Origin of the sequence: Photobacterium rosenbergii, from assembly GCF_003026455.1 — a bacterium.
In the GTDB taxonomy this organism is placed as follows: Bacteria; Pseudomonadota; Gammaproteobacteria; order Enterobacterales; family Vibrionaceae; genus Photobacterium; species Photobacterium rosenbergii.
Map to the genome: position 1 here is coordinate 1 of NZ_PYMB01000005.1, position 57,671 is coordinate 57,671.

Annotated in this window: 54 protein-coding genes and 1 pseudogene (1 of these 55 running past the window's edge); 26 read left to right on the top strand and 29 right to left on the bottom strand. The window is 48.9% G+C overall.

Features of this window, described 5'->3' with window-relative positions; translation table 11 throughout:
* The 5 genes from C9J01_RS13525 to C9J01_RS13545 form a co-directional block, all read left to right on the top strand.
* On the top strand, positions 1 to 1,205 hold a 1,205-nt coding region (locus C9J01_RS13525), incomplete at its 5' end, for a tripartite tricarboxylate transporter permease (protein WP_107298691.1).
* A 77-nt stretch (positions 1,206 to 1,282) separates the two neighbouring features.
* Positions 1,283 to 2,542: a 3-oxo-tetronate kinase gene (gene otnK, locus C9J01_RS13530; protein WP_170114907.1), complete on the top strand. Its 1,260-nt coding sequence runs from the start codon at positions 1,283 to 1,285 to the stop codon at positions 2,540 to 2,542.
* Complete coding sequence (gene otnC / locus C9J01_RS13535; protein ID WP_107298692.1) at positions 2,539 to 3,171, top strand: 3-oxo-tetronate 4-phosphate decarboxylase; 633 nt, start codon at positions 2,539 to 2,541, stop codon at positions 3,169 to 3,171. Before otnK ends, otnC begins: the two co-directional genes overlap by 4 nt.
* A 112-nt stretch (positions 3,172 to 3,283) precedes the next feature.
* Complete coding sequence (locus C9J01_RS13540) at positions 3,284 to 3,940, top strand: DeoR/GlpR family DNA-binding transcription regulator (protein ID WP_107298693.1); 657 nt, start codon at positions 3,284 to 3,286, stop codon at positions 3,938 to 3,940.
* A gap of 35 nt (positions 3,941 to 3,975) precedes the next feature.
* The gene (locus tag C9J01_RS13545) at positions 3,976 to 4,491 is read left to right on the top strand and encodes a hypothetical protein (RefSeq protein ID WP_107298694.1); all 516 of its coding nucleotides are present in this window, start codon (positions 3,976 to 3,978) and stop codon (positions 4,489 to 4,491) included.
* Between the two features lie 20 nt (positions 4,492 to 4,511).
* Here C9J01_RS13545 and C9J01_RS13550 read toward each other — a convergent pair whose 3' ends face one another.
* The 4 genes from C9J01_RS13550 to C9J01_RS13565 form a co-directional block, all read right to left on the bottom strand.
* A complete protein-coding gene (locus C9J01_RS13550; RefSeq protein ID WP_107298695.1) occupies positions 4,512 to 5,156 on the bottom strand; it encodes a LysE family translocator in 645 nt (214 codons plus the stop codon).
* 258 nt (positions 5,157 to 5,414) lie between these two features.
* Positions 5,415 to 5,759: a hypothetical protein gene (locus C9J01_RS13555; protein ID WP_107298696.1), complete on the bottom strand. Its 345-nt coding sequence runs from the start codon at positions 5,757 to 5,759 to the stop codon at positions 5,415 to 5,417.
* Positions 5,760 to 5,876: 117 nt separating this feature from the next.
* The gene (locus C9J01_RS13560; RefSeq protein ID WP_107298697.1) at positions 5,877 to 7,253 is read right to left on the bottom strand and encodes a serine hydrolase domain-containing protein; all 1,377 of its coding nucleotides are present in this window, start codon (positions 7,251 to 7,253) and stop codon (positions 5,877 to 5,879) included.
* 67 nt (positions 7,254 to 7,320) lie between these two features.
* Complete coding sequence (locus C9J01_RS13565; protein WP_107298698.1) at positions 7,321 to 7,992, bottom strand: hypothetical protein; 672 nt, start codon at positions 7,990 to 7,992, stop codon at positions 7,321 to 7,323.
* A gap of 361 nt (positions 7,993 to 8,353) precedes the next feature.
* Between C9J01_RS13565 and C9J01_RS13570 the strand changes: the two genes are divergently transcribed.
* The 3 genes from C9J01_RS13570 to C9J01_RS13580 all read left to right on the top strand — a co-directional run bounded on the left by C9J01_RS13570 (position 8,354) and on the right by C9J01_RS13580 (position 11,020).
* Positions 8,354 to 9,439 (top strand): aminotransferase class I/II-fold pyridoxal phosphate-dependent enzyme, encoded by a 1,086-nt coding sequence (locus C9J01_RS13570; protein ID WP_107298699.1) that lies wholly within the window; start codon positions 8,354 to 8,356, stop codon positions 9,437 to 9,439.
* A 149-nt stretch (positions 9,440 to 9,588) separates the two neighbouring features.
* Positions 9,589 to 10,089: a GNAT family N-acetyltransferase gene (locus C9J01_RS13575; protein ID WP_107298700.1), complete on the top strand. Its 501-nt coding sequence runs from the start codon at positions 9,589 to 9,591 to the stop codon at positions 10,087 to 10,089.
* A gap of 76 nt (positions 10,090 to 10,165) precedes the next feature.
* Positions 10,166 to 11,020 carry a patatin-like phospholipase family protein gene (locus C9J01_RS13580; protein ID WP_146157080.1) on the top strand — a complete coding sequence of 285 codons (855 nt, stop codon included), beginning with the start codon at positions 10,166 to 10,168 and terminating at the stop codon, positions 11,018 to 11,020.
* A 90-nt stretch (positions 11,021 to 11,110) separates the two neighbouring features.
* Here C9J01_RS13580 and C9J01_RS13585 read toward each other — a convergent pair whose 3' ends face one another.
* Positions 11,111 to 11,845 carry a glutathione S-transferase family protein gene (locus tag C9J01_RS13585; RefSeq protein WP_107298702.1) on the bottom strand — a complete coding sequence of 245 codons (735 nt, stop codon included), beginning with the start codon at positions 11,843 to 11,845 and terminating at the stop codon, positions 11,111 to 11,113.
* Positions 11,846 to 12,394: 549 nt separating this feature from the next.
* Between C9J01_RS13585 and C9J01_RS13590 the strand changes: the two genes are divergently transcribed.
* The 7 genes and pseudogenes from C9J01_RS13590 to tkt all read left to right on the top strand — a co-directional run bounded on the left by C9J01_RS13590 (position 12,395) and on the right by tkt (position 19,712).
* Positions 12,395 to 12,838, top strand: coding sequence for a PTS sugar transporter subunit IIA (locus C9J01_RS13590; RefSeq protein WP_107298703.1), 444 nt, complete (start codon positions 12,395 to 12,397; stop codon positions 12,836 to 12,838).
* Positions 12,839 to 12,851: 13 nt separating this feature from the next.
* Complete coding sequence (locus tag C9J01_RS13595) at positions 12,852 to 14,264, top strand: PTS mannitol transporter subunit IIBC (protein WP_107298704.1); 1,413 nt, start codon at positions 12,852 to 12,854, stop codon at positions 14,262 to 14,264.
* 46 nt (positions 14,265 to 14,310) lie between these two features.
* Complete coding sequence (locus tag C9J01_RS13600; protein ID WP_107298705.1) at positions 14,311 to 15,582, top strand: zinc-binding dehydrogenase; 1,272 nt, start codon at positions 14,311 to 14,313, stop codon at positions 15,580 to 15,582.
* A 58-nt stretch (positions 15,583 to 15,640) separates the two neighbouring features.
* A complete protein-coding gene (locus C9J01_RS13605) occupies positions 15,641 to 16,159 on the top strand; it encodes an MltR family transcriptional regulator (protein WP_107298868.1) in 519 nt (172 codons plus the stop codon).
* A gap of 9 nt (positions 16,160 to 16,168) precedes the next feature.
* The gene (locus C9J01_RS13610; RefSeq protein WP_107298706.1) at positions 16,169 to 16,903 is read left to right on the top strand and encodes a nucleoside/nucleotide kinase family protein; all 735 of its coding nucleotides are present in this window, start codon (positions 16,169 to 16,171) and stop codon (positions 16,901 to 16,903) included.
* A 37-nt stretch (positions 16,904 to 16,940) separates the two neighbouring features.
* Positions 16,941 to 17,687, top strand: a complete 747-nt coding sequence (locus C9J01_RS13615) for a phosphatase (protein ID WP_107298707.1) — start codon at positions 16,941 to 16,943, stop codon at positions 17,685 to 17,687.
* A 27-nt stretch (positions 17,688 to 17,714) separates the two neighbouring features.
* Positions 17,715 to 19,712: pseudogene (tkt, locus tag C9J01_RS13620) on the top strand (transketolase).
* An 89-nt stretch (positions 19,713 to 19,801) separates the two neighbouring features.
* On the opposite strand, the gene C9J01_RS13625 reads toward tkt, so the two are convergent.
* Together C9J01_RS13625 and C9J01_RS13630 are read right to left on the bottom strand one after the other, a co-directional pair.
* Positions 19,802 to 20,470, bottom strand: a complete 669-nt coding sequence (locus tag C9J01_RS13625) for an NAD(P)H-dependent oxidoreductase (protein WP_107298708.1) — start codon at positions 20,468 to 20,470, stop codon at positions 19,802 to 19,804.
* Entirely contained in the window at positions 20,467 to 21,417 is a 951-nt protein-coding gene (locus tag C9J01_RS13630) for an ankyrin repeat domain-containing protein (RefSeq protein WP_107298709.1), read from the bottom strand. The genes C9J01_RS13625 and C9J01_RS13630 overlap by 4 nt, the downstream gene beginning before the upstream one ends.
* Positions 21,418 to 21,550: 133 nt before the next feature.
* Here C9J01_RS13630 and C9J01_RS13635 point away from each other — a divergent pair, with 133 nt between their 5' ends.
* A complete protein-coding gene (locus C9J01_RS13635) occupies positions 21,551 to 22,453 on the top strand; it encodes a LysR family transcriptional regulator (RefSeq protein WP_107298710.1) in 903 nt (300 codons plus the stop codon).
* Between the two features lie 109 nt (positions 22,454 to 22,562).
* A complete protein-coding gene (locus C9J01_RS13640; protein WP_272898722.1) occupies positions 22,563 to 23,240 on the top strand; it encodes an IclR family transcriptional regulator in 678 nt (225 codons plus the stop codon).
* A 144-nt stretch (positions 23,241 to 23,384) separates the two neighbouring features.
* Here the strand turns inward: C9J01_RS13640 and C9J01_RS13645 are convergent, their stop codons facing one another.
* The 3 genes from C9J01_RS13645 to C9J01_RS13655 form a co-directional block, all read right to left on the bottom strand.
* The gene (locus C9J01_RS13645) at positions 23,385 to 23,684 is read right to left on the bottom strand and encodes a hypothetical protein (RefSeq protein ID WP_107298711.1); all 300 of its coding nucleotides are present in this window, start codon (positions 23,682 to 23,684) and stop codon (positions 23,385 to 23,387) included.
* A 147-nt stretch (positions 23,685 to 23,831) separates the two neighbouring features.
* Positions 23,832 to 25,445 (bottom strand): ATP-binding cassette domain-containing protein, encoded by a 1,614-nt coding sequence (locus tag C9J01_RS13650; RefSeq protein WP_107298712.1) that lies wholly within the window; start codon positions 25,443 to 25,445, stop codon positions 23,832 to 23,834.
* Between the two features lie 351 nt (positions 25,446 to 25,796).
* A complete protein-coding gene (locus C9J01_RS13655) occupies positions 25,797 to 26,459 on the bottom strand; it encodes a CatB-related O-acetyltransferase (RefSeq protein ID WP_107298713.1) in 663 nt (220 codons plus the stop codon).
* A gap of 292 nt (positions 26,460 to 26,751) precedes the next feature.
* Here C9J01_RS13655 and C9J01_RS13660 point away from each other — a divergent pair, with 292 nt between their 5' ends.
* Positions 26,752 to 27,546 (top strand): aminoglycoside 6-adenylyltransferase, encoded by a 795-nt coding sequence (locus tag C9J01_RS13660; RefSeq protein WP_107298714.1) that lies wholly within the window; start codon positions 26,752 to 26,754, stop codon positions 27,544 to 27,546.
* Between the two features lie 41 nt (positions 27,547 to 27,587).
* Here C9J01_RS13660 and C9J01_RS13665 read toward each other — a convergent pair whose 3' ends face one another.
* From C9J01_RS13665 to iolE, 7 genes are all read right to left on the bottom strand, one after another.
* Positions 27,588 to 28,421: a MurR/RpiR family transcriptional regulator gene (locus C9J01_RS13665; protein ID WP_107298715.1), complete on the bottom strand. Its 834-nt coding sequence runs from the start codon at positions 28,419 to 28,421 to the stop codon at positions 27,588 to 27,590.
* 61 nt (positions 28,422 to 28,482) lie between these two features.
* Positions 28,483 to 29,310 (bottom strand): class II fructose-bisphosphate aldolase, encoded by an 828-nt coding sequence (locus C9J01_RS13670; protein ID WP_107298716.1) that lies wholly within the window; start codon positions 29,308 to 29,310, stop codon positions 28,483 to 28,485.
* Positions 29,311 to 29,327: 17 nt separating this feature from the next.
* Positions 29,328 to 30,197 (bottom strand): 5-deoxy-glucuronate isomerase, encoded by an 870-nt coding sequence (locus C9J01_RS13675; protein WP_107298717.1) that lies wholly within the window; start codon positions 30,195 to 30,197, stop codon positions 29,328 to 29,330.
* 205 nt (positions 30,198 to 30,402) lie between these two features.
* Complete coding sequence (gene iolC, locus C9J01_RS13680) at positions 30,403 to 31,398, bottom strand: 5-dehydro-2-deoxygluconokinase (protein ID WP_107298718.1); 996 nt, start codon at positions 31,396 to 31,398, stop codon at positions 30,403 to 30,405.
* 12 nt (positions 31,399 to 31,410) lie between these two features.
* Positions 31,411 to 32,586 (bottom strand): Gfo/Idh/MocA family protein, encoded by a 1,176-nt coding sequence (locus C9J01_RS13685; protein WP_107298719.1) that lies wholly within the window; start codon positions 32,584 to 32,586, stop codon positions 31,411 to 31,413.
* 124 nt (positions 32,587 to 32,710) lie between these two features.
* Entirely contained in the window at positions 32,711 to 34,582 is a 1,872-nt protein-coding gene (gene iolD, locus C9J01_RS13690) for a 3D-(3,5/4)-trihydroxycyclohexane-1,2-dione acylhydrolase (decyclizing) (RefSeq protein WP_107298720.1), read from the bottom strand.
* Positions 34,583 to 34,690: 108 nt separating this feature from the next.
* Positions 34,691 to 35,584: a myo-inosose-2 dehydratase gene (gene iolE, locus C9J01_RS13695; protein ID WP_107298721.1), complete on the bottom strand. Its 894-nt coding sequence runs from the start codon at positions 35,582 to 35,584 to the stop codon at positions 34,691 to 34,693.
* Between the two features lie 573 nt (positions 35,585 to 36,157).
* Between iolE and C9J01_RS13705 the strand changes: the two genes are divergently transcribed.
* On the top strand, positions 36,158 to 37,609 hold the full coding sequence (locus tag C9J01_RS13705; RefSeq protein ID WP_107298723.1) for a sugar porter family MFS transporter: 1,452 nt from the start codon (positions 36,158 to 36,160) through the stop codon (positions 37,607 to 37,609).
* Positions 37,610 to 37,732: 123 nt separating this feature from the next.
* Here the strand turns inward: C9J01_RS13705 and C9J01_RS13710 are convergent, their stop codons facing one another.
* A complete protein-coding gene (locus tag C9J01_RS13710; protein ID WP_315902055.1) occupies positions 37,733 to 38,656 on the bottom strand; it encodes a LysR family transcriptional regulator in 924 nt (307 codons plus the stop codon).
* Positions 38,657 to 38,847: 191 nt separating this feature from the next.
* On the opposite strand from C9J01_RS13710, the gene C9J01_RS13715 reads away from it, so the two are divergent.
* The 4 genes from C9J01_RS13715 (at position 38,848) to C9J01_RS13730 (ending at position 44,239) form a co-directional block, all read left to right on the top strand.
* Positions 38,848 to 40,629, top strand: coding sequence for a sodium:solute symporter family transporter (locus C9J01_RS13715; RefSeq protein ID WP_107298725.1), 1,782 nt, complete (start codon positions 38,848 to 38,850; stop codon positions 40,627 to 40,629).
* A 105-nt stretch (positions 40,630 to 40,734) separates the two neighbouring features.
* Positions 40,735 to 41,286 carry an acyltransferase gene (locus tag C9J01_RS13720; protein ID WP_107298726.1) on the top strand — a complete coding sequence of 184 codons (552 nt, stop codon included), beginning with the start codon at positions 40,735 to 40,737 and terminating at the stop codon, positions 41,284 to 41,286.
* Between the two features lies 1 nt (position 41,287).
* Positions 41,288 to 43,552 (top strand): heparinase II/III domain-containing protein, encoded by a 2,265-nt coding sequence (locus tag C9J01_RS13725; protein ID WP_107298727.1) that lies wholly within the window; start codon positions 41,288 to 41,290, stop codon positions 43,550 to 43,552.
* A gap of 192 nt (positions 43,553 to 43,744) precedes the next feature.
* Positions 43,745 to 44,239 carry a hypothetical protein gene (locus tag C9J01_RS13730; RefSeq protein WP_146157081.1) on the top strand — a complete coding sequence of 165 codons (495 nt, stop codon included), beginning with the start codon at positions 43,745 to 43,747 and terminating at the stop codon, positions 44,237 to 44,239.
* A 50-nt stretch (positions 44,240 to 44,289) separates the two neighbouring features.
* Here C9J01_RS13730 and C9J01_RS13735 read toward each other — a convergent pair whose 3' ends face one another.
* Entirely contained in the window at positions 44,290 to 44,673 is a 384-nt protein-coding gene (locus tag C9J01_RS13735) for a thiol-disulfide oxidoreductase DCC family protein (protein WP_201797825.1), read from the bottom strand.
* A 173-nt stretch (positions 44,674 to 44,846) separates the two neighbouring features.
* On the opposite strand from C9J01_RS13735, the gene C9J01_RS13740 reads away from it, so the two are divergent.
* The gene (locus C9J01_RS13740; RefSeq protein WP_201797830.1) at positions 44,847 to 46,280 is read left to right on the top strand and encodes an amidohydrolase; all 1,434 of its coding nucleotides are present in this window, start codon (positions 44,847 to 44,849) and stop codon (positions 46,278 to 46,280) included.
* A 90-nt stretch (positions 46,281 to 46,370) separates the two neighbouring features.
* Here the strand turns inward: C9J01_RS13740 and C9J01_RS13745 are convergent, their stop codons facing one another.
* Positions 46,371 to 47,531 carry a Na+/H+ antiporter NhaA gene (locus tag C9J01_RS13745; RefSeq protein ID WP_107298730.1) on the bottom strand — a complete coding sequence of 387 codons (1,161 nt, stop codon included), beginning with the start codon at positions 47,529 to 47,531 and terminating at the stop codon, positions 46,371 to 46,373.
* A 262-nt stretch (positions 47,532 to 47,793) separates the two neighbouring features.
* Here C9J01_RS13745 and C9J01_RS13750 point away from each other — a divergent pair, with 262 nt between their 5' ends.
* Positions 47,794 to 48,867, top strand: a complete 1,074-nt coding sequence (locus C9J01_RS13750; RefSeq protein ID WP_107298731.1) for an alcohol dehydrogenase family protein — start codon at positions 47,794 to 47,796, stop codon at positions 48,865 to 48,867.
* A gap of 75 nt (positions 48,868 to 48,942) precedes the next feature.
* On the opposite strand, the gene C9J01_RS13755 is transcribed toward C9J01_RS13750, so the two are convergent.
* The 8 genes from C9J01_RS13755 to C9J01_RS13790 all read right to left on the bottom strand — a co-directional run bounded on the left by C9J01_RS13755 (position 48,943) and on the right by C9J01_RS13790 (position 55,554).
* Positions 48,943 to 49,524 (bottom strand): DUF1097 domain-containing protein, encoded by a 582-nt coding sequence (locus C9J01_RS13755; protein WP_107298732.1) that lies wholly within the window; start codon positions 49,522 to 49,524, stop codon positions 48,943 to 48,945.
* A 12-nt stretch (positions 49,525 to 49,536) separates the two neighbouring features.
* Positions 49,537 to 50,421 carry a 3-hydroxy-5-phosphonooxypentane-2,4-dione thiolase gene (gene lsrF, locus C9J01_RS13760; RefSeq protein ID WP_107298733.1) on the bottom strand — a complete coding sequence of 295 codons (885 nt, stop codon included), beginning with the start codon at positions 50,419 to 50,421 and terminating at the stop codon, positions 49,537 to 49,539.
* Positions 50,414 to 51,070 carry a DAK2 domain-containing protein gene (locus tag C9J01_RS13765; RefSeq protein WP_107298734.1) on the bottom strand — a complete coding sequence of 219 codons (657 nt, stop codon included), beginning with the start codon at positions 51,068 to 51,070 and terminating at the stop codon, positions 50,414 to 50,416. Before C9J01_RS13765 ends, lsrF begins: the two co-directional genes overlap by 8 nt.
* 123 nt (positions 51,071 to 51,193) lie before the next feature.
* On the bottom strand, positions 51,194 to 52,189 hold the full coding sequence (locus tag C9J01_RS13770; RefSeq protein WP_107298735.1) for a dihydroxyacetone kinase subunit DhaK: 996 nt from the start codon (positions 52,187 to 52,189) through the stop codon (positions 51,194 to 51,196).
* A 27-nt stretch (positions 52,190 to 52,216) separates the two neighbouring features.
* On the bottom strand, positions 52,217 to 52,531 hold the full coding sequence (locus tag C9J01_RS13775; protein ID WP_107298736.1) for a VOC family protein: 315 nt from the start codon (positions 52,529 to 52,531) through the stop codon (positions 52,217 to 52,219).
* Between the two features lie 308 nt (positions 52,532 to 52,839).
* Positions 52,840 to 53,214, bottom strand: coding sequence for a helix-turn-helix domain-containing protein (locus C9J01_RS13780; protein WP_107298737.1), 375 nt, complete (start codon positions 53,212 to 53,214; stop codon positions 52,840 to 52,842).
* Between the two features lie 107 nt (positions 53,215 to 53,321).
* A complete protein-coding gene (locus C9J01_RS13785) occupies positions 53,322 to 54,368 on the bottom strand; it encodes a DUF2955 domain-containing protein (RefSeq protein ID WP_107298738.1) in 1,047 nt (348 codons plus the stop codon).
* A 40-nt stretch (positions 54,369 to 54,408) separates the two neighbouring features.
* Positions 54,409 to 55,554, bottom strand: coding sequence for an HlyD family secretion protein (locus C9J01_RS13790; protein WP_107298739.1), 1,146 nt, complete (start codon positions 55,552 to 55,554; stop codon positions 54,409 to 54,411).
* A gap of 146 nt (positions 55,555 to 55,700) precedes the next feature.
* Between C9J01_RS13790 and C9J01_RS13795 the strand changes: the two genes are divergently transcribed.
* The gene (locus C9J01_RS13795; protein WP_237156967.1) at positions 55,701 to 56,984 is read left to right on the top strand and encodes a cation:proton antiporter; all 1,284 of its coding nucleotides are present in this window, start codon (positions 55,701 to 55,703) and stop codon (positions 56,982 to 56,984) included.
* 411 nt (positions 56,985 to 57,395) lie between these two features.
* On the opposite strand, the gene C9J01_RS13800 is transcribed toward C9J01_RS13795, so the two are convergent.
* Positions 57,396 to 57,671 carry the end of an anaerobic C4-dicarboxylate transporter gene (locus tag C9J01_RS13800; protein ID WP_107298741.1) on the bottom strand. It continues 1,029 nt past the right edge of the window, so 276 of the gene's 1,305 nt are visible here — the last part of the coding sequence; the start codon falls outside the window, past its right edge — the gene reads right to left on this strand; the stop codon is at positions 57,396 to 57,398.

The following is a 57,671-nucleotide window of genomic DNA, read 5'->3' on the forward strand; positions in this document are numbered from 1 at the left end:
GCCCGGCACTGGTGATGCAGGCGATTGCCTCTTTTGTCGGTGGCACCATTGGTGTGGTATTGATTTGCGGCTTTGCTCCCCTACTCGCTAACTTTGCCTCTTCTTTTGGCCCGTCAGAGTATTTCCTGATCATCATGCTTGGCCTGCTGTTGCTGACCACCATGATGGGAGACAACCGGTTGAACGGCATCATCTCCGCACTGTTTGGCTTTGCGATTGCCATGGTCGGGGTGGATTCGGTCAGCGGTGCTCAACGCTATACCTTTGGCTCACCGGAGCTTATCGGCGGGATCTATTTTGTCCCTGTGGCCATCGGCCTATTTGGGATCGGCGAGCTGCTCTACTGTATTTACACCGGGCAGCACAAACGCGAGAACCAGAGACTACAGTTTAGCTTCCGCTCGAAAGATTTCTGGCCGACCGCCAAGGACTACATCAGCTCTCGCTTCACCTTTATCCGAGGTTCGATTATCGGTTTTGTCGCCGGTGTCCTGCCGGGCTCAGGCGCGACCATTGGCTCAATCTTGGCTTACTCGGTCGAAAAGAAAGTCGCCAAAGATCCTGAAAGCTTTGGTAAGGGTGAAATCCGTGGTCTGGTCGCACCGGAAACCGCGAACAACGCTGCGTCAGCAGGGGCGATGGTGCCACTGATTTCTCTGGGTATTCCAGGCTCGGGTGCAACCGCCGTACTGCTTGGTGCCCTGATGATGTGGGGGCTACAGCCAGGGCCGATGCTTATCGATTCAAACCCGGATCTGGTATGGGGTTTGGTCGCGAGTATGTATATGGGCAACATGCTGTTGGTCGCGCTGAGTATTCTCGCTATCCCGCTGTTTGTGAAGTTCCTTGATATTCCATACCGCTTGGTCGTGCCGGTTATCGTCATCCTTTGTGTCATTGGTGCCTACGCGCTGAACAACAGCATCATCGAGACCTCGATGCTACTCATCATGGGCATTGTCGGCTTTGGCATGAAGCTATACGGCTACTCCCCGGCGGCAACGGTATTGGCCCTTGTTCTGGGCGGCATGGCAGAAAGCACATTCTTGCAGTCTCTGATCATCAGCCAAGGTAGCCTTGCCATCTTCGTCGAGCGCCCTATTTCTCTGGTGCTGACGCTGGTAATGCTAACCACTATTGGGCTTTCAGTGGCACTGCGATTGGTAAAAAAGATGCGCACTCACAAGGTCGCTCAATCTAATTAAACCCCGATCTAAAGATCAAAAATGCGAGAGCAGAGACCTTGAACAAGCGAATTTTAGAATCAAAGAGAGAGGGAATTATGAAGATTGGAGTCATTGCCGATGACTTTACCGGCGCAACGGATGCCGCAAGCTTTATTGTGAAAAACGGCATGAGTGTTATCCAGCTATCTGGCGTTAGCCAGAGCACTCACGCCATTGATGCCGATGCCTTGGTCGTGAGCCTAAAAACGCGCTCTTGCCCGCCCCAAGAGGCTGTTGAACAATCGCTAGCAGCCTGTGATTGGCTATTAGAACAAGGTTGCTCGCTGATTTATTTCAAATACTGCTCAACCTTTGATAGCACAGCAGAGGGCAACATCGGCCCGGTTACCGAAGCCTTGATGAAGCGGCTCGAGGTGGGCTCAACATTGATTTGTCCGGCATTGCCGGTTAATGGCCGCACCGTTTACCAAGGCAACCTGTTTGTGTTCCACCAGCCACTGTCTGAATCGGGAATGAAGCACCACCCTAGCACACCAATGACAGACTCAAATCTGCTTAGGCTGATAGAGGCGCAAACACATGGCAAGGCCGGTTTGCTCAATTGGCAAACCATCGACAAAGGCGTAGATAGTACCCAAGTCGTTTTGCACCAACTGGTGACAAACGGGGTGCAATTTGTGGTGTGCGATACCCTCTGTGATGACAACCTAGAGGTGCTGGGTGAAATAGCCCAACGCCACCGTCTTGTCACGGGTGGGTCAGGCTTGGTTGGCACTATAGCTAAAGCAATCACTCACTCTCATCCCCTAACAAAGAGCAAGCAAAATAACACGCTAGCACCTAAAAAAGTCGTCAATGGTGTGGTTGTTTCAGGCTCGTGTTCGGAGATGACCAACCGCCAAGTAGCGGCCTATAAAGCCAAAGCCCCATCTTACAAAGTCGATGTCGAGCGCTGCCTCAACGAGCCGGACTATATCGATGAGGTTGTGAAGTGGGTAATCATTAACGTCAATAACGAACACCTACCTATGGTGTATGCCACCGCCCCAGCAGATGAGCTTCACCAAATCCAACAGCAATATGGGCAGGCTGCCTCAATTAAAATTGAAGCGCTTTTCCACCAGCTGGTGCAAAAACTATATACCCTCGGCTTTAACACCTTCATCAGTGCCGGTGGTGAAACCTCAGGCACTGTCACCCAAGCGTTGTCGGTCGATAGCTTTCAAGTCGGGCCTGCAATCGTTCCCGGGGTGCCATGGGTGTTTAGCCTAGATGGCGAAATCCAATTGGCACTCAAATCAGGCAACTTTGGTAATGAAGACTTTTTCCAGCGTGCACAGGAGTTCTTGCAATGACAGAGCATCAACAAAGGCTACAACTGGTCGAGCTGGCAAAGTCTTTATTTGATAGAGGCTATGCCACGGGCGGTGCTGGCAACCTATCCGTAAAACTTGAGGACGGCAGGGTATTAGCGACCCCAACAGGAGCATCTTTCGGACGGTTAACAGCAGAAACGCTGTCGGTAGTGGATATGGAAGGCAATCACCTAGCAGGGGACAAGCCGTCCAAGGAGGTATCTTTTCACTTGGCAATTTACCAAAACCGCCCACAGGCCAATGCAATTGTTCATTTGCACTCGACCTATCTAACGGCTCTGTCGTGCCTGACCGACCTAGATCCGGCCAACGCGATAAAGCCATTTACGCCGTATTATGTGATGCGCGTGGGCCAGCTGCCGGTCGTGCCATACTTCAACCCCGGCGACCCGAACATCGGTGTTGAATTGGGCCGCTTAGCACCGAACCATCGCGCCTATTTACTGGCAAACCATGGCCCGGTTGTCACCGGTAGCAACCTGATTGAAGCGGTTGATAATGCAGAGGAGTTGGAAGAAACCGCCAAGCTAAGTTTTATCTTAAAGAGCAGCACAGTGGCTTATCTGTCTAATGAAAATGTAAGAACCTTATCGAGCAAAAAGGCGTAACTTAACTGGCGGCTGTGCGTAAGCATATCCGCCTAATTACCCATCAAGCGGTATAAACAGCCCATTCAAGCAACCTCACTCCTTTTTAAAATTCCATTTCCAAGGGGGCTCAATGACGCCATCAAGCAGGCAAAGCCACATTTTAGCTTTACTCGAAAAAGATGAGATATTAAGTATATCCCGCCTTCAAAAATTACTGGCGGTTTCCCATATGACAGTACGAAGAGATATCAGAGCCCTCGAAAAATCAGGTCATGTTAGGTCAGTTAGAGGCGGGGTGGTTACAGCCAATGAGCATTTGCATCACGAACATAATACTGTCGCGACACCACAAAGCGTAACGCATGACCACGATAAAGAGTGGATTCGCCAAACCCTTCACAAGCAATTAAACGCTCATCAAGTGATTTACCTACACCATGGCCATATAAGTTTAGAAATCGCAAAACAGCTACCCGCAGACCAAGGATTGACTGTTGTCACCAACGATATCGCAATAACCAACACCCTTCATGCCAGAGCATTTTCCGAGGTCTACTTCATAGGTGGTTTTATCGATAGGTCCAAAAACGCTAGCGTTGGAAGCTGCGCTGAAAAAGCGTTGAAAAACTTCAATATTGATCTCGCCTTCGTATCAACTACTACCTACGAAGACGGCTCTGACACCCTTCTCTCTTCAGTAAAAACCTACGCTAAGCGTTGTTGTTATGTTCCTGAATTAAACCGCACCTATGACGGCAATTTTTCTACCCTACCCCCAACTTACTAACTACGTTATGATTTTCTTTTTGAAAGGGATATTTCATGAAGCACTTACATTTAGTGGTTTTCGCGTTGTTTCTCTACCTTGGCCTATACTGGCCTGATGTGGATAAGCAGCTAATGTCCCTTCTCCATCACCGATCTATCCTCACCCACAGTGTGCTATTGCCCCTTCTAATGATGGTATTACTGCGCGCCAATTACAGTAAGCCTATTGCCGCTGGGTTAAGTGCGGGTATCAGTATTCATTTGGCCGCGAGTATGATCACACCGATGAGTGGTTACTCTCAGGTATACCTCCCAGCGCCGTGGAGTTCATCAATTGGGGTAACAGAGTCATTAATATGGTTAGGTTTCAATGCCATTGCAGGATATTTTATGGCTTTGCGATTGCTCAAGACGCACAGTAAAACCATTCCCTTTATTTACCTGCTCGCTGCGGGCGGATACGGGATATACATCAAAGATGATGTGCGTCCTTGGCTGGTCTGTTTCGCTATTTTCCTCATCCCTTTTACGTTCGATAAGGTCAAAAGCAAACTAAGGCGAGCGGCCTAGTCTCTGGGATTTAATGGCAATTACGAAGAAGCCATCACTTTGATGCCAAATACAGTAAATAGCCCGCCGGTAATGTAATCCATCACTCCTGAAATTCGTGCATACACACGTTTCGCCGATTGGTGTGAGAAGGCTGTTGCGAGAAAAGCATGCCAGCAAAGTGTAATAGCCGACATGGTGAGCATGATGGCTAATATCATCGAAATACTTAACTCTCCAGACATGCTGTTAGGCATAGCCACACTGAATAAACTGACCACAAAGAAGCCGGTTTTCGGATTCAAGATGCTGGTAATGAAGGCTGTGATAAATACCTTCCTGTTTGATGGTGAGATCATGTGTTGGCCTTGGGGTAAATCACCTAGCTTTTGTGTTTTGCGGGTTTGGTAAATCTGGCGAAGCCCCAGATACAACAAATAGCTTCCGCCTACCACTTTCATCACACTAAACAATTGCGGGAAGGTCGCCAGCAAGATCACCAAGCCTGAGCCGCCCAAAAAAGCCCACAGCAATATGGCGGCACTGACTCCGAAGGCAGAGAACATTGCCAGCGTGCGGCTGTATTGCAGCGCAGTATTGATGGTTAACAGAACATTGGCCCCCGGTGTCGCCACAGCGAGTATCCAAATCAATGCCACATGAACAAGAACCAATAGAACTTCCATTACCCACTATTCCTATAAAGCCCGACAAGAGCCGACAAAACCCGAATAGCTTGAAAGTATCCCGATATTAGTTATAGAGGCAAGATATTGATCGGAAAAACCGTAACGCACTCATAAACCCTTATGATTATTGCCAAATTTTCGCCTTTGATTATTGGCATGTAAGAATCAAAGGTTATTTTATAGAAAACAAAAAAACGCCGGAGGGACATTCTTCCCACCAGCATTATTGATGTAATTAGGTTGTCCGGAGGTTGTTTAACCGCGGATCAGCACAGCACCGCGAGGGATTTTCTTGCCAAGCTTTTTACAACTGCCGATCTTCGGCTGCCTGTGGGCAGGCCTGTCGGTATACCACAGGCGGCATTTACCTTTTGGTGGCATATATTGTTTAGCTACACGGTGTGGTGGATGCTTATGGCCATTGCCATGCTTAACAATAACGGACGGCTTTGCATAGGCAGCAAAACTCGTTAACAATGCAAATGATGCGACAAGTAGATATTTTTTCATTGATTGATTTGGTTTATATATAGAGCTTATTGATAAATCAACAATATCATTGCTATCAAACCTGTCTGTTATATCACTGTCAAATCGCATTTAATATCAACACCTTATCATAATAACACCCTAGTGCTACGGGCATTAAAAAACCCCGCATCATTTAATAACAAAATAATGCGGGGTTATCTTTCATTTTCTATTAACTAAAAGACATTACTGAGTAATTGCTAGCTCACCATTTAGGTACTTGGCTGCCAATCGCATATAAGCAGGTGCCTTGGTTTCACCGTAGCCCGAGTGGTATGGGCTGGTTGATACCACAATCGCGGCAAAGTCACGCTCTGGATCCATATAGATCATCTGGTTCATGTTACCGCTTTTAGCAATTGCCCCATCATCGTAGATGAAGTCGAACTGGTAACCATTGCCTTGCGCTTTATCTTGGAAAGAAGATACCGAAGAGGCTTCTTTCGCCGTGCCTACATAGCGCTCTGGATCAGCTTCTTCACGGATCATTTTGATCAGATCAGGCGTTACCACTTGCTCGACAGCGACAGCTTTCCAACTTGGGGTAAATAGCGTCGCGAAACGTACCATGTCTTCCGGCGTGGTTTGCAACAGGCCTAGTGCCAATGCATGACCGTTAGGTGCAAGACCAAAGACCGCAGACTCCCTTGCATACATTTTCGACCACACTTTCTCTTCGAAAATCTTGGCCCAAGTCTTACCTTCTACGTTCTCGATAATTTGAGTCAGGATACTGGTATTAATGGAAGCATAGCGGAATACTTCACCCTGCTTTTCACCTTCCAGCTTTTCCTGATCGACAGCCACATCCGTCAACCAGTCTTCAAACTCACCTGTCGATGCCCTTGGTGAACCTGTAATAGCAGCAAAGTAACGCACTACTGGAGAATCTGGGTTCAGGATTGACTGTAGAGTCTCTTCATTATCCAGACCCGTTGTCATGTTGAGTACACTTTCAACGGTGATTTCATCCCATGTCGAACCTTTTAGCTCTGGAATGTAGTCCGGCACCACTTTGCTGATATCAACCTTGCCTTCCTGAACCAGCTTAGCCATTACCAAGCCAACTGTCGTTTTCGCCGATGAGTACCAAATGTGGCGATCATGCGGGTTCATACCCGGATATGCCTCGTAAACAACCTCGCCTTTGTGAACCATGATCATAGCCTGAGTTCGAAACATCGGGTTTTCCATGTACTCATCGAGCGACAACGTGCCCTGGCCAGTTTCTGCTTTTAGATCGCCGATTTGACTATTAATGTTACGAGCTAGCGGCTTATAGTTTTCATTCGGACGAGATAGGGCCGAGTTCATCACTTCGGTCATATGGCCGTTGTAGTAGACCGCGTGATCACCACCCATCTGCAGGTGGAAGTTGTTGAAGGCTTGTTGGGCTTCGGTCGCAAACTGCGGGCTAAATGGCTGCTTCGCACGCTCGACATCAAAGGTGACATCAGCACCTGGTACTTTGAGTGCCTGTTTCATCGCCTCTGGAATCTCGCCAGCTGTTGTGTAGCTAGAGGTGGCTAGCGCCAGAATTAACGCAACGTTTTTCAATTTCATACTAAGCTGCTCCGTGTTACTGAATTTGTATTGGATTTAAAAAGGTGTGGTTTTATAAGAATTCAAATCACTTGAACTCGTAGCGATAATTCAAGTTCACGCGCTGATCAGAACCGTACAGCGAACTATCCACCGCAATGCCTATCATGTTGACAGATTGGTTGGCGGTGAGCTGATGGCTGATCCCCGCCCCGCCCCAGTACGACGAGTAGTTGTTCTGGCCTTGGGTCGTGCCCACAACCGCGATACCGGTCCACGATTCGTTAATCGGTTTGATGGCAAACATACCAAGGTAGCCCGCGTGGCTTCGGATCTTCTCTTTCACGCCGTCTTCCATGGTTTCGCCGTCGTTATAGCTATAACCAAAAGTGACAAACGGCATCCATCCCCAAGGTTGGCTCTCTAGCGGCAAATAAGTCCCTGCACTGTAGGAGGTATTGATATTGCCGTCGCCGTAATCCGATTTGCGAACATCGATATTGAGGATGCCAATATCAAATAGCCATGAGCCACCCACGCTCCATTCATCGCCATCGTCAGTGATCGATACGTTGATCATTCGAGTTTCATCAAGGCCCATCGAGCCGTTGAAACGGATCCCGTTGTTAGTCCACCCTGCGCCAGCTCGCGTGATGATCTTGGTTGGATCTTCCGCGTTCTTCTCTTCGCCGGTATTAAGGTCGGCGTACGCAGGGGCAGTAGCTGCAATTGTTGCCACAGCTAGCAGTATTTTTTTCATTCAAAGTTCCAAAGGTAAAAACACCCACATCCAAGCGCTTACTTCCAAGCACTTACTTCCAATCAATCAGTTCATGTACTCGTCTCGATGTCATCGCTGATGCCCAAAGCACTAACAAGACAAAAAAGAAGCCACCCCGGAGAGCGGCTGAGATGGTCAAAAGCTCCAGCCCTTGGAGGTACTGGAAAAACACGCATTGGAATTTATGGGCAAATATTACCCACGGATTAACCGTACAAATAGGTCATTTCGCGACATAACGATATGGTGGAAATAGCAATTTACTTGTCGTCAATTGACCTATATCTCGGCAGGAAAAAAAGCCACCCTCGTGCTCGCTGGATTAACCAAGGATGTTGAAATGAAATTGAACCGCGAGCTGGAAAAAGAACAGGCATCTTATGTGACGCCGATGTACACCATTGACTGCGAACTGGGCTCAAACCCTTTTGGCGCACCTTCTATCTCACCGGATCAAATGCTGGAGATCCTCGATGAAATCAATGACTACTACAGCTTTAGCAACCTTGCACAGCTAAGCCATTTGGTTGGTCTCTACCTTGGGATAAGCAGCGATGACCTTACCTTTACCACCGGCTCGCTAGGTGCGCTGGAGCTGATTTTCAATAAGCTTATCGACCAGACACAAAAGACCATGCTGGGTATCGGCCCGCAGTTTGTTGAGGGGGTATCAGAATTCCAGTTGGTAGGCGGCCAGTACCAAGCGCTCAATATGTTTGCCTTCAATTGCGACAGTGATTTGTTCGGCGCACTGGAAAATAAAATCCTGCGCGAAAGGCCAACCTTGGTTTATATCGATAACCCCAACAACCCGACTGGGCGGATTTACCGCAAAGAGCATTTACTGTCCCTATGTGAAGTGTGCAAGGAAGCTGGCAGCTTATTGATCATCGACGAGGCCTACGGCGAGTTCTTAACCCCAGAGCAATCTATGGTGAAAGAGTGCCAGCACCATAGCCATTTGATGGTTCTGAGGACTTTTTCGAAAGGGTTGGGCTTGGCTGGGATCCGCCTTGGCTATGTTGTCTCCTCTCCTAAGCTAACACCCTATGTGCAGTCGGCAGTCTCAGTGTTTACGCCTTCGCTACCGGCACTAAAAATTGCCTGCCATGTGCTGCCCAGAGCCAACGACTTTGTGACCGGCAACCAAACCAAAACCATTGCCTTTAAGCGGGCAGTGATGGATATCTTCCATACCCATGGCTTCAACATTGTGCCGACATCAGAGCAAACTCCCATTCTATTGGTGCATAAGCCAGGTGTAGATATGGCAGAGGTGCTGAGGCAATTGAGGATACTGTCGTGCGCAGGACAGCACTTTCAAATTACCAACCCTGACATTAATGAAGAGTATGCGCGGCTGCGGATTGTCGGGAATGATAGGGACTTACATCAATTGTCAGTAAGACTAAAATCGCTTGTCTGATACCAAAATCTTGGCTGATAAGCCTCATAGTGCCCAATAAATAATACAACCTTGATGAAAAACTCTTATCTTCTCAATCGAAATTACAACATGCCAGCGAATAGCCGTCTGTTGTAACATGCGGCGAAAAATCACAATGAGAAAGTAAAATGAGCTTTATTGTTAGACAAGTTACCGTTAACGACGCCGAAGACATTACCAAGGTACTCAACCCGATTGTTGAAGAAGGCCTGTATACAGTATTGGATACCACTTTCACAACCGAAGAAGAAGAAGGCTTTATCCGTAATTTTCCTGAAAAAGGAGTTTTCACCGTCGCCGAGCACGAAGTTAACGGTAAGATTGCTGGATTCCAGGCTGTCGAGCCATTTGCCGATTATACCCGGGTGTTCGACCACGTGGGCATTATCGGTACCTTTGTTGATGCAAACTTCCGCCGCCAAGGCATCGCCAAACGATTGTTCGCTGCCACCTTTGAAACCGCGAAAGCTAAGGGCTACGAAAAGCTTTTTGCCTACGTGCGCAGTGATAATGACAGGGCGCTGGCAACCTATTTGAACCAAGGTTTCGAAGTGATCGGTACGGCGAAAAAACATGCCAAGGTACGCGGCAAGTATGTCGATGAGATTCTAATTGAGAAGTTTTTGTAACGGCGATTTAGCATCCATCAAGGTCACATAGTGATATATTAAAACGCATGGTTCAAGCTAGTACAGGACAGAGATTTTGCCGGCATCACTCTTCAACCCAAAACCCTATAAGTTCGGACTCACCCTATCAGGCGGCGGCGCTAAGTGCATGGCGCAAATTGGTATGTTGCAATACCTCGAAGAACAAGGTGTGAAACCGGATGTGATATCCGGCGCGAGCGGCGGTGCCTTAGTGGGTGCCCTCTACGCTGCCGGACATAGCCCCGAGAATGTCCTCTCCTTTTTCATCGAAAGCCAGATGTTCAAAGCCAGCAGCTTCTCTTTCAACAAGCTGGGGTTGATCAATTCCGAAAAGCTTAACCGTCACTTCCACGGTTGGATCAAACGGGATAATTTCGATGCCCTCGAGATTCCGCTCTATGTTGCCGCGACCGATCTCAATGCTGCACAGCAGGTGGTGTTCCATGAAGGAGAGCTAATCACGGCATTGCTGGCATCGGCCGCCTACCCTGGGATGTTCACCCCGGTAAAAATCGGTGACAAACTGTTTGCCGACGGGGGTATCACCAATAACTACCCGACCGATCTTATCCACGACCAGTGCCGTGCCCATCTTGGCATGTACTTGAGCCCATTGGAGCACAAAGGCAACCATGAGTTTTCCGATGCCTTTGACGTCCTTGATCGGGTATTTGAAATCTATAGCTCGGCGCACCTGCTAAAAAGCATCAAGTTACCCGATATCAACCTTGCTCCGGAAGGCATTGATAAGTGGGGCGCGTTCAACGTCAACACAGACAGCCTGAATCAGCTTTATGCCATGGGCTATGAGACCACTCGCGATTATTTCTCAGGCGAAGGGGCCCAGTGGCTTGAAGAACTCAAGAAGTCCCTAAGCAAAAAGTCTTTCTTGGAAAACCTAACGGGTTGATGCTCGGCATCATACCCGACTTACAGATACAACAAAGGGCCAGATGACATTATCTGGCCCTTTCTATTTTCATTCAGAACAGTGAGTTGGCTATAGCACCTGCTCACACGCAGCAGCCACCCAATCAGGGCTGCCTTGTTGCTCGCCACCAGCCGCTAAGATCATTGGGTAAACATGATCCCATGCCTTATGGGAGTCTTGGTAGGCCGGGCGGGATTGTAATATCTCCAGCCAGCGGGCCATATGAGGATAGCGCGCAATATAACTGGCGTAATCTGGGTCGATTTTCAGGGAAACAATCTCTGATGCATACAGGATATCGGCAGCTGTGATCTGATCACCACATAAGAAAGGCCCTTCCACCAGCAGACTATCCAACTGCTTGAACATGCCATCCATCGCTTCTTTCCTTTGCGCAATATCCGCATCTGATGGTTTGGCAAAGCCTAAGTACACCGGCATCAGCAGAACAGGAAGGAAATAATCCAAGGTCAGGAGTCGCCTTAAATTGGTGTGATACCAAGACAGGTGCTTGTTGATTAGCGCCTTAGTTTTGATATCACCGCCAAACCAATTATCGCTACACCCGTTAATGTCGGTTAAGTAGTTCATCATCGCCGTTGCTTCTGACAAGCAGAAATCATCATGCTGCAAGGCTGGGACTTGATGGAAAGGGTTTACCTGCATGAACTCAGGCGAGACATGCTGCCCTCGGGTTAACCAAGTAAGGCGAATATCGACGGGAAGATCAGCCTCAAGACACAGCCAGTGAACCGCACGGCTAGGCTCAGATGTTGGATCGTGGAAAAAAACAGGCTTGTTCATTTTTACCTTTTCTCTTTTCTAAGTGAGAACTGCTGGCGCAGTTAGTGCGGTAAAATTAACGCAGCATTATAGAATCACAGGATATAAAAGCAGAGTCAAGATATAGTTTTCAATTATGGTTTAACGCCTTTTAGAGTGGTCAAAAATCAGTAAATTTCACCTATCTCGTTCTTAAATTACAGGTGATAATTTCTTCGCTGAACCTGAGCTAAACGCCATATGAAAACCGTTGAAAGCTTCTAAAAACCGCCAAAATACAAATCGATCTACCTCATACTTTTAAAGCATGCAATTGGCAAAAATAGATATTAATCACATTAAGTAAAATAAATTAAATTTCCATTAATTTGATCAACTTCTAATTTCACCTATTGATTTGTAATTCAGAAGAATAATGAAAATAAATTACTTGGTTAAATTGAGATCCTACAGCTAAAAGCCCGCTTGACAGTAATTTTAATTAGATACCGATCACAAAAATTGGTCATTTGCTTCTTTATTCCGCTTGTATTGATAATAACCCCAACAACGAACAACAGGGTTAAAGACATGCTATACGAGTTAATTGATCACGATTTAGTGGATGTCATCAGTGACGGAACATACCAGTGGCAAGAAGCAGTAAGAAAAACAACTGACTACCTTGAGCAACGTGGCTACGTATCGAATAAATATGCCGATGCCATTATCCAATCAACCGAAGAAAATGGCCCTTACTACGTATTATGCCCAGGCCTTGCTATGCCTCATGCACGACCTGAAACAGGGGTATTGAAAACTGGCCTTGGTATTCATGTCTTCCCATCCCCTGTTGATTTTGGCTCTGACCTCGGTCCTGCCAATGTCCTTATCACTTTAGCAGCAAAAGACTCTGATACCCACATTGAAGTGATTCAAGCCTTGAGCGAGATGTTTGTGGATGAAGAGAACATTGAAAAACTAGCCCAAGCATCTTCTAAAGAACAAGTGCTAGAGATAATAAAAGCATACTAAGAAGGAATATAACGTGAAAGCAAACATGCGAGCAAATGTGCAGGCCTTTGGGGGTCACTTGACCGCCATGGTACTGCCAAACATCGGGGCCTTTATTGCCTGGGGCTTTATTACCGCCCTCTTTATCCCTACCGGCTGGATGCCAAACGAGGCCTTTGGTGAACTTGTCGGCCCAATGATCACCTACTTGCTACCCCTACTGATTGGTTACACCGGTGGTCAAATTATCGGTGACAAACGAGGCGCGGTAGCCGGTGCTATCGGTACCATGGGTGTTATCGTCGGCGCGGATATCCCAATGTTTGTCGGTGCAATGATCATGGGTCCACTGAGTGCATGGGTGGTGGTGCAGATGGATAAGCGTATCCAGCACCGTATTCCTTCAGGCTTCGAGATGGTGGTAAACAACTTCTCGCTAGGTATTGTCGGCATGATCCTGTGCTTGTTCGCCTACGAGATTGTTGGCCCAGCGGTAACCGCCGCTAACCTGTTTGTTAAATCAGGCATCGAAGCGCTAGTTGCTACTGGCTTCCTACCGCTACTAGCAATTATCAACGAACCTGCCAAGGTACTGTTCCTGAACAACGCTATCGACCAAGGGATCTACTACCCGCTAGGTCTACAGGCAGCAGCAGAAACCGGCAAATCTATCTTCTTCATGGTGGCATCTAACCCAGGTCCAGGTCTTGGTATGCTGCTGGCTTACGCAAAATTCGGCCAAGGTCTGAGCAAGCGCTCTGCACCAAGTGCCATCATCATCCACTTCTTCGGTGGTATCCACGAGCTTTACTTCCCGTACGTACTGATGAAGCCAATCATGATTGTGGCAATGATTGCAGGTGCAGCAACCGGTATTGCAACCTTCAACCTACTAGATGCTGGCCTGGTAGCGGGTCCTAGCCCTGGCTCAATCTTCTCTTACTTGGCACTAACGCCTAAAGGCAGCTTCATCGCAACTATTGCCGGTGTGGTATCAGCGACAGTCGTATCCTTCCTAGTCGCCAGTGCGATTCTGAAGATGAGCAAGTCAGAGGATAAAGAAACCGAATTCGAACAATCTGTCTCTGACATGAAAGACATGAAAGCAGAAGGTGCGGTAAAACCAGCAGCAACCGCGGCAACCACTGAAGCAGAATTAGATGCGAAACCAATTCAATTTGTCGCCTTCGCTTGTGATGCGGGAATGGGCTCCAGTGCTATGGGTGCCTCAACCTTCAAGCGCAAACTGACCAAGGCTGGGATTGATATTGAAGTGAAGAACTTCGCCATCGAAAAAGTCCCAAGTGACGCAGACATTGTAGTGACCCACGAGAGTCTAGAAAGCCGAGCGATTAACGCAACAAAGCTACCGGTCATTACTATCAAAAACTTCCTGAACGACCCTGCTCTTGATGAGCTGATGGTAACTATCGAACAACAAGCTTAACAATTGCATTATAGGGCGGTCCGCCGCCCTACTTTGGAGAAAAATCATGGTACAAACAACGGCAGCGGTTATCTGTGGCGAGAAAGATGTTCAACTAAGAACCTTCGAACTACCAACCATTTCACCAGATGAGCTACTGGTTAAGAACATCTCAAACAGCATCTGTCTATCCACTTACAAAGCGGCGCTACTAGGCACCAAGCACAAACGTGTACCAGAAAATATTGCTGAAGTGCCCGTTATGACAGGCCACGAGTACGCAGGCATCATTGTTGAAGTGGGTGAGAACCTGAAAGACAAATTCACTGCCGGTGAGTCCTTTGTTCTGCAACCTGCAATGGGCCTACCATCAGGCTACTCTGCCGGTTACAGCTACGAGACTTTCGGCGGCAACGCCACCTACTCTATCATCCCAAAAATCGCTATCGACCTAGGCTGTGTACTGCCATACAAAGGCGAGTACTTTGCCGATGCATCACTGGCTGAGCCAATGTCTTGCATCATCGGTGCTTACCATGCCAGTTACCACACCACACCGTATGTTTACGAACACGAGATGGGTATCAAAGAAGGCGGTTCACTTGCTCTACTAGCCTGTGCAGGCCCTATGGGTATCGGTGCGATTGATTACGCCATCAATGGCCCGGTTAAACCACGCATCATTGTCGTGACCGACATTGACCAAGCCCGTCTTGACCGCGCAGAGAGCCTGATCCCTGTAAGCGTAGCGCACGAAAAAGGCATTGCGCTGCACTATGTAAACACCGCAAAAGTTGACGATCCTGTTGAGTATCTAAAATCACTCAATGAAGGTCAGGGCTACGATGATGTGATGGTATATGCCGCCGTTTCACAAGTACTGGAACAAGCCGATGAGCTTCTAGGCAACGATGGCTGCCTGAACTTCTTCGCCGGTCCTACCGACAAGAAATTCAAAGTGCCGTTCAACTTCTACAACGTGCACTATGAAGCAACCCATATTGTAGGTACCTCGGGCGGCTCGACCGGCGATATGATTGAATCACTCGACTTGTCGTCTGATCATCTGATCAACCCATCCTATATGATCACCCATGTCGGTGGCCTGCAGGCGGCACCGCATACGATTTTGAACCAACTGGAGATCCCTGGCGGCAAGAAGCTAATTTACCCGCACATTGATCTTCCTCTGACTGCTATTGATGACTTTATGTCACTTGCTGATCAAGACCCGTTCTTCGCTGAGTTGGACGCTATTTTGAAAGCCAACAACTATGTATGGAACGTACACGCAGAAAAAGCGTTACTAGAGTTTTATGACGTGAGCTTAGCGGTTTAGTTACAACGAAATTGTGTGGTAGCCTTTGCGCTGCCACATGATGAAGAGGTCACAAACGTTGTCACGTGAACATGAATTACTGAAGAAACTAGAAGAGTGCGATAACGCCACTTCGTTTCTTCAGGTTTCGAACAAAATAATAAACCTCAAGTTAAAAGCATTACTCCCTAACGTCTTTGTCCAGGACAAACTAGTCATGGAGTATGCTGTGGAGCCATTACTACGGGAAGACGGCCCGTTGGTAACCACTGATGTCGTCTCCAAACTGATGTTCGCCATGGGTAAAATCTCGTTGGAAACCTATGCCGATATTGGTTTGTATAACCAAACCTTGGAGTATGCTGCGTCTGTCTCAGACAAGATCCCTTACGGTGATGATGTTATTTACGACTTCATAAAAAGCCAATCGGTGATCTCAACCCAGCAAGACGGCTTTTACCTTGAGTCCATAAACAAATTAAAGTTTTCTTCTTTCGAAACCTTTTCACAGATGAGATATGAATCTCTGATCAAAACAGTGCTTAACCTTTCTTGTGAGCTGTTAATTGAAAATATCGAAAGAGAGATAAAACAGTGAGGCCTCACAATGAAAGTAAATTTAAACGTCAGTGGGTTCGACACCGAAGCCGTATTTCCCGATAAAGATATCGAAACCATCCACCAGCCACTGGTTGAAAAATTCACCCGCCTTTATAAAGAAACGCAACAACGCGTGGTTATTTTTCTAAGCGCTCCTCCAGGCAGTGGGAAATCAACACTTGCCGCCTTTTGGGAGCATTTATCTGAGCAGGATGAACACCTGGAACCCTTGCAAGTTTTGCCTTTTGATGGCTTTCATTACCCCAATGAGATCCTCGACAGCAACACCACCGAACGAAATGGAGAAACCATTTCCCTACGCAGTATTAAAGGCTCATACGAAACCTTCAATTTGACTGAGCTTATTGCCAAATTGAAACAGCTCAAAGTCAACGATCCCAAGTGGCCCTACTACGACAGAAACCTGCATGATCCGGTTGATGATGCCATTGACGTCAAACGTAATATCGTAGTGGTGGAAGGGAATTGGCTGCTGCTCGATGAACCGGTCTGGCAGGGGCTGCATAAACTCGCTGATTTCTCCGTATTCCTCGACACCGAGGCGGAATTCCTGCAAGAGCGTTTGGTCAACAGGAAGATCCGAGGAGGCACCTCGCCAGAAGACGCCTTGGCGTTTTACCACCAATCTGATGCGGTCAATGTCGAGAAAGTGCTCAACCATTCCATCAAAGCCGATTTGAATTTGTTTATGAACCGTGATGGTTCATTTGAAATCCAATAAGCAGTCCACGCACAAGAACCAGAACGAGGAGATCACTATGGATATCGTGATTGATAGCCACACCCATACTATCGCCAGTGGACATGCTTACAGCACCATCATTGAAAATGCCCAGGCCGCGAAAAACAAAAACCTGAAACTGTTTTGCACCACCGACCATGCTCCGGAAATGCCAGGTGCACCTCACTATTGGCATTTCAATAACCAACGGATTTTGCCTCGCTTTCTGCATGACATAGGCATTCTGCGCGGTGTCGAAGCCAATATCCTCAACGTGAAAGGTGAAATCGACCTACCGCCTTCGACAGACCAACACCTGGACTGGGCTATCGCTAGCTTCCATGAACCGGTATTCAAGCCCGCGACAGAAGCTGAGCACACCGCAGCCCTTATCAATGTCATTAAAAGTGGCCGTATCGATGTCCTAGGGCACTTGGGCAACCCCAATTACCCATTCGATATTGAGCAGGTGTTAACTTGTGCCAAGGAGCATAACGTGGCAGTTGAGGTCAACAACACGTCGCTAACTGGCAAAAGCCGCAAAGGCAGCGACGTTCGATGCAGCAGTATTGTCGAGATTGGCAAAGAGATAGGCGTGTATTTCACCACTGGCTCTGATGCCCATTTCAGTGAAGAAATCGCCCGGTTAGATCTCGCTATCGCCTTGCTGAAAAAGCACGATGTCAGTGAAGAGCAGATCCTGACGACATCGACTAGTCGCTTCCTTAACTTCCTACTGCTTCGCGGCAAACCAGAAATCACAGAATTCGCAGCTTTATACTAATTTAGATTGATCGATTGAGACCTAGAAATGAATAACACAAACAAACGTCTGGCTAATGCAATCCGTGCCCTGAGCATGGATGGGGTTCAACAAGCTAACTCTGGCCACCCGGGTGCACCTATGGGTATGGCTGATATTGCCGAAGTACTGTGGCGTGGCCACATGAACCACAACCCACAAAACCCTGAGTGGGCTGACCGCGACCGTTTCATCCTGTCGAACGGCCATGGTTCAATGCTGATTTACTCTCTGCTTCACCTTACTGGCTATGATCTATCTATCGACGATCTGAAAAACTTCCGCCAGCTACATTCGAAAACACCGGGTCACCCTGAGTATGGTTATGCACCGGGTATTGAAACAACAACTGGCCCACTCGGACAGGGCATCACCAATGCTGTAGGCATGGCGATGGCTGAAAAAGCCCTAGCAGCCCAATTCAACCGCGAAGGCCACGAGATTGTTGACCACCACACCTACGTGTTCATGGGTGATGGTTGCTTGATGTAAGGTATCTCTCACGAAGCCTGTTCTTTAGCCGGTACTTTAGGCCTAGGTAAGCTAATCGCATTCTGGGATGACAACGGCATCTCTATCGATGGTGACGTTGAAGGCTGGTTCTCTGACGATACGCCTAAGCGTTTCGAGGCTTACGGCTGGCATGTTATCCCAGCAGTAGACGGCCACGATGCAGACGCTATCAACGCTGCTATCGAAGCCGCTAAAGCAGACCCTCGCCCTACGCTTATCTGTACCAAGACTATCATTGGTTTCGGTTCACCAAACAAAGCAGGTTCTCACGACTGCCACGGTGCACCACTAGGCCACGACGAAATCGCTGCAGCACGCGAGTTCCTCGGCTGGAATCACGGTCCATTCGAGATCCCATCTGAAGTGTATGCCCAGTGGGATGCTAAAGAAGCAGGCGCAGCCAAAGAATCGGCTTGGAATGAGAAATTCGAAGCTTACGCAGCGGCTTACCCTGAGCTAGCAGCTGAATACAAGCGCCGTGTAAATGGTGGGCTACCAGCACAATGGGAAGAAAAAGCAAATGCTATCATTGCTGCTTTGCAAGCTAACCCAGCCAACATCGCATCACGTAAAGCTTCCCAGAACGCACTAGAAGCGTTCGGCCAGATGCTTCCTGAGTTCATGGGCGGCTCTGCTGACCTTGCGCCTTCTAACCTAACTATGTGGTCTGGTTCTAAGTCGCTAGAAGCGAACGACTTCTCTGGTAACTACATCCACTACGGTGTGCGTGAGTTCGGCATGACAGCAATCATGAACGGCATCGCACTGCACGGTGGCTTTGTACCATACGGTGCAACTTTCCTAATGTTCATGGAATACGCGCGTAACGCTATGCGTATGGCAGCGCTGATGAAAGTACAGAACATCCAGGTTTACACTCACGACTCTATCGGTCTGGGTGAAGATGGCCCGACTCACCAGCCGGTTGAGCAGATGGCATCTCTACGCCTGACGCCAAACATGAGCACATGGCGCCCATGTGACCAGGTTGAGTCTGCAGTCGCATGGAAACTGGCTATCGAGCGTAAAGACGGCCCAACGTCGCTTATCTTCTCGCGCCAGAACCTAGCTCAGCAGGAGCGCAGCGAAGCACAGGTTGCTGACATCGCTAAGGGTGCTTACATCCTGAAAGATTGCGCAGGCAAACCAGAACTTATCCTTATTGCAACCGGTTCTGAAGTTGAGCTAGCGGTAGAAGCGGCTGCACAGCTAACTGCAGAAGGTAAGAAAGTACGCGTAGTTTCAATGCCATCTACCGATGCCTTCGACAAGCAAGATGCCGCTTACCGTGAAGCTGTCCTACCATCTGACGTAACAGCCCGTATTGCTATCGAAGCGGGTATTGCTGACTTCTGGTACAAGTACGTGGGTTTCAACGGCCGTATCATCGGTATGACGACCTTCGGCGAATCAGCTCCTGCTGGCGAGCTATTCAAGATGTTCGGCTTTACCACCGAGAACGTAGTGAATACAGCAAAAGAATTGTTGGCTTAATCCTTTACCAATAAGCTCAAGTCCAGAGACTAAAAATGCCGACTTCACGTCGGCATTTTGTTTTGGAACAGAGCAATTACAAAGCTTTGTTAGTAATCACCAACGACTATTCCCTGCTCTGCAAATACGTTTTGCAACCTCGCAGAATATCTCTCAAGCTCTGACACGCGCTGCTCCTGACTCATTCGGGCAGGGCCGAATACCGAGAAAGGTTCCAATACCTCAAAGCCATTGAATTCCAGAATACCGCGATGGATCGGACGGAGGATACCTTCAAGATCACCATTCCAGCCCCCTTTGACGTAAATATCTTCCCCACCGCCCATGGTCAGGCTCAGCATGGCTTTCTTGCCCTTGAACACCCCGTTATCATAGAAGCGGCCACCACCATAAGTCCGCCCCATGGCAAACACGCGCTCTACCCAGCCCTTCATCACCGCCGGCATGCTGAACCACCACAGCGGGAATTGGAAAATTAGCAAGTCACACCACTCGACCTTCTGAATTTCCGTCTCAAGTTCAGGAACAAAGCTATCGTGATCACTTGCGTACATCTCTTCTAGTTGTTGTTTGAAGAACTCAGGATCTCTAACCGTCTGGAAATTATGGCGGCCCGAAACCGGATTAAAGTCCATGGCATGAAGATCAGAGGTTTTGACCTCGTGACCAGCCGCTTCTAAAGCTGACACCGCTTGGTTGAACATTGCACCGTTGAAACTTTTTGGCTCTGGGTGCCAGTATACGACTAGGACTTTCATGCTTTTTTCTCCAACATCTCAACAATAGCTGAATACTGATATTCTCTTGCCAGCTCGAGCGGCGTTTTACCGTCAAAACCGGTTAAATCTGTTCTTGCACCAAATGCAATGAGCTTCGCTGCTGCTTCAGTATGGCCGTGCCAAATAGCATCATGCAGCGGGGTATACCCATTGTTTGGCCCTTGTGCATCGAGGGTCTCCTTAAAGCCAGGGTAGTGCGAAAGCAGTTCAATAACATCAGGCCTGCCGTTATAGGCAGCTTTATGCAGCGGAATAGCTTTCATGTAATGATCCGGCACTGTCTGATCGCCACCTTGGTCCATCAACACCTTGAGGCTTTCCACCAAACCGTCACGGGCAGCGACCATCACCGCGGTATGCTCATCATTACCTGAACTGGTAATCGCCGAAGGGTTGTTGAGCATAGCGTTATCCGCTATTCCCTTGAGCTGGCGTGCCTTTTCCCCATCATCCAAACTACTATCCGTCACTATCTGGTAGGCACTTAACTGAGTTTGAGAACGAGATAGCTGATCGCGGTAGGCATCAAATAGCTGGCGAAGCTGATCAGCCTGTTGTAAGCCAAATACATCTTGCTCCGAAGCACCAAAGTCCACCAACTGTTCGGCTTTGAGGCCAAAGGTAGAAACAATCTCAACGTTCACCTCTGGTTGCTTGAGCAGTGCCTCGACCACAGCTGGCTTGCGGTGCCATACCGCGACCATCAGCGGGGTCACACCATGCTTAGGGGTTTGCAAGTTGATAAATGCCCCAGCCTTTAACAGTGCCTCTACCCAACTTGCAGAACCTTGCTGCGCGGCAATATGCATCGGTGAGTTGCCCATGACTGGGTCTAGCTGGTTGACATCAGCTTTCATCTCGATAGCTTGACGAAAACCGTCAAGATCACCGTTTATAATAAGTTGGTGTAGGGTTGGCATGGTCATAATCTATCTCGCTCATCTTGGCTGTTACGTTGAACTATGCTGTGTTGGATTTCGCTGCGTTAGGTACAGTATTGAACAAAACCTTATTAACCTGTAGTGTTGATTGAGTTATTAGTAAGGTAACCATAAGTTAATGAAAGCATTGCCCACTCAACTTCCTATCTTTATCCAGGTTGCCAAAACAGGCAGCTTTGCCAAGGCTGCACGGGCGTTGGGGATCTCCGCCCCTGCCGTCAGCAAGGCCATCGGTAAATTGGAGGAAGAATGGCAGGTCAAGCTTTTCCACCGCTCATCCCACTCGCTGAGCCTGACCCAAATGGGTGAACAGTTGTTTGATAGCCTCACGCCTTCTGTCGAGTCTATCCAGCACACCATAGAGCGGATCACCGATGATTCACAAAGCCTCAGCGGCAAACTCAAGATCAACCTGCCCTCAAGCTCCATCGGTCAAGAACATATCCTGCCGTTGATCTTGGACTTCATGGAAGCCTATCCGGAGATCACTTGTGATCTTCATTTTGATGATCGTGTGGTGGATCTGGTTGAACACGGCTTTGATCTGGGTATCGGTACCGCTATCAACCAAGATTCCCGCCTCATAGCTAGACGGCTTTTTGAAGTGGGTATCGGGGTATATGCAACCCCCGATTATCTGGCACACTATGGCAAGCCCACCACCATCAAAGCATTGGATCAGCACAAGTGTATTCCTGTGCGCTCTACCACCTCAGGGCGGTTTCATGGTTGGCGGTTAAACGATGGTGAAGGAAACAAGCTCTACGAGCCCAAAGGCAAACTTATCGTTAATCACTTCCGAGCTGCCAAGCAGGCGACATTGGCCAGCGCGGGCATCAGTTGCTTGGGCAGTTGGATGTTCAAGCAAGAGTTGGAGCAAAACAAGGTAGTGCCTCTGCTAGAGAGTTACTGGGGGGAACCTATCCAAGTTTGGGTTTATTACTCCTCGAGAGAGTATCTTCCTACCAGAGTCAGGACTCTGATCGATTATCTGGTTAGCAATATTGATAAAGTGCTGTAACTAAGGACGCATTTTGGCCCAAGAACCTAATACCCAAAAAGCTAAAACCAAAGAAGCTAGTACCCCAAAAACCAAAACAAAAGAGCGCAATACCAAAGAGCCTAAAACGATTCAGTCCATTGAGCGCGGCTTTGCCATGCTCGAGCTGCTTTCAATGGCTGACAGTCCGCTATCGTTACAAGAAATCAGCCAATCACTGACACTCAGCAAAAGCACTGCCCACGGCATCCTAGCCACCATGAGTAACCTTGGCTACATACAAAAAAGCAAACAAGGTTATAGCTTAGGGCTTCGCCTGCGTGAACTATCGAAACCGCTAGAGCAAAATGACGAGTCTATCCGCCAGCACTTCGCCCCTTTACTCAAACACATGGCCCAACTCACCGATAATACCGCTTACCTCGCCGTACAAAGCGGGAGCCAAGAATACCTCTATATTGATGCGATTGAACGTGCCAACCCCCTGACGATTCGCAGTCCTCGAGGCCGAAGGGAGGGCCTGACGACCTCGGCAATTGGCAAGGTGTTCCTCGCTTTTGATGAGGAGCTGAAACGCTCGCAGCGTTTGGGCGGACAAATCAGCCCAGCATTGGAGCAAGAGCTTAACCAAGTGAAAGAACAAGGCTATGCCTTGGATTTGGAGCAGGCAGAGCCCAACCTCAACTGCCTTGCTATTCCTTTGTACCTCGAGGGTAAACTGACGGCGGTGGCAGGAGTCAGCGGTGCAGCCAATGAGCTAAACCAAGCGCGACTGGTGCATTTTGCTGGGGTATTTTTGAAGCATTGATTTAAATAAAAAAATACCGGCACTACCTTCCTAATGAAATAGTTAGGGTGCCGGCTAATTGCTAATGACAAAAGCTGAAAAAGTGAATGTTTACTGGATGAACTTACAAGGAGTAAAAGTTCAAGGTTTACAAGGTTAAAAACACTAGTCTCTGCGCCGTGCACGAATAAATGCACTGGCAACTAAAATTTGGCAAAAATGGGCAACATCGCTGTAGCTACGCAATGAATAGACACCACGTCCATATTTACCACCACTGCCGTCCTCACCACATTCCCACTGGTGGACCTGGATATATCCCGATGAGTTATTGGCAACAATTTTATATGCCACAGCATGGTGGTTATCGATGAACAACTCGAAAGTCCGTTCACCTTCGCCGACCTCATAGCCTTGCTCGAGGCCGACTAACTTAATTTGTTCAACTGCAAAATCAAAATCCATATATACCCTTCAATTTGACTCTCACATCCCCCCAAATGATTATGGTGTGAGAGTTAAATTACCCTCTATCCCACTATGTCCTTTGACAGATGCAATATAGACTCTGGAACAATGCTAGAGTCAACGCACTTTTTTAAAAATTCCGATTTATTGACTTACATATATACTAAGCTGGCGATCAAATTGAATGGCTCCAGCAAAATCCTCGTCATGGCTCACCAAAATAAAAGCCCCTCTATATTGGTTCAGCGCCCTAGCAAGTTGCAGCTTGGCATCGATGTCCAAATGGTTGTCAGGCTCGTCGAGCAGCAGCAAAGGCTGATCGGGAAGGTGGCTCACCATCAATATCGCCAGCTTCATCTTTTCCCCGCCACTAAGATGTGTGACTTGGCGGTAGACACTGCCACGGCGAAAACCAATCCCCGCGAGCAAGGTTCTGGCATCACTCTCACTTAGCCTTTTACAGTATTCCATCAAGCAGTCCAGCATGGTGCTGTCAGAGTTGAGTAGGCTGAAGTGCTGATCGAGATATTCTGTCATTACATGAGTAGACATCCTGGTTGACGATAATGGGCTTGAAGCATTTAAAGTCGCTGGCTTTGTCGCTTGTTGGTGAATGCCCTTTAGCAGGGTTGATTTCCCGCAGCCATTGCCACCCGTTAGATAGCAACGTTCAGATTGCATCAGCAGTAGGTCAATGGGTTCCTTGCTACCATATGGCAACTTATAACCTTCAAGCCTCAATACAGTGCTCTTTTTCGCCTCTCCGAACTCCGCCAAATGCAAATGCCGTGGCTTTATCGCTTCCTGCTGCTGTTGCAAGTTGGATAACTTTTGTTGGTTGCGCCTAAGTTGGTTTTGTTGGTTGATTGCAGCCGCAGATTGGCTTTGCTCCGCTTTGTTTTTCATCGCATCAAGCAAGATTTTGGGCTGACTACCTGACTTTCTAAGCCGAACACCTTGCGCCTTACGCTGCTGGGCCTTTTCCTTGCTCGCTTGCTGTTGGCGCTCGATTTTCTTCTGCTCTGATTTGAGCTGGGTGATCTGTCTATCGAGAGCGTTTTCCTTCAGGGTATGCTGACTAAAAAAGTCATCGTAGTTCCCTTGGTAATACTGCATTCCCAAACTGGTCAGGTGGTAAATTCCCGCTACATGACGGAGCAATGCCCGGTCATGGCTTACTATTAACACCTTCCCGGCGAATTGCCGTAATTGACTGAAAAGCCACTGGCGACCTCTTGCATCAAGGTGATTGGAAGGCTCATCTAGCAGTAAGGTATCAGCCTGCGATTGAAACAGTTTATGTAACTGCAACAGTGCCAATTGCCCACCACTCAGGTCACGGCACAAAACATCTGGTGAATCTGGCAGTCCGAGATCGACCAGCACCTGCTGGGTCCGCGTAGCGACCTCCCAATCATCAGCGATGATGTCAAAATACTGGGCATCACACCGGCCTTGCTCAACGGCATTAATTGCGGCCAGTTTGTCGCTGACACCCAGAAAATCAGCAACAGTCTGAGTGCCTCCCAGCAGTTCGGAAGGTTGCTGAGAATAATGACCGACCTGCCCCTGGCAGGACACACTGCCTTTTGTCGGCGTTAATTTACCAAGCAGAAGCGATAACAAGACCGACTTACCTACACCGTTGCGGCCTATCAAGCCGGTCAGGTCGTCATTCAAGCTAATGTTTATGTGTTGAAATAGCCACTCTCCAGTATCTAACTGAAAAGCTAATTGATGGGCGATTAATGCAGGCATAAATACCTCCCTTTAAAACGAATAAAGGGGCTATGTCTTTCTACACCAATAGAATGACCAGGCAGTTACTTTGATCCCACTGTACGCTCGGTTGAATACTCAAGTGCCGGCAAAAAAGCCAGATGAACAAGCGCAAATAGATATGTTGATAGAGAAGGTACGACGAAGTAACGCCCACTAACCCCGAGAGTCCAAGATAATAAAAACTGGCTGTCAGGAAGTTAGTTGTTCATGTCGGCGTTAGTTCCTAAAGAAATGTTGGGTAAATTCTACACATAGTATTTGGCGCTTAGCAAGCGAATCACATGCCTAGCGCCAAAAGTGTCGGGTCACTTCAACTATTGGCAATGACTATAAAGAGACCAAATTATGTTGCTTGGCATAGTCTGACAGGTCTGCAACACCGCCTTTGACCAACAGAGGGATAGCCTGCACGATGTGTTCGACAGGCCAGTCCCACCAGGCAAGTTGCTCTAGTTTGGCAACTTCGTCAGCGGAGTAACGCTGGCGGATCACTTTGGCTGGGTTACCCCCCACAATGGCATAGGCAGGTACGTCTTTAGTCACGACCGCTTTCGAGCCAATAATAGCGCCATTGCCAATGGTCACACCGGGCATCACAGTGGTTTCGTTGCCAAACCAGACATCGTTGCCAACCTGAATATCCTTGTACTGCTTGAACGGGTACTCCCCAAGTGGCAATGATTCGGCCCACTTTCCGCCGAATACCGCAAAGGGAAAAGTAGTCACCCCAGAGGTAGTATGATTAGCATCGGCCATGATGAACTTGGTGCCGTGGGCAATCGCACAAAACTTGCCGATATGTAGGGAAGTGCCAGAAAAACCAAAGTTATACAGCACATTTTCAGCAAAGAACTTGCTCGGGTCCTCAAAGTCACTGTAATAGGTGTAATCACCAACCGTTATGTTGTCGATATCACTCTGGGCCAATAGCGGTTTGAGGAGTAGTGTGTTGGTAAAACCTTCAATGGGATACAGCTTTTCTGGATTCATATTTGCTCGCAATCAAATTAAGTCACTCGATCATAACCCAAAACGTCATCATGCCTTAGTGGATTTGTCATATAAAACGGGCATGATTATTCGCGCATTCGGAAAATCATAACCACTAATAGTCCGTTTTTTTAGCTCGTAACATTATGGTGTTGCGAGCTTTTTTTTATTGCCGATAAATCATTCAATTTGGCTACTGGTAAATTCTATTCTTATTTGGCATTCTATAATGCTGCGCTCATTTTACCGCAGTGGCTGCGCCAGCAGTTTCAATAAATTAAATAGGTAAAATATGAAGTTTCCACAAACACTTCCAAGCACTCATCAGCAGCTTCTAGAAAAAATCATTGCGACGTTCTCGCAGGATCTTCGCATTCTCGGCATTGGGGCCAGCGGCTCGTTTACTTCTGATTCCATGGACAAGTACAGCGATCTTGACCTGGTTATTGCGGTTGAGCCCTCTGAATTCGACGCCATCATGAAAGAGCGCTTCGAGATCATTGACCGCATTGGTGGCAAACTTGCCGCCTTTACGGGTGAACACGTCGGTGAACCCCGCTTGGTTATCGCCCTGTTCGAGCCAAATACTGTGCATGTCGACTTCAAATTCGTTGCCCTGCCAGATGCCGCTGCCCGTGTTGATGAGACGAAAGTAGTGTGGGAACGAGAAAGTTACCTCTCGGATGTATTCCAAAACTCCCAGCATCATTTCCCGCAACCGGATCCGCAATGGATCGAGGATCGTTTCTGGATCTGGACCCACTATGCGGCAACCAAAATTGCCCGTGGTGAGTATTTTGAAACTCTGGAGTTTATTTCCTTTATCCGCCAGGTCGTGTTGTCGCCATTGGCTTTAAAGCAAGGCGGCTTTACCCCATTCGGGGTACGTAAAGTTGAAAAGTATTTACCGGAGTTTGCCAAGCAACTCGAAGAAACGGTAGCGATACCTGAGCCGGTCGCGCTGACCAAAGCGGTGAGAAAGTGTGTCGAACTCTACCTTGAACTGCGTGAGAAAGAAACGGTGAACACCAACAGTGAAGCCCAAGCGGTTGCCGTAGCCTATCTCGACAAAGAGTGTGGCGAATAAGGGTAACCCCCTTGAAATGAAATAGAGCCTCAAGCGAGGCTCTATTGTGTATCTTTACACATCAGGCTAACCGCAAGGGTCTGGGCTAGATAGACCGAACAACTCAACGAGCGGAAACCTAGATTATCCCCTTCCTGTACCTCGAAGCAGACATCCAGCTTATTGCCCTGCTCCATCATCTGGTTATCGGTAATAGCAATAATCGGCACATTCTTCTGGTGAGCCATTTCGATTACGTCTGTGGTCTCCACCGCATAAGGGCTGAAGGTGAAAGTGACCAAGACATCTTTCTCGTTCATCATGCGGGTCATTGGCGAGAGCATGCCGCCATTATCATCAACCAGCACCACATCGTTGTTTGATTTCATCAAGGCATACCAGAGATAAAAGGCGACAGGGTACGCACGGCGCATTCCCTGGATATATATCGTCTCGGCCCCTTCAAGCAAAGCGACAGCCCTATCCAACTTTTGTGGTGAAACCGTAATTTGCAGCTGCTCCATGGCTTCGATATTTGCCGCGCCAAAATCATGGAAGATAGCTGCAGCAGAATCGGGACCAAATTCAGCCTCGTTTTTTGCTCTGCGTACCCGCTCTTTATAATCCCGAGGGCGGTTGAAGTAGTGGTTACGGAAGACCGCTTGCATCGAACTGAACCCAGAGAAACCCATGGCATTTGAGAAACGGCTAAGGGTAGACAGCGGCACATTGGCCTGCTCGGCAATCGTCACCATGGTTTCGACCGCAACTAACATTGGCTGCGCCATGGCAAAGTCAGCCACCTGTTGCAGGCGTGGACTCAAGTCTTCATAGCGACGAACAATGTGATCTTTGAGGGTGTCTAAATCAGTGGGAACAAGCTCGGCTACTTCCATATTGATGCTCTCCTGCGAAAAAAATGCCCTGTATTAACAGGGCAAATGGTCACGACATTTATTACGACAGTAGTTTGAAATTACGAATCGCCTCTTCCTTCACCGCTGGCATGGCCTTCTTCATGAAGTAAATGCGGTCAAATTTCTCAGGCTCTTCATTCATGAAATCACGCAGGCCATGACCTAGCGCTTGGCGCAGACAAGTGCCGATATTGAATTTCGATACACGGGTACGTTTGAGCACTTCCATGTCTTCGTTACGGATCCCGCTGGTACCGTGGATAACCAATGGGACATCTACCATGCTGGCGATCTTGTCCAGACGGCCAAAGTCGATAGTACAAGTCGGCTCGGTCAGACGGTGTACGTTACCTACTGAGACAGCTACACAATCAGCACCACTTTCTTTGGCAAAACGGGCCGCTTCTTCAGCTTCGGTATAAATTGATTTGATGTGGTCACGACCTTCATCATAAGGCACAGAGCCAATCTCACCTTCAACTGACGCGCCCATTGCGTGGGCTACATCTGCCACCGCACGGGTACGGGCAATGTTTTCTTCCAGCGATAGTTGCGAGCCATCGAACATCACCGAGCTGAAGCCTGCTTTCAGGGCGCGGTAGACGATCTCTTCCTCGTAGGTGTGGTCAAGGTGCAAGCACACTGGCACCGAGCTGTTTTTCGCCAAGGTCAGGAACATCGCCGCCGCGGTTTCAACACCGTAGAAATCAGCCACATCTTTGTTGCAAGCGAGGATCACCGCCTTGTTCACTTCTTCTGCCGCTTCTACCACGGCACGGGCATCTTCGTAGCCAAACACATTGAAGCATGGTACGGCATAATCGGAGGCTGCAGCCTCAGGCAAAAGGTCTTTTAGGTTAACGAGCATATTAGTAAGCCTCCGTGTTATTTGAACTTGGCGATCATGTCCTTGATGCCAGGGATCGTCTCTACTTGGTATTCGTGGTGCGGGTCAAAGTGCTGGATCAGCGACTTTTCTGTTTTGCCCACAATGATGGTGAAGTAGTACATTTCATAGCCAGGTGCCGCGACGCTTGGGTGATAGCCTTTGTCGATAGCAATCACAGAGCCGGTACGTACGTGGTAAACAGGGCCGAAGTCATCTTCGTGCTCGTAAAGGAACTGGGCACCGAAGCCGAAATCTGGGTTGAAACGGAACTGGTACACTTCTTCGTACAAGGTTTCTTTGCTGCCGTCAGGCTTAACGCGGTCTTCATCATGCTTGTGAGGAGGGAAACCAGACCAACCACCGGCACCGACGGTAAACAGCTCGCTTACCAATAAGCGGCCACGATTGTCAGAGTTTGACTGACCCAATACGTGTTTGATCTTACGGTGGGTTTTGGTGTCGTCAGAACCGTACTGAACGATATCGACATTCTCTTCGCGGATGCAGAAAGGTTCCAGAGACTGCTCGAACTTACCGCCCGCAATCATCACATCAGCGGTGTCGCTGACACAATCAACGGTTGCGCTATAGCCAAGCGGGACATATACCGCTTCAGGATTACCATCCCACACCGATTTACGCTTACCGATGTTGTCGTATACTTCGGTCTTCTCGCCATTGGTCACTGTAATTGAACAGGTACCGCCAGCCAGGACGATGACAGATTCATAGCCCTCGACAACATGCTGGTGTTGCTCGCCCTGCGCTAGGCGAACTTGGTTGAAGTAACATAGCGGTGTCACTTCGTCGTTAATATCGATGATTGGTTGGTTCTTGTTATCAAACGGCGGGATATGCTTACCCATGGCTCTCTCCTCACTGCCCGACCTATTATTTTGATTAGTCAGTGCAGCCTTTTAATTATCTGATTCTGTTAATCGGCGCCTATCGCTATAGGCTTGGGGGAATAAAAAAGCCGGACCTCGATGGTTTGTACCGATGGAAGACTGATAAGCCATACGATACTGGCCCGGCTGACCAAAATGACCCTTCCTTAACGCTTGGCGCTAGTTAAAGGCTTTGCTCTCTGGTCTCAATAAAGTCGAATAACTGCTCTTTGGTTGGCATCGCTTCGGTACAACTGTTGCCGCTAACGTTAATCGCTGCTGCCGCTGACCCATGCTTGACGCCGTCTTCCAATTCGCCGCCATTTACCAGTGTCCAAATCAGGCCGCCAGCGAATGAGTCGCCCGAGCCAAATGGCTTCTGAACCTCAACGCGGAAGATACCTTGCTGGAACTTGTGACCGTCGCGGCAGTAGACTTTAGAGCCAAACTCACCGGCCTTAATCACTACAACCTGGGTATTGGCACGCAGGAAGCGCTCTGCCGTTGCATCGTCATCCTTGTTACCCGGTGCCAGCACGGTTTCCATCATGTCGAACTCTTCGCGGTTGCCGATAACAATGTCGGACAAGCCTGCTGCGATGCCGTAGTAGATAGAGGCATCGACATCGGTACGCCAAGAGTAAGGACGGTAGTCAACGTCAAGCACAACCAGTGTGTTGCTGCGGCGCGCATGTTCCATCGCAATCAATGTAGCTTCACGGCTTGGGCTTTCAGAAAGCGCCGTTCCAGTTACCACTAATACTTTAGAGTTGGCGATGTACTCTGGGTCTACCTGCTCTGGCTTGATGGTCAAGTCAGATGCTTTGTTACGGTAAATCAATACTGTGCAGTCGCTTGGCTTCATCTCGGTAAACGCGACAGAAGTGCGAGAGCCCGAGTTGTCTGTCATCATGCCGTCCAGATTGATGCCCTGGCCTGACATGTACTGTTTCACGTAGCCGCCGAAGGCATCATCCGCAACACAGCCGATAAAGCCGACCTTGCCACCCAATTTGCTCACTGCGACTGCAATGTTGGCAGCCGAGCCACCGACGAATTTTTCAAAGCCTGAAATGTCAGCCATGTCCGTGTTTGATTCACGGGCGTAAAGGTCTACGCCCGCACGTCCCAACACGATGGCATCCAGCTTGCGGTCTTGCTGAAGTGCAATCTTTGTCATGGTCCGTTCCTATTACTCGTAATCAACCCAAGCTGCGTTTTGGTCTGCTGACTCAACGCACTTCTCACATAGGCGTACACCTTCGATACCAGCATCGATACCTGGGAACCAGATATCAGCCAGCGCTGCCTGATCGTCGCGGTCTGCCGCGTCGAATGCCAATGCAAAGCGGTGGTACAGGTTAGCCCAAGACTCGAAGTAACCTTCTGCGTGACCACCACCAACACGGTTAGCGGCAACACCCGGTGCATCCTGATGTAGGTAGCCCATGCCACGCTCTAGGATGCGTGGTGCTTCGCCCTGAACTTCGTAACGAAGTTGGTTTGGTTGCTCATCCCACCACTCGATAGACGCTTTAGAACCCACGATACGGATCTTCTGTTGGTGCATAGAGCCAGAGTTAACCGCTGATGCCCATAGCGTACCGACTGCACCGCCTTTGAATTCCATCATCACGTGGGCGTTATCTTCTAGCGGCGTACGAGACTTGATGAAGCTCTGGCGCATACAAGATAGACGGTCAACCTCAAGGCCTGTCATCACTTCACATAGGTAGAAGGCGTGAGTACCGATATCGCCTAGCACGTAAGTTGGACCTGAAACTTCTGGGCTTACACGCCACTTCAGGCCCGGATCGTTTAGCTCATACTCTTCGTTGTGGAAGCCGTGGGCGAACTGCATGTTGATCACGCGAACTTCACCTAGGTCGCCACGCTGAACCATTTCACGGGCCTGCTGGACCATTGGGAAACCGCTGTAGCCGTACATCACGCCGATAACACGGTTGTTCTGTGCAGCGATTGTTTTTAGCTCTTCCGCTTCTTCCGTAGTGAACGTGATTGGCTTTTCACACACCACATGAAGGTTGGCTTCTAGCGCTGCCTTACAGATTTCGTAGTGGGTAGAGTTTGGCGTTGCGATAGATACGGCTTGGATGCCGTCTTCGCGCTGAGCTTCTTGCTCGAACATCTCTTTGTAGTTGGCGTAGCAACGGTCGCCGTCAAGGCCTAGGTTCTCACCGAAATCACGGCAACGTGCAGGGTCTAGGTCGAAAGCACCGGCTACCAACTTGAACAAACCATCGCGCTGTGCAGCATTGCGGTGTGAGTAACCGATCTGGCTACCACGGCCGCCACCTACCATTGCCCAGCGGATTGGTTGGTCAAAATGACGTTCTTCATTAAACATGGTTCACTCCTTGGCAGGTATCACAACTTCAGAATGTGATACCTGCGGATAAATTATTGGAAATATTAAGATTTAAATGTTCGGAATTCGTTTATGTTCGGAACCGGTCTTAAACACCGCGCCCCTATACACCGCGTCGCTGGGTTGCTCGGCCTTCTTCCCAATCCGCGACTTTCTTCGCGGTGTGCTCGTTGCGAGTCACTTCAGGTAGCCCTACTTCCCACCAGCAGTCACACTTAGACCATGCCGCTGGTGATACTGGGTCGATATCAACCACAATCACGTAGGTGCGGTCAGCTTCTTTGGCGCGGGCGAATGCTGCATCAAACTCGTCGACAGACGTCAGCTTCTCGGAAATCGCACCTTGTGCTTCTGCGTGCTTAGCAAAATCGACGCGGGCCAATTCGCCATCTGGACGGCGGCAGTCTTCAAGCAGGTTGTTGAACGACTCGTTACCGGTGTTGTTCTGTAGTTTGTTGATAACCGCGAAACCGCCGTTGTCACACACCACTACAATCATCTTGTGACCAGTCAGTACTGATGAGTAGATGTCTGAGTTCTGGATAAGGTATGAACCGTCACCAACTAGCACTACAACGTCGTTGTCTGGGTTGGCAATCTTCGCACCCCAGCCGCCGGCAATTTCATAACCCATGCATGAGTAACCGAAGTCGATATCGAATTTACCGATCTGGTAGTTCTGCCAGTTCATCGATAGCTCGGCAGGTAGGCCACCTGCTGCTGTCAGCACGGTGTCGCCTTTTTCCATCGACTTGTTAAGCTTGCCGATAACTTCTGCGTAAGAAGACATACCAGGAAGCAGATCACCCTCTTGCGGGTTAGTACGGCGGTGAACCAGTTCTTTCCACTCGTCAGCTTCTGCTTTGGCTTTTGCCGACCACTCGTCACCTGAGCGCCAGTCACCAAGTAGAGCAGACAGCTTGGTCATCGATGTTTTGGCATCGCCCAATACTGGGTAAGACATGTGCTTGATGGCATCGAACTTCGCCACGTTGATGCTGACCAGTTTCATCTCTGGGTTCTTGAATACTGTCCAAGAGCCCGTGGTGAAGTCCTGCAGGCGGGTACCGATAGCCAGTACCACGTCAGCTTCGTTAGCCATGTGGTTGGCAGAGTTTGAACCGGTAACACCGATTGGGCCTGCGTTCAGCGGGTTGTCCTGCAGCATCGTTGCGCGACCGGCAATGGTCTCAACCACAGGGATATTGTGCTTGCCAGCAAAATCAGCCAGTTCGTCAGTAGCCAGTGAGTAGTGCACACCGCCACCTGAGATGATCAAAGGCTTTTTCGCTTGCATCAGGATTTCTTTCGCTTCTTCCAGAACAACCATTTCAGGCTCTGGACGGCGGATACGGTGTACTTTCTCGGCAAAGAACACTTCAGGGAAGTCATAAGCCACGCCCTGGATATCTTGTGGCAGGCCAAGGAATACTGGGCCACAAGTGGCTGGGTCTAGCATGGTATCAAGCGCTTGTGGCAGCGTGTGCATTAGCTGAGATGGCGATAGTACGCGGTCCCAGTAGCGAGTCAGCGGCTTGAAGGCATCGTTTGATGTCACAGACGGATCTTCGAAGTTCTCCGGCTGTTGCAAAACTGGATCTGGTAGACGGCTAACATAAGCGTCACCAGCAATAAGTAGAAGAGGCAGACGGTTAGTGTGCGCGATACCGGCAGCGGTAACCATGTTGGTCGCACCAGGGCCGATAGAGCTAGTTGCAATACCGATACGGCGACGCTGGTTAGCCTTAGCATATGCAATGGCCGCTGTTGCCATCGACTGTTCGTTCTGACCGCGCCAGGTTGGGATCTTATCTTCAATATTCTTTAGCTGCTGGCCAAAACACGTCACGTTACCGTGACCGAAAATCGCAAAGGCCGTACCGAAAAGTTGTTCTTTCTTTCCATCAATTTCAATCATTTGTGCTGCAAGGTACTTAGCAAGCGCTTCAGCAACAGTCAGGCGTACAGTATTCATTGTCTTCCTCGATAATCAGTACCCGATGGGGTATCCCTACCCCGGCCCACCTCCCAAATGGCGCAGCCGGGGATACTTTAGGGGGCTATCACCCCCAGGGGTTCTTTGTTACAGGCCGTACTTGTTCGCGTAGCCAGTGATGTTCTCGTAGGCTGTTTTAGCGAAAGTCAGTGGGTGTGCTTTAGCAGGGTCTTGCTCTGCTTCAACCAGTAGCCAGCCTTTGTAGTCGCGCTCTTTCAGTGCAGCGAAAACGTCGTCGTAGTCAACGTCGCCAGTACCAGGAACGGTGAATACACCATCAAGTACTGCGTTAAGGAATGATTTGTCTGCATCGCGAGCGGCATTCATCACTTCTAGACGTAGGTCTTTAAAGTGCATGTGACCGATGCGGTGGCCCCAGCGCTTGATCATAGTGACAGGGTTACCGCCGCCGTATGTGATGTGGCCTGTATCCAGTGTTAGGTGAACAGCATCGCCAGTCAGCTCCATCATGATGTTGATGTCATCTTCTGTTTCACAGATGGTGCCCACGTGGTGGTGGAAAGAAAGCTTGATGTCGTGCTCGTTAAGTAGGTACTCAGCAACTGTTGTTAGCTTTTCACAGTACGCTTTCCACTCATCCATAGTCAGGATAACGCGCTGAGAAAGTGGTGTGTTGATATCACCGTGAACCGTGTTGCTCACTTCACCAAATACCATTGCTTTACAGCCAGCAGCTTTAAGAAGCTTGATATGGTCTTGCATTGCTGCGATTTCTTCTTCAGCGGTTAGCGTCATCAAGTTACCGCTGTACCAACCTGAAGCCAGAACTAGGCCGTGCTTTTCTAGAAGAGGGATAAGAACTTCTGGCTCACGTGGGTATTTAGTACCTAGCTCAGTACCGGTAAAGCCCGCTTCTGCCATTTCACTCAAACATGTTTCCAATGGGATCTCGCCGCCCAGTTCAGGCATATCATCGTTAGTCCAAGTTAGTGGGCTGATTCCGTATTGCACATTGCTCATGTTTGTTCTCCAACAATAACTTAATAAAAAAATTTAACGTGATGAGATAGCTTTTTTGTTCTTCGGGTTATGTCTTTCTCACATAAGGTAAAGAACTTCGCTCTCTTCACCGGTTCGCTTAACTTGGAAATTACTATAACCAAAAAAATCAAAATGAAAAATATTTTTCGAGCATTAAAAAGGATTTCAGTTTTTTGGAAAAAACGGAAAAAACCCAGTTACCACGCGGCCTGAGACGATTTTTTGAGCAAGATCACAAACAAATAAAATCAATTAAAATCAATAATTTATGTGAAATATTAATTTTGAAAAATATTTTTCTTAATTTGATCAAGATATCATTTACGAATAAAAACCCACTTTGGGTATGGTCGAATCAAGATCAACTCCATATGATAAAACCATCACCTTATGAAAAAATATTTTCAAAGCAACATATAACTACTACAGATAAAAGGGTGAATTAAACAGCCGATACCTATGCCCTACAGTAATGAGCGTATCGGACCGCTACCCAGCTCATGCTTATTCGATGGTTGAGTGAGAGAAGGGGAATAAATCAAGGAGCAACACATGTCACCCACAACCGCGGCAGAAGCCCGAAAACATAATTTTGCTTACATTATTCGAATTTGTTGTATCGCAGCCCTAGGGGGAATTTTATTAGGTTACGATACCGCTGTTATTTCAGGCGCTATTGGTCCTATCAGAGAGCACTTTGGCTTAACCCCAGCACAAACCGGTTGGGCTGTATCAAGTGTTGTTCTAGGTAGTATTATCGGTGCCGTCAGCGCCGGTTGGTCCGCACTCAAATACGGGCGTCGTAAAACCCTCTTCATTGCCGCCATCCTCTTCATGATCTCCGCCATCGGTTCTGCGCTGGCAACCACCTTTACTTTCTACGTTATGCTACGCATCGTTGGTGGTGTGGCAGTGGGCTTGGCCTGTGTGGTTTCACCTATGTACATGTCGGAAGTGGCACCGAAAGACTTCCGTGGCCGTGCCGTGAGTATGTTCCAGCAGTCTGCCGTTGTCGGTCAAACCGGTGTTTTCTACGTTAACTACCTGATTGCAAAAGGTATGAGTGAAACATGGCTAGTTGATATGGGCTGGCGTTGGATGCTGGGTTCTGAAATTATTCCTGCTGCGCTGTTTGCCGGTCTATTGTTCCTTATTCCTGAATCACCACGCTGGTTGGTACTAAAAGGCAAAATTAACGAAGCCAAAGACACTTTGTCGCGCATCTCTAACCCGAAACATGCTGACCAGCTAATCGGCGAGATCCAGAGTTCACTGGCTGACTCCAATCAACCAGGCAAAAAACAAGTTAGCCTGCGTTCACCGCTTCTGTTTGCTATCTTGGTGATCGGTACCTTCGTTGCCGCAGCCCAGCAGCTGACCGGTATCAACGTCATCATGTACTACACACCGGAAATCCTACGCCCAATCACAGGCAGCACAGAGAATGCGCTGTTCCAGACAACATTCGTCGGCATCGTGTTCATCCTGGGTAATGCGCTGGGTATGTACCTGATTGATAAAGTTGGCCGTCTACCACTGATGAAATACGGTACGTTCGGCTGTGCCGTTGGTATGACAGTAGTTGGTTTCGTCCTCTACACCGGCACTGAAGGCTACGCTGCCCTATTCGCTCTGTGTCTATACGTTGTTTCGTACGCAACCTCTTGGGGCTGTGCTTGCTGGACTATGATTTCTGAGATCTTCCCGAACAGCATCCGCTCCCGTGCGATGGCTATCGCAGTCGGTGCGCAGTGGTTCACTGGCTTCCTAGTAACCCAGTCGTTCCCAATGCTGAACGAAAATGCCTTCCTGAAAGAAAACTTCAACGGCGCATTCAGCTTCTGGTTGTTCGCTGCCCTGTCGCTAATCTGTATGTTTGTGGTCGTGAAATATGTACCAGAAACCAAAGGCGTCAGCTTGGAGAAAATGGAAGAAGCTATGGCGAAGAAACTTGGCAAGAAAGTACCGGCAGCTGCTGCTACTGAAGCTGAGGCTAGCGCTTAATCCATTCACTCTATCGAATTCCAATTGCTCCACATTTGGATGACAAACAGGCTTACCGAAAGGTAAGCCTGTTTTTTTTAATGCAAGAGCTTCAGATTGCAGGGAACAGCTTTTTGCTGGGGGTTAGCTTTGCAGCATCAGCTGGATATCTGGCGCTTTGTTTAGACACGCTTTGACCAACTCTGACAGTTGCGGCGCAAGCCCTTCGCGCTTGTAATACATGTAGAGCGGCAAGACCAAGTTCACTTCATCGATCGGTACACAGACACAGTTATCCTGGGCAATAAACTTGATGCACTTGGGAGCAATGGAGATCCCCAGCCCCGAAGAGACAGAGGTCACCAAATGGCGCATATTATCCGGATGACAGGTGATATTGGGCGAGAAGCCATTTTCCTGGCAAAGCAGTAAGATATGCTCATACATCTCTGTCCACTCATTAGGCTTGAACAAGATAAATCGCTCATTACGAAGCTCGCTCAGGGCCAGCGCCTTGCGCTCAGCCAGCGGATGGTTCAGCGGCAAAATCGCCATTAGCCGGTCGGAGTAGATTTTCTCGACCATAAACTGATTACCATCCAGCTTTGGCTGGCGGCGGGAAAAGGCGATATCAATTTTGTTCTCGGTTAATGACTGGTACTGCTCGTCAGCCGCCATTTCGAAAAGGTTAGCCTGGGTGTTGGGATTGGTCGCCATGAAATTGCTCAGCAGCGTCGGCAAGAAGAACGAGCAGGCCGTCGCCAAATACCCAATATTGATTTGGCACTCCCCTTGCTCGGTGGTTTGCCCCACCAGCGATTTTACCCGTTGATCATTGGCAATAATATTCAGCGCCTCAGGCAGCAGGACTTCTCCTGCCTGCGTGAGTTCAACCTGATGGGTTGTTCGTTGGAACAGCTTCACACCCAGTTCATTTTCCAGCTCAGACACATGGCGCGACACCGTTGGCTGCACCGTATGCAGCTCCCTCGCTGCAGCTGAAAAGTTCTTTAATTTTGCCACGGTTATGAAAGTTCTGAGTGTTTTTATGTCCATCCAACTGCCCATTCGCCATTTGTATTATTGTTATACATTAATATCATTTCCACAGATTGATAAGGGTCTCTATAGTGAAACGTGTATCAGGTCTCATGCTTTTTACCGCATGGTTACTTGCACCAAAACAACTACAAAAGGGATGAGACATCTCAACGTTGCCTTATAACACCTTTGCCCTATCACAATAGGAACCTACAAATATGGATATCGATATTCTTGTCGTACTCGTGTACTTCGTCTTTTTGATGAGCCTCGGCTGGGTCTTCCGCTCAGCAGCCGCCAATACCAGTGAATACTTCCGCGGGGGCGGCCGGATGCTATGGTGGATGGTTGGCTCCAGTGCATTCATGATGGCACTGAGCGCCATGACCTTCACCGGCCTGATGGGCAAAGCGCTTACCAGCGGCATGTCAGTGGGTGTGGTATTCATTGCTAACGCCCTCGGCTATTTCTGTAACTACCTCTTCTTTGCCGCCAAAGCGCGCCAAATGCGTGTGATCAGCCCACTGCAGGGTGTAAGACTGCGTTTGGGTAAAGTGAACGAGCAGGTTTTCACCTGGGCCAACGTTCCACTTAGCGTCCTGCAGGCAGCTATCTGGCTAAACGGTCTTGCTGTATTTACCAGTGCCGTTGTCGGGGTACCACTTGAGCAAACCATCATCGGTGCAGGTCTGGTTGTACTGTTCATGTCGCTAGTCGGTGGTAGCTGGGCGGTTATCGCTTCGGACTTCATGCAGATGATCATCATTACCGTGATGACGTTCGTGGCTGCCATGGTCGCGATTTGGAAATCGGGCGGTGTCGGTAACCTAATGGAAGTTGGCCTGCCAACCCAACAGCTTATCGGTGACGGCTATAGCTACACTCACCTATTTGTTGGCTGGTTTATCTGTATCTTCATCAAGCAGTTTTTCAGCACCAACAACATGGTCGACTCCTACCGTTTCATTGCCTCAAAAGATACCAAGAACGCCCGTAAGGCTGCGCTTCTAGCTTGTTCGCTGATGATCCTCGGCCCTATGATCTGGTTCCTGCCAGCATGGTTTGTTGCCGGTAACTACCCAGACGTAGCAACTTGGGGCTTGGAAGGCCTGGGCGACAAAGTAGCCGATGCGACTTACTACATCTTCGTTAGCCGTGAAATGCCTGTCGGTATGGTTGGCCTAATGCTAGCAGCCATGTTCGCGGCCACCATGTCTTCAATGGACTCAGCCCTTAACCGTAACGCGGGTATCATCCTGAAAAGTGTTTACGAACCTTACTTCTGTAAAGACTTCTCTGAAAAACACCTGATGCTAGCGAGTAAGATCCTAACTGCGGTATTCGGTGTAGTGATCATCGTAACCGGTCTGTTCCTCACCTCGCTAAAAGAGTTCGGCCTGTTTGACCTGATGATGCTGGTCGGTACGCTGGTTGGCTTCCCGGTGCTTATTCCTTCCATCATGTGTTTCTTCATCCGTAAAACACCCGACTGGGCTGGCTGGGGCACAATCCTTGTCGGTATGGGCGTGTCAGCCATCATCGCCTTCGGTATCACCCCGCAAACCATTGAAGCGGTTCTGGGCCTAGATGCACCAATCAGTGCCCGTGAGTTTGCTGAGATGAAGTCTGTCACCCTGGGTGTTATCGGCCACATGTCTATTACCTTGCCGTTCTTTGTCCTATCGCGCTTCTTCTACAAAGAGCCATCGCCAGAGCGTGCAGCAGAAATCAACAAGTTCTTCAACAACATCGACACTGAAGTGGTGGTTGAAGATACGGAAGCGAGCATCCGCATGGATAACAAACAGCACGACATGCTGGGCAAGATGCTGCTGACAGCATCGGTATTCTTGGCTTCACTGGCCCTTGTGCCAAACCCATTGTGGGGACGTGCACTGTTTATTGTGGTTGCCTCGATTGTCGGCTTTATTGGCTTCCTACTGCTGCGCTCCAAGCGCAAGCTGGCCGGAGCGACCAATGCTGAGTTGGCAACCAACTAAGCGATTTACCAAACTCTTTTAGAAAACCAGTACTTTGAACAACCAGTTATTTTGAACTACCAGAGATAGGAGCGCCTTGCTCCTATCTCTTTTCGGGAGACAACCATGTCAGTACAGAAACGTTTTGGGGGCGAGCTCAGCGAAGAAGAATTCAAAAAATTCACGCTCTACACTACCCAAAGCAACAACTTCGAGGATGACAATACCCGCGCCCAGATCCTCGGCTTCCAAAACGAAGGGGTGCGTATTGCCCCGGGCGCTATCGTCCGCATCGGCGACAACCAAATTGCCAAAAACAGTTATGTCGGCCTGTATAGCTACATCAACGGCGACGTCTCCATCGGTGAGAATGTGTTGATTGGCCCGCATGTCTCTATCGTAGCATCCAACCACCTTTTTGATCCGACAACAGGCCACTTCAGCGCTCGTACCTGCCTCGAAAAAGGCAAAGTCGTTATCGAAGACGGCGTCTGGCTGACATCCGGTGTCGTGATCACCCCCGGTGTCATCGTGGGCAAATCAGCCTTGGTCTGCGCCAACGCAGTCGTTACTCGTGATGTCGCTCCCCATGCGATTGTGGCAGGCTCCCCTGCCAAGCAGATCGGAGAGATCAACCCGCAGAGCGGCGAATATATTTGGTATAACAAGGAGGTGTAATATGTTGTCTCTACGCCGAACCCATGACTTTCAAAAGTTTGTGACCCCGGAGCAAAATAAGCCTGCCCGGGTTAACCCACCAAGCTTCAACTGGCCACAGTCAAACTACCAAGCCATCTACAACATCGAACTGGAGCATGTCGAAAAGCAACTACAATGGCGCTGGGAGAATGTCAGCTCGCCATTTCGCCTGCCATTTCTATTGTCTTCAGGACAATACCGCTGGCGGGTACAAGACATCGACAGCAACACCTCACAATGGATGACGTTTGCCATTGACAGCCAAACCGAGAAATACCTGCCGCCAAGCGCCAAGGAGCTGTTCGAGCTATGCAGCGAACACCAACAGTTCTTAATGTATTTTGACCAGGATATCCCGAGCGTTCGTGACTTTTCAGCACAGTCTTATCAGAAGTTCAAAAACACAGCGAAGCTAGTAGATATTGATGCCATCAGCTACCCGACGCATTACCGCCGCGGACAGGAAGAAGGCAAGCGCACCGCGATTGCTAACGTGCGCAACTGGATTGACCGCGACCTGATGGCCCTGACCCTGCTCTACAAAATCTGGGGCGAGGAAGAAAGCGGCGAGTTGGCCGTACAACTGATGCTACGACTGGCAGAATGGAGTCCGGAAGGCCCGGCTTCACTTTTGCGCCCTTGCACCTGGGGTGACGAGGTCGGCCTATCCCTAGCCCGCAACCTGTATCTCGCCTATCACTGGTTGGCGCCACTGCTAACCGACAGCGAAAAAGACTTTATCAGGCCAATGCTGGTTCGTATTGCCTATCAAATGGAGCAGCGGTTAGAGCAAGATCATTTCAAACAGTTCCCGGGCCATTCACACACTTCCCGCTTGCCTGCTTACCTTGGGGTTGCAGCACTGGCTCTGCATAAAGAGTATGATCAGCAGGTGTGCGAGCGCTGGCTCAACTACGCCCTGATGATCTACCAGAGTGTATTACCATTTTATGGCGGCGAAGACGGCAGCTGGGCGGAAGGGCCATTCTACTCATCGTCTTACAGCAAATGGCACCACCCTTTCTTCCTTTCGGTTGAACGGCTAAGCGGGTTCTCTTTCTATGACCACCCGTTTTACAAAAACTACTGTCAGTTTGCGATGGACTTTGTGGCACCCGAGCAAGACATCCACCCGTTCGGCGATGGCTTCTGGTGCAAGCGCGATGGCCGCGAGTGGCCGGGCTTTTTTGCCCAGAACCCGCTGCGGATCTACGCCGAGCGTTTCGGTGACGAACATGCCCGCGCAACTTGCCAGCAGCTAGAGGCAAAAATCGATGTGTTCCACCTGCACTTGCTTGATGTCGTCCCTACGGTGAAGCAATTGGCTTTTGCTGAGAATAAAGCCTCAGCAAATACATCTCAGGTAAAAGGCATAGATAACGAAGACTTAAATAACGAAGAAACGCTATATAGCCAATACTATGGCTTTGCCGGGCTTGGCAAAATGCAGACTAATGAACTGGCGCTATACTACCGGGCCAGCCAATTTGGCAATAGCTCCCACCGCCATGCGGATCAGGGAAATATCGCCTTGTTTGATAATGGCGAAAGCATCCTGACACCAAGCGGCAGCTACGGATACCGTTTTGGCAGCGGCCACCACAGCCAATGGACCCGCACCACACAGGCCCATAACTTGCCGCTATTTGGCGGTAAAGAAAAAGGGAATGGCCAAATCCTTGATAACGAGGCAGCGACTGCCAAGGTATTGCGTCACGAGCAAGGCATAGGTTGGAGCTTGGTCCAGCTCGAACTGGCACTAGCCTACGAGGACACCCACCGATACACCCGTACCTTGGTAATGGTGGATGGCAAAGGACTACTTATCTGCGATCAAATCTCGCTGCATGAGGCGCAAGCTGTCCGGTGGCGTTTGCACTCACCGCTTGATGTATTCGCTGATGGCCAGCACGTTAACCTCGCAGGGCAACGCAGTAATTATCAAGTTAGCTTACCAAGCCATGACCAAATCAACCCGCAGTTATCCTTTGGTTATGACAATGACACTTCCCACGATGAAGAAGTGATCTCCGATGCCAGCGAGCACATGTACCACTTAGAGTGGACCTTGCCAAAGCAACAAGAGCACCTGATTGTCTCTTGTTGCGAGAAACAACCTATCGACCACCAGCTCGGTAGCAATCAGACACTGGCTATCTTTACCGGCGCAGACACCATACTCATCGACTTCAATAACGACAGTGTGGATATCCAACAAACTGAAGAGAAAATCGCTGTTGGCTAAGTGCTAAGAGTGCCCAAACCAAGCAATAACCCCACCGGATTTTCATCCGGTGGGGTTATTGCTATATTGCCGTTCTAGTTTTCTTACTGCCTGAATCTTATGCGGCCTTTCATTTCATCGAAACTCCCCTCGCGCAACCTTGGGAAACTCTTTGGCATAAGCCTTGCGATGTTGCTCCTTTCTGGCTGCGAAATGAGAAATCAGTTTGAACTGGCCGCCGAGGCCGACCCGCAGAAGCTGGTAGCTATTACCCATTACGGTACCACAGCCACTAATCGTTTGGGGGAAACCGGCTTTCGGGTTTACCTGCGCAACAGTTCACCGAGAGAAATCCAGTCAATGACTTTGCATGTCAGCGCCTATGACCGACAAGGGGCTTTAGTGGGAGGCGTAATACAAACTGATGAGCAGAGCGGCGACCTGAGTAAAAAGCACAGTGGTTTGAAGGCTTTGCACTTTAACCAAACCTTGAAACCAGGTGGAGGAGCACATCCTCTGTGGCCAAGCGTTTGGACACAAAAGACATCAGGACAATCACCTATCGTATGCGCAATTATGGACTCGGCGGAGGTTGCCTACACGGACGGTACAAGGGCGGTCATTCCCAAACAGGCGCTGGATACGATGACTTACAACCCCAAATGCCTGAGCCTTGCTGGTACTGAATTCAATTTCGGCACCAATTAATAAGGAAGGAAGGGTTGGCAAAGAATTAGGCAGTTTCTGTTGAGATAGAATTACTTGTAGCAAGAGTTGTTGTCACAGCGGGATCGACGGACAAATAGCCTTGAAATCTGCTGACGATGTTTGGCAAAGAACAAATAAACCCTATCCGCGAAAGGTTTGATCCACCACCAGCGCAGAAAAGCCACCCGCCACTCTTTGCCAACCAAACGCCACGCATGGTAAGTGACATCAAGGCCATACAAAGGTTGTCCCTCAAGGTCTCCATGCAGGATTTGCATCGCAGCATCCGGGTCTACCTCAGGAAAGCGCTCAATAAAGTCATCTTGATGGATATCTTCAAGTTGAATGGCGTTGCTTGAGTCATGGCGTTTGAGGGCATCCATCTCTTGCGCGCACAATGGGCAAGCGCCATCGTAAAAAATAATCAGCATCATCTATTCTCCATTTTCGATATAGAGTATACGGAGCTCAGAGCAAAAAGGATTTGCCAGATATTCCCCCTGCACCTTTTTCGTGAAGTCGATGCGATCACCAACAAGCAAACGATTGCCAAGCGGAAAAATGATACCTACAATGCATGCGCCTTTCTCACAATTGTCCACTGAGCATAATGAAAACTACAATTTCTATCATCACAACCGCCTTGCTACTTGCCGGTTGTACTACTGCCGTCCAACCTGATTACAATGCCAGCCTTATCATCACCAATGGTCAGGTACTGACTATCAACGAAAAGAAAGACGTCATCGAAAATGGTGTTATCGTCATTGAAAATGACACCATTGTCGCTGTTGGTGACGAGAGCCTGCTCAGCCGTTACCAAGCACCAAAAGTGATTGATGCCGAGGAGGGTATTGTCATGCCGGGTATGATCAATACCCATAACCACCTGCCGATGATTGCCTTTCGCGGCCTAGGCGAGGAAGGTATTGAGAACCGCCTGTTTGCCTACTTCTTCCCGCTGGAAAAAGAGAAGCTCAGCCGTGATTTGATTTATCAGGCAACTAAGCTCGGCGCAGTCGATCTCGCCCAGAGCGGTGTAACTACCTATGCCGACATGTATTACCATGTTGATGATATGGCCCGTGCAACCAAGGAAGTCGGCCTGCGTGCGGTACTCGGTGAAACCGTGATTAAGTTCCCGGTAGTTGATGCGCCGGAGCCATACGGCGGTATTGATTATGCCACCCAGTTTATCGAGCAATACCAGAACGATCCGCTGATCACCCCAGCTTTCGCGCCGCATGCTGTATATACCGTTTCTAAAGAGAAACTGCAGGAAATCAACCGCCTGTCAGCCAAGCTGGATGCGCCGGTACTGATCCATGTTGCCGAATTTGGCAATGAGGCAGAGCGAATCGAAGGCAATGACCAGAAACTCAGCCCTGTCGCATGGCTAAAGGAAATCGGCGTGCTCGATAACCGTATGGTATTGGCCCACGGTATCCACCTTGACCAGAATGACATCGACCTAATAAAAGAGGCTGATGCCAGCGTGGCTCACAACCCGATGGCTAATGCCAAAGGCGCAACCGGTATTGCCCCGGCATGGGAAATGTACCGTCAGGGCTTGCGCCTTGGTCTAGGTACTGACGGACCAATGAGTTCGAACCAAGTCGATCTGTGGCGTACCTTAAGCTACACCGCCAACATGCAGCGCCTTAAACACAACGACCGTACCATCATGATCCCGGAGCAAGTGATTGAGCTATCGACCATCGGTGGCGCAAGGGCACTTCATATGGAAGATCAAATCGGCTCGCTGGAAGTGGGCAAAAAAGCCGACATTATCATTGTCGAAACCCAGTCACCGAACATGATGCCAAATTACAACCCTTACGCGACCTTGGTGTACCAGGCCAACCCTAGCAACGTCAGCACCACCATCGTCAATGGCGACATCGTGATGGAAGAGCGGGAAATCAAAAACATCGATATGGATGAGATGCAGCAGGCAGTACGGACAATCGAGGCAGATATTGCAGAGTTCGCCAAAGAACTGTCGAAAAAGGCAATCAAGTCTAAGAGTTTGATGCAGTAAAAATTGCTGCACTAATTCATACAAAAACAACATCAAGCAGGGTGAGGCATACCTCCTCCTGCTTATTAACAATCAACCTCATAGCAAGGTTTAATTCTCTGCCCCTGGATTAATCACTCCCTTGCTCTGCCTGGTTGCAAAAGCCATTATCACCAAACCGAATATACTCGCTACCAAGGCCGCCAATACTATACCCAGCTTATAATGCCCCCCCTCCAAGCCAGAAAGCTCTCCAATAAACAGAGACAGCGTTAAGCCAATACTGCAAAAAATAGACATGGCAAAGACCATCAGCATATTGGTTGCTTCCGGCATTTCAAACAGCTTGAATCTAACACCTAACCACACCGTGCCAAATACACCGAGAGGCTTGCCAACCAGCATTGCAATGGCGACGTAGGCTGCAATAGGTTCTATAAAACCGGCTGAACTAAACGCACCAGAGAGCGATACCCCTGCGTTAGAAATGGCAAATACAGGCAACACCAGCAGGGTAACAACCCACTGCAAGATGGATTCAGTCTTGTGGTCAATGGCACATCCACTCTGGCTGAGGGCTATCCCAATGACCACACCGGCAAGCACTGGGTGGATACCGGCTTGCAGTAATGCAAACCATAAGGCTGCGCCTAGCGCCACATACAGGAGCGCACTTTGTACCTGTCGGTAGGACAGTATGAATATCAAAGTGGTCATTAATAAAGACAGCGCCACATAAACCATCTCGACGGTAGCGGTATAAAACAACGCAATGGTGATAATCGCTAGCACATCATCAAAAATAGCGACAGCAAGCAGGAACATTTTGAGGCTCACAGGCACGCGGCTACACAATGACAGCAACCCAAGCGCCAGTGCAATATCTGTTGCGGTAACAATAGCCCAACCATTCGCTAGTGGTGAGGAAACACCACCGACTAAGAACAAGTAAATCACCGCAGGGCAAAGAAATCCCATGCATGCCGAGGCAAATGGCAACAAAATTGCTCGAAGCGTACTAAAGGCCCCACTCTTTGCCTCATTACTTAATTCGAGGCCGACCATCAAGAAGAAGAACACCATCAGAAAGTCATTGACAAAAAGCTGCCAGGAAACACTTTCTGTGAGAGGAAATTGTTTAAATGCAGAATATGACGGTAAGTGAAGTGTTGCCCAAGCAAAGGCCAATAGGCAGGATGCGATCAAGAGCAGGCCGCCAAACCGCTCCTTGGAAATGGCAAAAGGTAATTTTACGCCCAAAGATTGAACCATAGCCCGTCCTCCTTAAGGCTAAACCCACAAGGCGAAGAAACAGATCTTACTTATCCAACTTAGCCCAACCCGCGCGGTGAAACAGCGCCGTAGATCAGCTTTTACCAATCACGCTGTAAAAACATCTATTTATTATGATGATAGAGCAAAAAACCGACCTTACTCCCTGTTCGCATATAAATAAAATATATATGTACAAATTATTCAACTCAGATAGATTATCCGGCAGAACATTGAGAGTTATCGCTAGGAGCAAAAGCACATGGAACCAAAATTGATGAAAGCCGTTGTTACTGTTGGACAAGGCGGCTATGAGCAGCTGGTTTATAAAGATGTGTCGCTACCCACCCCAGGCAATGGCGAGGTACTGGTAAAAATCCATGCCGCCGGCATGAACAATACCGAAATCAACACCCGCCTCGGCTGGTATTCATCTTCCGTCACCGACTCAACCAACGACACGTCAGGTGAAGCCTCTGCTGATCAGGAGCAGAAGAGTGATGGCGGATGGAATAAATCAACCCCTTTCCCACTGATCCAAGGTACTGACTGCTGCGGCACCGTCGTATCAGCCGATAATGGCAGCCAACACCTAGTCGGCAAGCGCGTGATCCTTCGTCCATGCCAAAGGGGAGAAGGTTTTGACAATGTCTGGCTGGGATCGGACTTCGACGGCGCCTTTGCCCAATATATCAAGGTCAAAGCTGAACATGCCTTTGCCATTAATAGTGATTGGAGCGATGCCGAGCTGGCGACAATCCCTTGCGCCTATGGCACGGCAGAGAACATGCTCCACCGCGCTAACTTAACGGCAGGAGAAACCGTGCTGATCGCCGGTGCATCTGGAGGGGTAGGTTCTGCCGCTATCCAGCTAGCCAAACGACGCGGTGCGAAAGTCATCGCTATTGCCAGCCGTGATAAGCACCCGCAGCTTGAAGGACTAGGCGTCGACCAACTGCTGGACCGCAATGATGACTTGATCAGCCTAGTTGGCGAAAACAGTGTCGATTTAGTGGTCGACAATGTTGCCGGCAAGCAATTTCCGACCATGCTAAAAGTGCTAAAACGCGGCGGTCGATTGGTATCATCCGGAGCCATTGCTGGCCCTGTGGTCGACTTAGACATGAGGGATATGTACCTCAAGGACATCACCCTGATCGGCACCACAGCCTGGGATGCCCCGGTGTTCCCTAACCTGGTCGGTTATATCGAAAGAGGCGAAATCAAACCGCTTCTAGCCAAGACCTTCCCGCTCGAAGAGATTGCCACCGCCCAGCAAGCATTTCTCGAGAAGAAACATGTCGGTAATTTTGTGTTGATCCCTGCGCAGGATTAATACCAAAAATCAAAGGCCACCTCATGCTGGCAAACAGCACGGGGTGGCCTTTTCCATTTAACAAATTGTGCTCATCTAAGTTGATGGATGTTCCACCGAAGCGTCCTCTTGAGGTGCTCCAGTTTTAGGGGCATCTTTTTTCAGATCTTTCAAAGAAGCCTCATATTTGCCGCGCAGGGTGACGGTCATCCAGCCATAAACAAGGCCAATCACGCAATATACCAACTCTGTAAGGGTCGCCGTGGCAAAAGTTGCACCCGGCACATAAGACATAAAGCCAAAGAAAATACCGGCCCCGACAAACAACGCAGGCACAAAATCAAACGGTGGGATACGCTCGAGGCAAATGCACGGAATAACCACGACAAAGACCGCGATAGGGAAAGCGAAGAATCCCAACCCGCTCAACGCTCCGCCCAACAGCATAATAGCTACAGAGGCCACGATACCTGCGGCGTAATTACAGAAGACTTTCTTTCCCCCTTCGACCGTACACCCCGCCATGAAATACATCGCCCATGAAATGAAAGCTATCCAGCCAAAGCCAACATTGTCAGCAACGGGCATCATGCCTGCCATCACCTGATCCAGTGCCTGGATGGTAAATGCCAAAGCCGCCACTATGATGGGAATAACAATAAACTTACTCCAGTTCATAACGCATACTCCTTATGCCAACTGGCTTTTTACTGATTGGTATAAATCAAAACCCTGCGGTGGTGTCAGGCCATCATGGACAATGGCGCTGATCGCCCGGAGCATGCCAACTGGGCAGTCGGACTGGAACACATTACGTCCCATATCTACCCCGGCGGCACCGTCCTGTATGGCTTTATAAGTTAAAGTCAGGGCGTCCATTTCAGACGTTTTCTTACCTCCTGCCACAACAATGGGAACCGGGCAAGCTGCCGTCACTTTATCAAACTCATCACAGTAGTACGTTTTGACAATATGGGTGCCAAGCTCAGCGAGTACCCGAGTCGCCAGCATGAAGTAACGCGTGGTACGCTCCATTTCCTTACCAACTGCCGTTACACCTAATGTCGGAATGCCGTAGCGCGCGCCTTTATCGACTGTTCGGACAATGTTTTCCAAGCTGCGGCATTCGCCATCAGCCCCGACAAATGCCTGTACCGCAAGGCATGAGGCGTTTATCCGTATCGCATCGTCAATATCGATTCCTGAAACTTCCCAGCTCAGATCGTCTTTAAGTACGGTACTCCCAGCGGTCGCCCTCAGGATCACGGGTTTATTATGGTTGGGAGCAATACAGCTCCTCATCGCCCCACGCGTTGCCATCAGCGCGTCGGCATAGGGGGCCAGTGGATTGATGGAAAGATCCAAACGCTCCAGCCCGGCTGTTGCGCCCATGATGTAGCCATGATCAAAGGCCAGCATTACTGTTTTTCCCGTCTCCGGGCGGAATATACGGCTCAACCTGTCTTTCATCCCCCAATCGACATGATCCATGCCTTTAACATGGAAAGCCTCTGTCACGGGAGGGCGGTCCAAGCCATAGTCTTTCGCCAATATCATTCCGTCTTTGTCAGCCATAACACTTTTCCTTATTGGTGGCATTAATATGATTGGAAAAAGAATTGAACAGGATCGACATACTGGTTGCCCCAGGATCAACAAAGCCGATGGCTTTCTCTCCCATATTCTTCGCCCGTCCCCTTGCCGGTTTCATCGCTTTCGTCTTTTCAGCCCCGCTTTGAGATGCCTTTGCTGCGCTCAGGAACAAGGCGGCAATATCCTCAGAATCCAATGCCAATTGTTCCATCGCTTCTATCGCAGGGGTCAGCGCATCAAGCATGGTTTTATCGCCCAATTTCGCGCCACTGAAATAAGCAAGCTTATCCAAGCCATGCCTAAATGCCGCAGCGGTCTGCTTGGGGTTCAGCTCAGGTTCCACAAGGCCTGTTGCAAGTCCGCAGAACAGGTTGCCGATCAGCATACCTGCCGACCCACCATCCTGGCTCATTATCGCCCACCCCATATCATCAATTGTTTTATGCCAGTCTTCCCCGCTGCTATTTTTTAGCGTGTTCTCAATACACTGGGAGACCCGCATCATCGTCGTGCCGTGATCGCCATCGCCCGTCTGACCGTCCAAATCATTCAACAGCGGTACCGATGCACGTATATCCTTTGCTGCTGCCAACAGCATGCTAAATAATAATTTCTGGTTTAAGGTTTTCATCTTTATCACCTTTTTCAGGCCAAAAGATCCCCTGCACCTTTCGATACATTTCTAGTTATCGTTAAAGGAGGCGCCAGGCCTTGTTGTGCCAGGTAATAAGCCTGGCACAACAACAATGTCGGCCTAGAACTGGCACCAGTAAGGGGTATTACATGGCTTGTCCCAATAGGAGAGAATTTCTGAATTAAATTTACCGATGCACATTTGGAAACCTGCCATTTCCTGCACAGTCAGCAACTCATCCACTTTACTGCGGCTAATGGCTATACCCTTTTCCTGAAGGTGGATATGGCAGGCACGGCTGACAATGAACATTTCCATCAAGGTAGTTGCTCCGGTCCCGTTGATCATCAGCATCAATTCATCACCGGGCTTGGCATCGACGGCTGCACAGAGCTGATCCAGCATGATACTGGCTGTTTCATCTGCCGAGCAGATCTTCATCCGTCCACCGCCACCTTCACCATGCTGGCCCATACCGATTTCCATCTCATCTTCTGGCAGATCACCAATCGCCATACCTGACTGCGGATGAGTAGCATTACTCATTGCAACCGCCAAGGTGGCCATATTCTGGTTAAACTCATTGGCAATGCGATAGACTTCATCCAAAGGCAGCCCAGCCTCAGCGGTTGCTCCGGCAATCTTGTACACAGGTACACACCCGACTAGCCCACGTCTGTCTTTGATATCTGTATCCAGCCCCGCACTGATGTCTTCATGGGTCAGCAGCATTTTGACGTTGATATTTTCGCGCTTGGCCATCTCCATTGCCATATTGGCAGCCATCACATCCCCTTCATGGTTCAGTACGACAAAGAGCACACCTGCTGGCCGGTTCGCTAATTTCAGCGCTTCGAAGACTTTTGGTGCGCCGGGGGCGGCAAAGATGTCGCCAACCACTGAAAAGTCCAACATCCCTTCGCCAACAAAGCCACTCAGCGCAGGTTCATGACCAGCACCACCGAGAGTAACTATCGCTACTTTGTCTTGGTCTTTAGGCACTGTACGGGTCACAATCTTGTCCTGTACCACCCGCACATGCTCAGGGAAACTTAATGCAAATCCTTGTAGCAACTCAGAAGTGATATTTTCAGGGTGATTAATAAACTTCTTCATAGTCGATATCCTTTACTTGGCGTGATGTCAGCAATACTGCATTAATTCAACGGGCGCTTCGTCTTCCATAATAAAGGCGACACGCAGGGATTCGTTCGGGCTAAATGGCTCAAGCAAGACTTCCTTGCCTTCAATCGCTTTATCAAGATCATCGACCTCATAAGCCACATGAGCGGTGTTTTTCAGCACGTCTGGCAACGGGCTGTCTTCCAAAAAGCGCAACCATTCGATACGGTTTTCACTCTTTTCAAAATCGGTTGTATACAGGCTAATATCAGGATTAAAAGATTCGCCGGGGTGCTCAACAGGCGATGGGATCCCGACATGATTGAATTTTTTCATCTTAACCTCCATTGATTGATGGCGTTTAACCATCGGACAAATCAACTATAGGGAGGCCATGGGTGAAATAATGTGATATCCCTCAATATAAACACCCCCAACAAAATTAAAATAAAACAACAACTTAAATGACAGCAAGGATTTCATATAAGCAAGTGCAACAGTTGAAACCTCATTGAAGGCGCAGGCAAGTGCAACATCACCAGCAATGAAAATGCCCAACTTTGACTCGAGTTATGTAGCAAGTGCAACAGCGGCATTTTCCCCCTCATAGGGATAGTGAAAAGGGCAAGTGCAACATGAGAGTTCTATCCCATTTCCGGCATTAATTGGCTCTTTTCGTATGCTGCGAGTAGTTGATTCAGTTGTTCCATATCCAATTCAGGATGGTAGTGGAGGATAAATCGTTGGCACTCTTCGGTGCTTAATCCCATTTGGTGGAGTTTGCCAAGTAACTCCCCATATTGCTTCTCGGCGACTTGCTGGTGAAATTGTTTACGGTAGCGTGCCATCTTATTTGCCAGTTGCGGCTCATAACCGTAGGGGCCAGAATTACGGGCAAGCTCACGGCTGACCGTAGAGCGGTGGATATTTAATATCTTCGAGATCTGGGACTGGTTTTTCCCTTCTTTCCTCAGCGCCCAAATTTGCAAACGGTTCTCTTCCGTAAGTTGCTTGTACATGAAAGCCCCCACAATATTGAAAACAATACTGTAAAATTTATAACACTGATTTGGGGCTAAGCCTTTAATGAAGCGGCAAAAATGTGAAAGTGGCTAGCAATATAGGGTTAAGATTTAAACGCCCTTTGTTTAGAATACCGGGACCAATAATACCGGCACATATCTGCCACCTTAAATGCCGCCCACACATACATAGCAGCCATTAAGATTTGCACTACCCGCTTTAACAAACTTATACCGACATCACTGTCTTCATAATACATTGCCCCTCCTATCAGCACCACGAAGCCGTTAATCCCTGACGACCAATACAATGAGCTGCCGGTCATCTTGAATATTTTCCCTCCCCAGAAAAGAAGAAAACACATAGCGAATAACCCCAAGAAAATTGGATGGGGAAACATCACTATTAGCTCATAGAAAACCAGCGCGCCGATACCTGCGATAAGCATATTTGCCAATACCCCAGCACGGCCCTCACGATATGCCCCGACACTACATAACTCCATCGCGAAAAATGCCGCAAAGATAGGGATAAGCAAATCCGAAATGCTAAAGGTAATAACGAAAGCAACCAATGGCATCATTGTCACCGCCATCGTTAATGCGATTGCATTTGTCTCCCCAACAGGTCCGTGGTGATCATGACAGCCGTCCAACTCGCCATTGTATCTGGGTGGGAACAGCCCAAAGAGAAGCTTGGCTATGAGGGAAGCCAGCAAGAAATTAAGCCAAAGGCCATTGGCACTTTTCCAAGCCGTAATAGGATCTATCGTGACGACCACCGGAATAGCCGTTAAGCTAATCACTCCAGCCGCAATGGCAAGAATATGTACCCCACTCTCAAGAGCCCAACGATACAGCCAATACAGTGCCAAGCAGACATAAACAAGAAAGACGACAGGGTATGGGGAGAGAAACAAGAAAATCAGACTCTGGCTAAATAACAGGAAAGTGACCCATAGCATCGTCACCAGTATTTGCCTGAACGGTTGTGCTTTTGAGTCCTGTAATAGAATTGCAGTGATCAGCGGGCAAATATAACCAAACTTCCAATGGATAAATTGGGAAAGCAGCAAGGCGACCGTCACACCCACGGCTAGGCGCTTGGCCCTGCGGGGCCAATTTTCCGTCGAGGGCGCTATACCAGCCATGCGCTTCTACCTGTCATAAACACCCTATTACCAGCCATCATCAATAAGCGAAAGACAGCATGCTCATCAAGCGCAGCCATAGATGGGCAAAAGAGTTCAATATCGCGCTATCACCGGTATAGACAACCACATCGGCCTGACCGTTGTGGCGCAGATTAATCAGCTGTTCTTCCGGTAGTTGGTAGTCTTTGAGCGAGATTATTACGGAGAACAACTGCGGGCTTCGCAGCCAACCGGTAGACTTGGGTGCCGCACTCAGTTCACCCTGGGTATAGGGTTTCCCCGTTGAGACCGCCACAGCGATACTTTTGACTTTTCCTTTGAAAATCCTTCCCGGGTAAGCATCTAGTGCAATTTCTGCTGCATTACCCTCCCGTATATTGCCAAGGTTGTTTTCCGACATGTATGCCTCTACCCATAAATCCGTGGTAGAGATAAAGCTCATGATGGGCTGGCCTGCGGTTACATAGTTTCCCCGCTCAAGCTTGATAGAACCAATATACCCATCCGACCCAGAACGCAGCTCTGTTCTGGACAAATCTAATAAGGCTTGCTCCAGCCTTGTTTCAGCTAAACGAAGTCTGGGATTACTTTGCCCTTCATTGCCTAAATCTTGACGAGCCCTTTCAAGTTGGGACTCCGCAGCTTTGACTTGAGAGCGCATCGCCTTCACCTTGGCCCTAGCAGAGTCCCCTTCCGCTTTGGGATATATCCCTTTTTTCTCCAATGCATAGATACGGGCTGCTTGGGTGATGGCTTCATCGAGCATGGTTTGCGCTTCATTGACCTTGGCGGCGGCTTCGGCGACGACTGCCGTATCTGAACCTATTTTTTGCCCTGCGATAGCCAGTTGCGCCTTGGCTTCTTCAACGGCATAGACAAATCGTCGCTGCTCAATTTTAAAAAACATATCGCCGGCTTTCACCGCTTGGTTTTTCTTCACGTAAACCGTGTCGATGTATCCCGACACATCAGGCACGATGGGTACTTCATAGGCTTGCACTCTGGCATTGGTGGTATAGGGGGTAAAGCGATCAGAAATCAGGTAGTAGATCATAAATACGATAGTCACCAACACCACTACCAGTGTGGTTTTGTGCCCTTTATTGGCGGGCTCTGGCGTTTCGGAGTATTGATGTTCTTCATGAGGTTCAGATTCTAGATCTGTAGTGTCATTCTCTTGCATCGCGATCTCTCAACTACGTGTCAATCAACCCGAAAGGTACAAGTCGTGGGACCAACTCAACGCCCTCTGATTAGATATTTCGAACGGTTCTCGCTGTATAGCTATTTTAGCTATCGCTGTCAGGCCAGTTTCTCAGCTTTGGGACAATGGGAGGATTCAACAAGCTAGAATCATGGGTATCGCAGTCGTCACTGCTGTTTCGGGCAACCTGGTGGTTTGCTATGTATTACAACCTTGCAGTTCTGGCAATTTTTGCCTTCCTGTTCAGTGCTGTGGCCGGTCGTATTGAGAGAAGTGTTATCTCGGGACCGATGATTTTCATCGCTTTTGGCCTGATTAGCGGACCATTGGTATTGAGGGTTTTGGACATCAATGTCGATGCAGTCCAACTTCGGGTGGTAGCAGATCTGGCCCTTGCCCTGGTGTTGTTTATCGATGCTGCCAATGCCGATTTATCACTACTCAAGAAATTTTCCCACATCCCCGGTCGTATGTTGCTAATCGGCTTACCGATGACTATCGCGTTGGGTGCGATTATCGGCTGGATGTTCTTCCCGCAGATGCCCTTCTTCGAACTCTGCATTTTATCTACTATGCTGGCCGCAACAGATGCAGCATTGGGAAAAGGTGTGGTGAGCAACAAATCTGTACCCGCCCGCCTACGTGAAGGACTCAATGCAGAAAGTGGCCTCAACGACGGGCTGTGTGTGCCTGTACTTTTCTTGTTTATCGCCTTGGCAGTAAATAGCCAAACCGAAGGAACAAGCCTAGCCTTGACATTATTTATCAAAGAGATAGGTATCGGCGCTGTTGTAGGACTTGGTTTAACTGGGGTAGGAGCAGCCATCGTGAAGTACTGCTACTTCAAAGGATGGTTCACCAGCATATGGCTGCAGATTCCGGTTATCGCTCTGGCTTTCAGTAGCTTTGCCGTGGCGCAAACCTTACATGGCAGTGGCTACATTGCCGCTTTTGTAGGAGGACTGCTGTTCGGTAAACTCGCGAAAAAAGACACCCACGAATTGGTACTAGCCAGTGAAGGCTTTGCCGAGCTAATAGTCATGCTGACCTGGGTTATCTTCGGTGCTGCCGTGGTGGGGCAAGTCTGGCTCGGTATTTCACTCGATGTGCTGTTTTACTCACTGTTGAGCCTCACGGTAATCCGTATTATCCCTATAGTCATATCCCTCCACGGCACCGATGAGAGCTTGGAGCATAAGCTGTTTTTGGGCTGGTTCGGACCAAGGGGCCTCGCCAGTATTGTTTTCTTGCTCATCGCTATCGACAACCCGCTTACAAGCGAGTCTATCCTGGTCGATGTGGTTGTTTGCACCGTCACCTTATGTGTGGTCACCCATGGGATCAGCGCCAACATATGGGCAAACCGATTGGCTCGCCAATCCCAACAGGCTTGTAAAAAGAACCTGTAGAATTCCTTGCCCCGCCACCAATCAAGATAAAACGCCACTAAAAGCCTAATTTAGCTAGCAAAAATAGTGTAAAATATCGTGATCTGTGACCAAGGACGAATCATTGATGATAAACCTATCAAAAATGATGTTCCCGCCCCATCAGCCGTGATACTGATAAGTCATGTTTTGAAGTTATTTAGACTTACTGAGCCTGAAGGGAGAAACGTATGGGATTTGTTATTTTTTCACTCGCTACTCTTATCTCTGGAGCCGCTTGCTTCATCCACTACAACTTCGGTCACGAGAGCTGATCTCGTTCGAACCAGTTTAAGCTCTGATGGAAAGTATCCGTCAGCCTAACGAACGCAAAAGCCCCAGCAATAACATTGCTGGGGCTTCTTTATTTGGGCCTTGGCTTAATCTAAGGCATTACACAAAGATGTTCGCCAATACAAAACCAAATGGTACCGCTGCTGCGATGCCTAACATGCCCGGTAGGAAGAACGGGTGGTTAACAATGTAGCAGCCATTCCAACGGCGACTTAAGAATGAACCGGTGTCATCGGTAGCAATCGCGAAAGCTGTAGTCGGATAAATGTTGGTCATGTAAAGCGCACTCACTGCGACAAAGCTTGCCAGAATCGTGGCTGGGTCGACATTTAGCGAGGCCGCAATTGGAATAAGCAGCGCACTGGTTGCCCCTTG

Bases quoted from the DNA above. Each gene is read 5' to 3' on its own strand.
- iolC (WP_107298718.1), bottom strand. From the start codon at position 31,398: ATGACAAAGATTGCACTTCAGCAAGACCGCAAGCTGGATGCCATCGTG.
- C9J01_RS13685 (WP_107298719.1), bottom strand. From the start codon at position 32,586: ATGTTTAATGAAGAACGTCATTTTGACCAACCAATCCGCTGGGCAATG.
- C9J01_RS13645 (WP_107298711.1), bottom strand. From the start codon at position 23,684: ATGGATTTTGATTTTGCAGTTGAACAAATTAAGTTAGTCGGCCTCGAG.
- C9J01_RS13660 (WP_107298714.1), top strand. From the start codon at position 26,752: ATGAAGTTTCCACAAACACTTCCAAGCACTCATCAGCAGCTTCTAGAA.
- C9J01_RS13590 (WP_107298703.1), top strand. From the start codon at position 12,395: ATGCTATACGAGTTAATTGATCACGATTTAGTGGATGTCATCAGTGAC.
- C9J01_RS13775 (WP_107298736.1), bottom strand. From the start codon at position 52,531: ATGAAAAAATTCAATCATGTCGGGATCCCATCGCCTGTTGAGCACCCC.
- C9J01_RS13785 (WP_107298738.1), bottom strand. From the start codon at position 54,368: ATGGCTGGTATAGCGCCCTCGACGGAAAATTGGCCCCGCAGGGCCAAG.
- C9J01_RS13710 (WP_315902055.1), bottom strand. From the start codon at position 38,656: ATGGGCAGTTGGATGGACATAAAAACACTCAGAACTTTCATAACCGTG.
- C9J01_RS13665 (WP_107298715.1), bottom strand. From the start codon at position 28,421: ATGGAAGTAGCCGAGCTTGTTCCCACTGATTTAGACACCCTCAAAGAT.
- lsrF (WP_107298733.1), bottom strand. From the start codon at position 50,421: ATGGCTGACAAAGACGGAATGATATTGGCGAAAGACTATGGCTTGGAC.
- C9J01_RS13575 (WP_107298700.1), top strand. From the start codon at position 9,589: ATGAGCTTTATTGTTAGACAAGTTACCGTTAACGACGCCGAAGACATT.
- C9J01_RS13550 (WP_107298695.1), bottom strand. From the start codon at position 5,156: ATGGAAGTTCTATTGGTTCTTGTTCATGTGGCATTGATTTGGATACTC.
- C9J01_RS13540 (WP_107298693.1), top strand. From the start codon at position 3,284: ATGACGCCATCAAGCAGGCAAAGCCACATTTTAGCTTTACTCGAAAAA.
- C9J01_RS13795 (WP_237156967.1), top strand. From the start codon at position 55,701: ATGGGAGGATTCAACAAGCTAGAATCATGGGTATCGCAGTCGTCACTG.
- C9J01_RS13735 (WP_201797825.1), bottom strand. From the start codon at position 44,673: ATGATGCTGATTATTTTTTACGATGGCGCTTGCCCATTGTGCGCGCAA.
- C9J01_RS13630 (WP_107298709.1), bottom strand. From the start codon at position 21,417: ATGACCATGCCAACCCTACACCAACTTATTATAAACGGTGATCTTGAC.
- C9J01_RS13675 (WP_107298717.1), bottom strand. From the start codon at position 30,197: ATGGGTAAGCATATCCCGCCGTTTGATAACAAGAACCAACCAATCATC.
- C9J01_RS13790 (WP_107298739.1), bottom strand. From the start codon at position 55,554: ATGCAAGAGAATGACACTACAGATCTAGAATCTGAACCTCATGAAGAA.
- C9J01_RS13545 (WP_107298694.1), top strand. From the start codon at position 3,976: ATGAAGCACTTACATTTAGTGGTTTTCGCGTTGTTTCTCTACCTTGGC.
- C9J01_RS13655 (WP_107298713.1), bottom strand. From the start codon at position 26,459: ATGAATCCAGAAAAGCTGTATCCCATTGAAGGTTTTACCAACACACTA.
- iolE (WP_107298721.1), bottom strand. From the start codon at position 35,584: ATGAGCAATGTGCAATACGGAATCAGCCCACTAACTTGGACTAACGAT.
- C9J01_RS13565 (WP_107298698.1), bottom strand. From the start codon at position 7,992: ATGAAAAAAATACTGCTAGCTGTGGCAACAATTGCAGCTACTGCCCCT.
- C9J01_RS13600 (WP_107298705.1), top strand. From the start codon at position 14,311: ATGGTACAAACAACGGCAGCGGTTATCTGTGGCGAGAAAGATGTTCAA.
- C9J01_RS13615 (WP_107298707.1), top strand. From the start codon at position 16,941: ATGGATATCGTGATTGATAGCCACACCCATACTATCGCCAGTGGACAT.
- C9J01_RS13705 (WP_107298723.1), top strand. From the start codon at position 36,158: ATGTCACCCACAACCGCGGCAGAAGCCCGAAAACATAATTTTGCTTAC.
- C9J01_RS13720 (WP_107298726.1), top strand. From the start codon at position 40,735: ATGTCAGTACAGAAACGTTTTGGGGGCGAGCTCAGCGAAGAAGAATTC.
- otnC (WP_107298692.1), top strand. From the start codon at position 2,539: ATGACAGAGCATCAACAAAGGCTACAACTGGTCGAGCTGGCAAAGTCT.
- C9J01_RS13725 (WP_107298727.1), top strand. From the start codon at position 41,288: ATGTTGTCTCTACGCCGAACCCATGACTTTCAAAAGTTTGTGACCCCG.
- C9J01_RS13755 (WP_107298732.1), bottom strand. From the start codon at position 49,524: ATGAACTGGAGTAAGTTTATTGTTATTCCCATCATAGTGGCGGCTTTG.
- C9J01_RS13750 (WP_107298731.1), top strand. From the start codon at position 47,794: ATGGAACCAAAATTGATGAAAGCCGTTGTTACTGTTGGACAAGGCGGC.
- C9J01_RS13730 (WP_146157081.1), top strand. From the start codon at position 43,745: ATGAGAAATCAGTTTGAACTGGCCGCCGAGGCCGACCCGCAGAAGCTG.
- C9J01_RS13770 (WP_107298735.1), bottom strand. From the start codon at position 52,189: ATGAAGAAGTTTATTAATCACCCTGAAAATATCACTTCTGAGTTGCTA.
- C9J01_RS13555 (WP_107298696.1), bottom strand. From the start codon at position 5,759: ATGCGATTTGACAGTGATATAACAGACAGGTTTGATAGCAATGATATT.
- iolD (WP_107298720.1), bottom strand. From the start codon at position 34,582: ATGAATACTGTACGCCTGACTGTTGCTGAAGCGCTTGCTAAGTACCTT.
- C9J01_RS13635 (WP_107298710.1), top strand. From the start codon at position 21,551: ATGAAAGCATTGCCCACTCAACTTCCTATCTTTATCCAGGTTGCCAAA.
- C9J01_RS13765 (WP_107298734.1), bottom strand. From the start codon at position 51,070: ATGAAAACCTTAAACCAGAAATTATTATTTAGCATGCTGTTGGCAGCA.
- C9J01_RS13745 (WP_107298730.1), bottom strand. From the start codon at position 47,531: ATGGTTCAATCTTTGGGCGTAAAATTACCTTTTGCCATTTCCAAGGAG.
- C9J01_RS13670 (WP_107298716.1), bottom strand. From the start codon at position 29,310: ATGCTCGTTAACCTAAAAGACCTTTTGCCTGAGGCTGCAGCCTCCGAT.
- C9J01_RS13780 (WP_107298737.1), bottom strand. From the start codon at position 53,214: ATGTACAAGCAACTTACGGAAGAGAACCGTTTGCAAATTTGGGCGCTG.
- C9J01_RS13715 (WP_107298725.1), top strand. From the start codon at position 38,848: ATGGATATCGATATTCTTGTCGTACTCGTGTACTTCGTCTTTTTGATG.
- otnK (WP_170114907.1), top strand. From the start codon at position 1,283: ATGAAGATTGGAGTCATTGCCGATGACTTTACCGGCGCAACGGATGCC.
- C9J01_RS13560 (WP_107298697.1), bottom strand. From the start codon at position 7,253: ATGAAATTGAAAAACGTTGCGTTAATTCTGGCGCTAGCCACCTCTAGC.
- C9J01_RS13625 (WP_107298708.1), bottom strand. From the start codon at position 20,470: ATGAAAGTCCTAGTCGTATACTGGCACCCAGAGCCAAAAAGTTTCAAC.
- C9J01_RS13650 (WP_107298712.1), bottom strand. From the start codon at position 25,445: ATGCCTGCATTAATCGCCCATCAATTAGCTTTTCAGTTAGATACTGGA.
- C9J01_RS13585 (WP_107298702.1), bottom strand. From the start codon at position 11,845: ATGAACAAGCCTGTTTTTTTCCACGATCCAACATCTGAGCCTAGCCGT.
- C9J01_RS13610 (WP_107298706.1), top strand. From the start codon at position 16,169: ATGAAAGTAAATTTAAACGTCAGTGGGTTCGACACCGAAGCCGTATTT.
- C9J01_RS13570 (WP_107298699.1), top strand. From the start codon at position 8,354: ATGAAATTGAACCGCGAGCTGGAAAAAGAACAGGCATCTTATGTGACG.